Consider the following 55,793-nt stretch of genomic DNA (forward strand, 5'->3'; position numbering starts at 1 on the left):
GCCAGGACAAGCGCTTCCTACCGGGAGTCCCGCTGCTTCACGTTCACCGACACACCGCTTGACACCAAACCGTACCCACTAACTAAGCGGCATTGGGGTTGCCCCCTCGAATTTTCAGTGGGCAACCCTCCAACTCAGTGGGCAACCCTCTATCTCAGTGGGCAACCCTCTATCTCACGGGGCAACGCTCCATCTCAGGGGGAACCCTCCAGATGAGCGGATATCCGGTTCTTGTGATCGATCCGTGGGTGGGTCCGGGCCGGGTGATCGAGCCTGCGCGCGGGCTGGACGGCCGCGCGCGTTCCCGCGCGGTGGGTTCACCCATCGTGTTGTGGGTTCCTGACCGGTCTGAAGGGTGCGGAACCCACAACACCGTGGGTGAACCCACCGCACGGCGGAAACCCAAAGGACTCCCTTCGACCGCGGCACGGCGTACGAGTGGATAACCCCGCGCGTTGAGGGTTCTTCGCTGGCACACCAGCGAAGAACCCCAACTCATGCGGATATCGGCTCCTACGAGGTTGGCCGCGCCGGTCGTGGTGTCGGTCGTCGCGTCGGTCGTCGCGTCGGTCGTCGTGCCGTGGTGCGGGGCGGCCGGGTGTGGTGGTGGGTTGACCGGCCCGCCGCGGTGGGTTGGTGGGCGTGCGCTTGAAGCGACATGACAGGATCGAGGGCGTACGCCGCTGTAATCCGACTAGGAGTGACCCCCGTGGCCGAAGAGTTGTACGCGACCCTGCAGACGAGCAAGGGCGACGTCGTCATCAGGTTGTTCCCGAACCACGCGCCGAAGACGGTGAGCAACTTCGTCGGCCTGGCCGAGGGCACCAAGGAGTGGACCGACCCGCAGACCGGGGAGCAGGTCACCCGTCCGTTCTACGACGGCCTGGGCTTCCACCGCGTGATCGACGGCTTCATGATCCAGGGCGGCTGCCCGCTCGGGACCGGCACCGGCACCCCCGGGTACCAGTTCGACGACGAGATCCACCCGGAGCTCCAGTTCGACCGTCCGTACCTGCTGGCCATGGCGAACGCCGGGATCCAGTTCGGGCGCGGCACCAACGGTTCGCAGTTCTTCGTGACCGTGGTCCCGACCCCGCACCTGAACCGCAAGCACACGATCTTCGGTGAGGTCGTCGACGACGAGTCGCGCAAGGTCGTGGATTCGATCGCGACCGCGAAGACCGCGCCGGGCGACCGGCCGCTCGAGCCGATCGTCATCAACAAGGTCGTCGTCGAGCGCAAGAACGCCTGAGTTTCCGCGGGGCCGGTTCGCCGCCGGCCCTGCACATCCAGGGGAGGACGCAACCCGCGTGACCGAGACCGTCTGCTACCGGCACCCGGATCGGCCCGCCGGGGTGCGCTGTCAGCGCTGCGACCGGCCGATCTGCCCGGACTGCATGAACAGCGCCGCCGTCGGCTTCCAGTGCCCGAACTGCTTCACCGAGGGCGTCCGGTCGGTGCCGCGCACCCGTACGTCGCTCGGCGGCATCCAGCGCGCCGGCAGCCAGCAGATCGTCACCTACACACTGCTGGCCCTGAACGTCTTGGTGTTCATCCTGGTTCGCGCCGGTAGCCCGCAACTCCTCGGCGACCTGGTGATGGTGCCGGTGCTCGTCGAGTCCGAGCCGTGGCGACTGATTACGTCGGCCTTCACCCACGTGCAGTTCTTCCACATTTTCTCGAACCTGTTCATGCTCTGGCAGCTCGGTCCGCCCCTGGAACAGATGCTCGGCCGGCTCCGGTTCGTCATCCTCTACTGCCTGTCCGCGCTCGGTGGCAGTGTCGCGGTCTGGTTCCTCTCCGCCCCTGGCGGCGCCACCCTCGGCGCGTCCGGCGCGGTCCTCGGCCTGGTCGGCGCCCTGCTGGTGATCAGCCGAGCGCGCGGCCTCGACGTCACCTGGATCCTGGTGTACGTCGCCGTGACCGCATTCCTGTCCTTCGCCATCCCCAACGTGTCGTGGCAGGGCCACCTCGGTGGCTTCGTCGTCGGTGCCGCCATCGGCTGGATCTACGTTCAGATGGCCAAACCCAACCGCCGCAACCGCCAGAACGCCTGACGGCCGCGCGACCTCAGGACGCCTTCGCCTGCTGTTGCTTCTTGGCGGAGATCGGGTTCGTGGTCTGGAGGGCGACGACCGGGCTCGGGTGCTCCGGGGCCGGAGGCCGGGTGGCGTGCTGCTCGTTCCCCGGCCGGGCGCGTTTGTCCACTGCGCGTGGGCTCATGTGGATGTCCTTACCAAGTGTGGTCCCCCGTCGGGACGTCACCTGATTAGACGAGGACCTCGCCCGGGCTGTCATCAGGTTTTACGCAATCGAGCAGAATTTGTGGCCTAGGCCGATTAGTTCGGCTTTGAACAGTCAGCGGTAAACATGCGTTGCTGCCAGGCCGATGCCGGCGATCACACAGGCGGTCGCGGCGCTCAGGACGAGGGGGGTGTACCCGACGGCGGTGGCCAGCGCCGCGGCGGCCAAAGGTGCGGTGGCGCCGGCGATGGTGGTGGGCGTGCCGAGAATGCCCGCGATGGTGGCGTACCCGCGGTCGCCGTACCGGTCCAGCAGGATCGCCGGCTTGGCGATCGACGCGACGCCGAACCCGAGCCCGAACGCGATCAGGCAGGCGGCCGCGCCGGACGTCGATCGCCCGGCGAGCGGCAGGAGACCGAGGGCGGCGCCTTGCGCGGTGACGATGACGGCGGTGGCAGTGGCCATCGGCAACCATCGCCGCAGAACCGTGACAAGGATCCGGCCGGTGACCGACAGCAGGCCGAGCAGTCCGGCCAGAGTGGCGGCGGTGGTGGGTGAATGGCCGAGCTTGGTGAGGTACGTGACCAGGTGGACACCGATGACCGCCAGCGCTCCGGTGTGGAGGACGAAGGCGACAGCGAGCAGCCAGAACCCGAAGTCGCGCAGCACCTCTGCCGGCGAGCCGGCGGCCTGAGACTTGACCACGGCGACGCCCGGCCGGGTACGGCGGAGCGCAAAGGTGTGCAGTGGCACGGTGACCACCGCGATGATCACAGCCAGCACGACAAGACTTCGGCGCCATCCGTAGCTGTGGATGAGCTGCCCGGTGAGCGGGATGAAGATCGAACTCGCGAACCCGGCCACCAGCGTGATGCCGAGCAGCGCACCGGTCCGCCGTCGCGGCGTGGTGACGGCGACGACGACCGCGAACGCCGGCGGGTACAGCACCATCGCCGATGCGATGCCGATGGCAACGAACACGGCGTACAACTGGACGACGTCGTGGACCTGCGACCAGGCCAGTACGGCGATCGCGGCGATGACGGACCCGCCGCTCATTACGCCGTGCCCGCCGCGCGCATCGAGCACTCGGCCGACCGGTATCGCCAGGACCGCGCTGATCAACGACGCGAGCGTGAGCGCTCCGGTCGCCGCCGTCGCAGAGATCCGCAGCTCGAGGCGCATCGGCTCGAGCAACGCGCTGAACGCGTAATAGAGCACGCCGTAGCTGACGGTTGTCGTGACCGCGAGCGCGGCGACGACCTCACGTCGCGAGCCACCACGACCAGTCGGGTCAGATGCGCGACCGGTCGCGGTGGCGGTGGAGGTCATCAGTTGCAGCAGCTCGACTGAGTCGTCGGCTTGTCCTCGATCACAGTCAGCAGTCCACCGCTGATGCCGGTGGCGAGGCCGCGACCGGCCGGTGCTGAGACCGCTTGCGGCGCGGGACCGCAGCAGCCGCCGGCGGTCTCGGACTGCTCGCCGCCGTAGGCGAGGTTGGACGAACAGACACCGGTCTCAGGCAGATCGAGCTGGACGTCACGGGCCGCCTCCCAGTCACCTGCCAGGGCCGCGACCACCGAGCGGGCCTGCTCGTACCCGGTCGCCAGCAGGAAGGTCGGCGCCCTGCCGTAGGACTTCGCGCCGATCGCGTAGTACCCGGGCTCCGGGTGGGTGAGTTCGTCGACGCCGTGCGGCGGAACCGTTCCACACGAGTGCTGGTTCGGGTCGATCAGCGGCGCCAGCGCGCGGGTGGAGCCGAGGATCGGGTCCAGGTCGAGGCGCAGCTCGGACACCATGTCGAGGTCGGGCCGGAACCCGGTCGAGTTGACCACCGTGTCGGCCACCACGCTGCGCTCACCGGACGTGAGCTCGATCCGGCCGTCGTCGGTACGGCTGATCGCCTCGATCCGGAACGAGCTGACCAGCTCGACCCGGCCGGATTGCACCAGCTTCTTCAACCGCGCACCGAGCGCGCCACGCGCCGGCAGTTCGTCGGCCTCGCCACCGCCGTACGTCCGGGCCTGGTCGGTGCCGCGGACCACCCACACGATCTCCGTGCCCGGCACCTGCGCCGCCAACTCGCCGAGGTCGAGCAGGGTCGTCGCCGCGGAGTGGCCGGCGCCGACCACCGCCGTACGGCGTCCCGCGTAACGGTCGCGGTCCGCACCCAGCACGTCGGGCAGTGCGTGCGCGATGTCTGCGGCCACCTCGGTCTCGCCGCGGGCGGGGATGCCCGAGCCGCCGAGGACGTTCGGCCGACGCCAGGTGCCGGCCGCGTCGATCACCGCGGAGCCGAGCAGCTCGGTGCCGTCGGCCAGCCGGATCAGGAACGGCGCGGCCTCGCGGCCGGCGGTGCGGATCCGGTCGAACCCGACCCGGGTGACAGCGACGACCTCGGCGTTGTAGCGGATCCGGTCGTTCAGCTGCGGCGTCTTGGTCAGCGGCTCGAGGTAGTCGTCGATCAGGTCGCCGCCGGTGGGCAGCGTCCCGAGGTCCGGCGCGGTCCAACCCGTCTGTTCGAGCAACCGCCGCGCGGCCGCGTCGATGTCGTAGCGCCACGGGCTGAACAGCTTCACGTGCCGCCATTCCTCGATCGCGGCCGCGACACTGGGACCCGACTCCAGTACGACGAAGTCCAGCGCGCGGTCCCCGAGGTGCGCGGCCGCCGCCAAACCGATCGGGCCCGCGCCGATCACCACTACCGGGGTCCCTGGCCGCACCGCCTGCTCGCTTTCCATCCCAGCTCCCTGTCTAGAAGATCATCGAAACAGCCCCCAGCTTGCCTCGTGATTAGACAGGAGTCAAGATAGATATATGTCGAAGCAGGATCTGGTCCTCACCCCGGTCAACGGCCCCTGCTGCACGCCGATCTCCGCCGCCGCGCTCGACCCGGCCGGCGCGGTCGAGGGTGCCGCCGTGTTCAAGGCGCTGGCCGACCCGATCCGGCTCCGGCTGCTGTCGATCATCACCTCGGCCGGCGACGAGATCTGCGTGTGCGACCTGACGCCGCAGTTCGACGTCAGCGGCCCGACCATCTCGCACCACCTGAAGGTCCTGCGCGAGGCCGGCCTTGTCGATTGCGAGCGCCGCGGGACCTGGGTCTACTACTGGCCGGTGCCGGAGCGGCTGCGCTGGATCACCAGCCTGCTCGCCGTCCCCGAACCCACCCGGACCAACTGACGGCCACGCCTCGTCAACACGCTCAGCGGAGGAGCAGGCAACTGTCGCCGAATTCGTGCCAGAGGTAGTTGTTCGTGACGGCGGCGTCGTACGCGGCCTGCACCTGGCCGGGGCCGGCGACCGATTCCAGCAGCAGGAGATGCGAGGCCTCCGGCGCGTGCCAGCCGGTGATCAAACCGTCCACAACCCGCGGCGGTCGCTCCGGACTCAGCACCAGCTCCGTCCACCCACGCGATGGACTCACCACACCATCACCATCGACGACCGACTCGATCGCGCGGACGGCAGTAGTACCGACAGCGATCACCCGGCCGCCGTTCGCTCGCACCCAGCTCACGAGGCGTGCAGTGTGCGCGGGTACGTCGTACCGCTCGGCCGGCGGCGCCTCGTAGCTCTCCAGCGACGAAACACCGCAGTGCAACAGGATCGGCGCGATCAGTACGCCCCGCGCGGCCAGTTGACTGACCAACTCGAAGCTGAACGGCCGGGCCGCACTCGGCATCTCCGCACTACCGATATCCCGCGCGAACACGGTCTGGTACGTCGCCAGCGGCCACCGCTGACCGACGTAGTTGTAGGTGATCGGCCGCCCGTTCCGCTGCAGATACCCGAGCACGTCGTCCGTCGGCGGCTTGGCGATCCACAGCCGGTTCGACCCACTCTGGTACGGCGCGAGCAACGTCACCGCACCTTCCGGTACGTCGACCCGCTCGCCGACCGAACCGTCGAACATCGGACCACCGTCGCGGCGCAACTCGACCACCCAGGTACCGTCGTCGAGCGCCGCCGAGAAGTGCACTGCGTACTTCGGACCGTCGACGGCCGCAGGCATCGTGCGCGACGTGTTGACCAGCAGGAGATCACCGGCCCGCAGGTGATCGCCGATCCGGTCGAACCTGGTGTGCGTGATGGTCGACCCCTCCGCGACCAGCAACTTCACCTGGTCCCGTGAGACACCACGGGCTTCGGGTGGTTCGCCGGCGTTCAGTGCCTCCGGCAACTCGAATCGCGTGTGCGGATGGACCGTCACGACGTCACCGCCGGCGCGAACTCCGCGGCCCGGTACCTGCCGCTCGGCGGTCGACGGTCCAGCAGGTTCAGGAACGCCGGGACGACCGTCACGGGCTCCGGCCGGTCGGAGATGTCCTCGTCGGGGAACGCGGCCTGATGCATCGCCGTCCGCAGGTCCCCCGGGTCGACCGCGTACACACCGAGCGCCGGATGCTCCGCGCCGAGGATCCGGGTCGCATGGTCGAGCGCGGCCTTCGCGGAGCCGTACCCGCCCCACGTCTCGTACGCCTCGACGGCCGCATCCGAGCTGATGTTGACGACCACTCCGGACGAGGCGGTGAGCGCGGGCAGCAGCGCCTGGGTCAAGGCGATCGGCGCGAGGACGTCGACCTCGTACACGCGGTGCAACTCGTCCAGATCGGTGGTGGCGAACGGTTGTAACGGGCTCTGTCCGAGATAACTCGCGTTGTTGACGAGCAGATCGAGCCGGCCGAGCTCGGTGATCGCGTCGACGAGATCGGCGCGATGATCGGGGTCGGTGACGTCGCCGGCGAGCGGTACGACGTCGGTGTGGACGGCCAGTGCGTCGGCGGCATCCTTCAGCGCCTCGGCACCACGGGCGTCGACGACCAGTGCCCAGCCGCGCTCGGCCAACCCGTGTGCCAGCGCGAGGCCGAGTCCGGCGGAGGCGCCGGTGATCAGAGCTACAGGACGATCGGACGGTTCAGGAGTCATGCAATCCACCGTCGTACCTCAAGTCAACTTTAAGTCAAGCGCACCGGTGGCGGTGTGGCCTCGGCCTCGCACAACCGCCTGAGACCGTGCACGCCCACCTGGGACCTCGCACACCCACCCGGGACCTTGCATACTGAACCGTCCCGGGACCTTGCACAAGCAATAGCCGGCTCACGTGACAGATGTCGGGTGGGCAGGTGTGGCGTGCGGCGATGGCCGCCGTCACTGTTTCGGGTCGGTCGGGTAGCTCCATGCGAGGGGGATGTCCGCGCCTGTTAGGGGATCTCCGCTCGTACACCAGCACAGAACCCCCAACACGAGAGGTTGACCCACCGTGTTGGCCCGCACGAGCGCGCACGACGGCCGGGGTCATCCAGGAGACCCCGAGCGGCACGTGGTCGTCCTCGCCCCGCCCCGAGCTCCCCCCGGCCACGCCAGCCTCCCGACCAACCCCGACCAACCCCGGCCGACCCGGTCGACCCCGGCCGCCGCAGTTCGCCGGGTCCTCACCAACCCTGCACCGCCTGCACTGCTGACCGGCGAAAACTCTCCTAGCTGATTGATGCGCGGCCCGAAGGTGTGCACGCTCGACAGTTAGTGTGGTGCGGGGCGGGTGTGTTCGGTGTCTGGTTCACGCTCAGCTGTGGCCCCTGGCACGGGACACGTCCTGTCGACCTGACACACGCCACCCACGCCACCCACCCGAGCGTCCCCGGCTCCATCACCACGACCACCGAATCCAGACCATGCCGTGCGTCAATCATCTAGGAGAGTTTTCCGCACGACACTGGAGGCTTTTGCCCGCCATACGGGGGAAAACCCTCCATAGATGCGGCTCCACCACCCCCACGCCACCATCACCCCGACGCCACCATCACCCCGACGCCCCGACGCACCATCACCCCACGCCCCGACGCCGCCATCACCCCACGCCCCGATCACCCCGACGCCACCATCACCCACGCCACTATCGCCCGCGCGCTCTCATCGCCCCGGCCATCCCTCACCCCGCCGGCCCACGACCATCTCCCCTCGGGCAGAGGCCAACCCACACACCAGTCAGCGGACCCCAATAACCACTCCACACCCACCACAACCTGTTCAAGCCCCCCGACTTCAGCCCGCACCACGACCGGCGCAGCCAACCACAGCCAACCCATACGAACGGATAACCCCGCCAGTTAGGGGTTCTCTGCTCTCATACCGACGAAGAACCCCCAACACGCGGGGTTATCCGTTGGCGCAGGAGTCACGCGGGACGGCAGGTGATTTCTGTGGAGGGTCAGTCATTGACCGGGGGGAGCAGGATCCCGGGGTTCAGCACGCCCACGGGGTCGAGGGTTTGTTTGACGGCCTGGAGGGCCTCGACGGCGAGTGGGCCGATTTCGGCGACGTAGGCGTCGCGGTGGTCGGTGCCGACGCCGTGGTGATGAGTGATCGTGCCGCCCGCGTCCGCGATCGCCTGGTTGGCCGCGCGTTTCGCCGTACGCCACTGCTCGACCGGGTCGTCGGCCTGAGCGCAGATCACGGTGAAGTACAGCGACGCACCGGTTTCGTACACGTGCGACACATGGCACAGCACCAACGGCGGCGTCGCACTCAGCGCCTCGGTCAGCGCGGACGTGACTGCGCTCTTCAACTCCGGGATGCGCGACCAGAAGGCAGCCGTTTCGAGCGTCTCGACGAGTGCACCCTCGTCGAGCAACGGATCGCGCAGGTACGGCGCCCGGTATCGCCCGAGGCGCCACGTTTCACCGGGCCCTGCACCGAGGTTCTGCCCGCCGGCCTCGGTCAGCAGGGCGGCGGTCGCCTGGTTGTACGGACCGTCGAAGCCGATGATCGCGAGCACGCCACCGGATCCGCCGCCGAGGACGTCCGGGTCGGCGAGATTCACTGCGGTCTCGACCTCGTCCGACAGCCGGAGCACCGTGGGCAGCGGGCCGTCCTGCGCGAGTCGCCGTACGGCGGTCAGCCCGGCGTCGAAGTTCTCGAACTGCCAGCCCTCGAAATGCCGCTCGGTAGGGCGCGGGCGGATCCGGACCACGACCGACGTGATGATCCCGAACGCACCTTCGGAGCCGAGCACAAGCTGCCGCAGATCCGGACCGGCGGCGGACATCGGCGCCCGGCCGAGTTCGAGCGTCCCGCGCGGCGTGGCCAAGGTCAGCCCGACCACCATCTGGTCGAATCGCCCGTACCCGGCGGAGGACTGTCCGCTCGAGCGCGCGGCGGCGTACCCGCCGATCGACGCACCTTCGTAGGACTGGGGAAAATGCCCGAGCGTGTACCCGCGTTTCGCGAGCAGCGCTTCGGCTGCCGGACCACGGACACCGGCCTGCAGCGTGGCCGTCCGGGACACCTCGTCCACCGCAACCAGTTGGTCCAGCCGTCGAAGGTCCACGGTGATGAACCGCCGCGCCGGCGCGAGTCCGCCGACGACAGAGGTGCCGCCGGAGTACGGCACGACGGCGAGGTCATGGTCGGCGCAACCGCTCAGCAGGTCCTGCACTTCGTCATGAGAGGCCGGGAAGACGACCGCGGCCGGCAGGTCTGTGGTGTCGCCGGCCCGGAACCGGAGCAGATCCGTCGTCGAGTACCCACGCGTGTGCGCCCATCGCGTCTCCGCGTCGACGGCGACGTACTCGTCACCGACGACACCGGTCAGGAACGCGAGCTGGCCGGCCGTCAGTTCGACCCGGTCCGCCCCGGCGGGCACTCCGTCCACTCCGTCCGTAGTGGATGCCGACGAGCGACGCCGTACGCCGAGATGCTGGAGCGCATCGATCGCGGCCTGGGGGAGATCGACCGGGTGAGCGGGATCGCCCCAGCGGCCGGGCGTGAGTTGCACCACCGAGAGGTCGGATTCGGTCATCGCTGACTCCCTTTCGGCTGCCGCGCGAGGTAGCGTCCAGGGGAGGTGGAACCCCCTGGCTCCCACCTCCCCTGGACAGTTCCGGGACGCCAAAGTCGCTGATACACTTTGCCGCGTGATGTCTCAGCGTAGCAGCGAATCCGAGCAAGAGGCCAGCAGCCGCCCGACACCCGCCAACGCGATCGGCGAGGAGCGGATCCTGGACGCGGCGTACGAGCTGCTGCTCGCGATCGGGATGCGCCGGATGACGATGGCCGACATCGCCCGGCACGCCGAGGTGTCCCGCGCGACGCTGTACCGGCGCTGGCCGAACGTGCAGGCCGTGGTCGCCGCGCTGATGACCCGCGAGTGGACGATCGCGCTGGTGTCCGCGTTCCAGCCCGACGCCGCGGACGGCCGCTCCCGCCTCGTCGAAGGTGTGGTCGAGGTGGTCGCGAAGACCCGCGTGCACCCGTTGATGCGCAAGATCATCGAACTCGACCCCGAGTTTCTCACGCCGTACCTGCTGGAGCGCCGCGGCAGCAGCACGGTCGCGCATCTCGCGCTGGTCGAGGAAGGGATTCGTCAGGGGCAGGCCGACGGGTCGATCCGGGCCGGCGATCCGGTGTGGCTGGCGCGGCAGATCATCCTGGTCTCGCTGGCATCCGCGGTGACCGGTCCGGTGCTGGCCGAGAAGGACGAGTACCCGAAGCTCGACGATGAGCTGCGGGTGATGCTGACGAGGTATCTCACGCCATGATCCGGGTGGGCGACGCGAGTCTGAACGCGGCGCGGCGGGCGCGGGAGCTAGACACGCTGCGCTCGGTCGACGTGCTCGTCGTCGGTGGTGGGGTGACCGGCGCCGGCGTGGCGCTGGACGCGGCCGCCCGCGGACTGACCGTTGCCCTGGTGGAGAAGCACGACCTGGCGTTCGGCACCAGCCGGTGGAGTTCGAAGCTCGTGCACGGCGGCCTGCGGTATCTCGCGTCCGGCCATGTCGGGATCGCCTACGAGAGCGCCGTCGAGCGCGGCATCCTGATGAAGACCACCGCCCCGCATCTCGTGCACCCGGTGCCGCAGGTTGCGCCGTGGTTGCCACAGGCAAGGTTCGTGCAGGCGGCGCTGCTGCGCTCGGCGTTCCTCGGCGGCGACGTCCTGCGCACGTTCGCGCGAACCAGCGACGACTACCTCCCGCACTCACGCCGGGTCAGCTCCGCCGAGGTGCTGCGGTATGCGCCCACGCTCCGTCCGGACGGCCTGCGCGGCGGCTTCCTGACCTGGGACGGACAGTTGTACGACGACGCGCGCCTGGTCGTCGCGATCGCCCGGACCGCAGCGCAGTACGGCGCCCGCATCCTGACCCGGGTCGCGGCGACGGAGGTGACCGGCCGAGGTGCGGTGCTGGTCGACCAACTGACCGGGGAGCGTCGGTCGGTGGACGCGAAGATCGTCATCAACGCGACCGGCATCTGGGCGGATCAGGTTGCCTCGGGCATCAAACTCCGCCCGAGCCGGGGCACCCATCTGGTGCTGCCGCAGTCGGTGTTCGGCGGACTGTCCGCCGTCCTCACGGTGCCGGTGCCCGGAGAGCTGCGCCGGGTGGTGATGGCGATCCCGGCGCCGGACGACCGGGTGTACGTCGGGCTCACCGACGAGGAGGCGCCGGGTCCGGTGAGCGACGTACCGCAGGCGACCGACACGGAGATCGACTTCCTGCTCGACACGATCAGCGCGGCGGTGCAGCAGCCGGTGACCCGCGCCGACCTGCTCGGGACGTACGCCGGCCTGCGACCGCTGCTCGACACCGGACACTCCAAGGGCGAGGACAAGACCGCGGACATCTCCCGGCGGCACGCGGTCATCACCAGTCCGGACGGCGTCGTGACGATCGTCGGCGGCAAGCTCACGACCTACCGCCGGATGGCGCAGGACGCCCTCGACGCCGCGCTCGCCCAGTCCACGCTCGAGGTGCGGCGGACCTGCCAGACGCACCGGATTCCGCTGGTCGGCGCGGCCGATCGCGTCCACCTGGCCGCGGTGCGCGCGCCGGCGCGGTACGTCCAGCGGTACGGCGTGGAGGCCCCGCAGGTGATCACAGGTCCGCCCGAACTGCAGGATCCGATCGCGCCGGGGTTGCGGACGACGTACGCCGAGGTGCTGTTCGCGGTGCGCCACGAAGGAGCCCTGACCGTCGACGACGTGCTGGACCGACGGACGCGCATCGGGCTGTCGGCGGCGGACCGGGAGCTCGCACTGCCCGCCGTCCGCGAGGCCTTCGCGTCGGTCTGACGCCGATCCGGGGCGTGCTCCGGTCGTGGGGTTAACTTGGCTGCGGGGAGGTAGCAGGTGACGCAGCCGTATCCGGGGCCGTACCAGGCGCCGCAGCAGGGCCCGTACCAAGGGCCGTACCAGGGCCAGTACCAGGCGGGCCCGTACCAGCACGGCTCGTACCAGCCGATGCCGATGGCGGTCGCGCCGCAGTACCGGCCGTTGCGGGCGCTCGGGATCGTCAGCATCGTGCTGATGGGCCTCACCACGCTCGGGTTCGGCATCTAGAACGTGCTGCTCTGGCGGTCGTACGACGAGGTCAAGCGGTTCGTGTACGGGCTGCTCTCCGACGAGGAGATCGAGCGGGGCTTCGCGGCGATCGCCGGCAGTGGGCCGTTCCTCAACCTGATCGGCTACCTGCTGATCGGCACCGCGATCGCGTTCCTGATCTGGCTGTGGCGTGCCCGCGACAACGTCGACGTCCTGTACGCGCCGTTCGCTCCGCAGCCGGGCATGCACCCCGGGCAGCGTCCGCAAGGCGCCCACCGCCGGTCCCCGGGGTGGGTGATCGGTTCGTGGTTCTGCCCGATCGTCCAGTTCTGGTACCCGCTGCAAATCGTCACGGATGTCGCCCGCGCCAGTGAGCCCCCGACCCGCCCCGGCATCGCGCGCTCCGGCGGTGTCCGCGCCCTGCTCGCCACGTGGTGGGTGTCCTGGTGCGGCTTCTGGCTGATCATCGTCGGCGGCGGTACGACGGCGCTGGTCGGCACGATCGTCTGGATCGTCCGGCTGGTGAACCTGGCCGAGGAGTCCGGGGGCACCTCGTCGGTCGACTTCTACGACCTGCAGGACTTCATGGTCCGCCTCGCGCTGGCCTTCGACATCGGGTTCACGGTCGCAACGGTCCTCCTGGTCATCGCGACGATCGCGGTGTCGTTGCTGATCCTTCAAGTCGGGCAATGGCAGCGCGAACGGTTCGAACCGCCGGCGCCGGTGCGTGACGTCGTACCGCCGAATCAGCCGCCGCAGTACGTCCCGCGCTCGCAGCACCGCGGGCCGGGCTTCCCCACCTACGGTCCCTGAAGCAGTACGACGCTCGCGTCGTCGTACCGCTTCCAGTTCGGGGCGGTGTCCGCGGCGTCGTGGTCCCGCACCAGGTCGATCAGCCGTCGCGGGCCGTCGGTGGTGAGTACGTCGAGCAACTCCTCCCACGAGTGCCCGTAGCGTTCGACGAAGCGCGACGCGCCGTCGGAGAGGATCGCCACCGCGTTGACGTCGGCGCGATCCGTGCTGCCGGTGACAGCTTGGTACGCCGCCGCGGGCGCGGTACTCGCCACCCAGAAACCACCCGGCTGGTTGCGCAACCGCCGTACGGCCTCGAGGGTCCGCTCCGGAAGGAGGTCGATCCGGTCGTCGCTGTGGACGGTCACCTTCCCGCCAGGGGAGCGGATGACGATGGGAGAGTCGGCCAGGACCAGGTGCTCCACCCGGTCCGGGCGGAGGCGAACCATCGACACCGTCGAGGAGGGGCTGTCGGGGTTGTCGAGGTCGCAGGTGTCGGTATGGACCCTCCGAACCGTGGCGATCGCCTCGGCCAGCAGATCCGCCAGCGGCGCGGACGACCGGGCCAGCAGCGGAGTCGCGAGCTGCATCGCGAGCTGGGTCACCAGCCAGGCGACGTCGTGCCGGCAGCCGGACTCGACGCCCGGCGGAGCGGTCGCTCCGTCCAGCACCACGGCGAAATCCGGGCCGGTCAGGACCAGGTCCTCATTGCCGGCAGGGGGTCGCCGATCCGGCGCGGCCTCAGTGAGCGATCGGATCTCCACGCGACCAGTCTGGCTCAGCCCAGTTGTCGGCGAGCGACTGGTCGAGGCCGATCTTCGGGGACCAGCCGAGCTCGCCGCCGATCAGCGTGGTGTCGGCCTGCTGCCAGGGCGCGCCGAGCGCGTTCTCCTGGCCGGTGTCGTCGACGATGGTCGCCGGCTGACCGCTGAGCTCGAAGAGCTGCCCCGCGACGTCCCGCGCGAGCGTTGCCCGACCGGTCCCGACGTTCAGCACCGGCGGCAGCCTGCGGTCCGCGAGCGCGACCGCGAGGACCGCCTCGGCGACGTCGCGGACATCGACGAAGTCGCGCCAGACATCGAGCGAGCCGACTTCGATCAACTGTCGTGATCGCAGGTCCCGGATCACCCGGCCGGTCAACGTACTGTGCGGCGCGCCCGGTCCGATTACGTCGAACACCCGGAGGACCACGGCGTCGGCGCCCGCCCGTTGCGCGCGGAGCACGAGCTCGGACCCGGCGAGCTTGGTCAGCCCGTACGGACCAACCGGTCGCGGCGCGGTCTCCTCGGTCAGGCTGGTGCCGTGCGGTCCACCGCCGTACTCCGCGGCGGAGCCGAGCTGGACGAACCGCGCGTGCCCGGCGTGGTCCCGGACCGCGGCGAGCAGCGCCTCGACCGCGATCACGTTCGCGCGGACGAGCTCGGCCGGCGCACCGAACGTGGCACCGACCGCGTTGACGATCACAGTCGGCTTGTACAGCTCGATCTGGGTGTCGAGCGCGTACGGATGCATCGCGGCCAGGTCGCAGCGCCGGTACGGCTCGCTCCGGGTGCGGCTCAACCCGCGGTACTCGATCCCCCGGTCGGCGAGCAGCGCGCAGATCCTGGCGCCGAGGAAACCTCCCGCGCCGAACACCATCACCCGCTCGGTTCCGGTCACCCCTCCATCGTGCGGCCCGTATTTGTCGGTCCGCCTTCCGTTGTCCTGCGTCAGCATCACAACTGTGTCGGTACGGCGTGGCAGTCTGAGTCACTCACCGCACCGAGGAGGGCGTATGGCCGATCGAGCGCAAGGGCGTGCCGCGACGCCGACCGAGTCGACGATCCGGGACTGGGACGACGCGGATCCGTCCGGCGAGACGTACCGACGGGTGCTGTTCGTGGACTCCGACCTGACCGAGGTGGACAACCGCGGCGGGGTGTTCGAAGAGTGCACGTTCCGTGGGGTGCGGTTCAACGCCTCGACCCACACCGACGCCGCGTTCGTGAACTGCACGTTCGTGCGGTGCTCGCTGTTCGACGCGAGCTTCGTGCGGTGCAAGTTCGTCGGCAGCTTCTTCGACGACTGCACATACAGCCTGATGAAGGTGTCCGGCGGCGACTGGTCGTTCACCGGTCTGCCCGGTGCGGATCTCAAAGGTGCCGAGTTCACCGGAGTGCGGTTGCGCGAGGCCGACCTGACCGGCGTCCGTGCGCCGAAAACCGTCCTCCGCGACCTTGATCTGTCCGGCGCGACGCTGCAACGGGCCGACTTCACCGGTGCCGATCTCCGTGGCTCCGACCTGTCGACCCTCGACCCGCTGACCGTCACGCTCCGCGACGCCAGGATCGACGTCACCCAGGCGATGGTCGTCGCCGCCGCCCTGGGCCTTGACGTCCGCCCCTGAGCCTGGCCGGTTGGATATCCCCAAGTAGTCACACGGTCATCCACCGTTCTATCCACAACCTGTGGATAACTATCCGGATAACTGTGTGTTCGTACTGTGATACTGCAGCGATTGGCGCGTGAGGATCTCCCGGCGATGCCGGGCCGGCGGCCGCCGGCCGCCGAGCAGCCCGGCACGCTCCACCGCGTACTCGAGCATCGCCGGAAGTCCTCCGAGTGTCACCAGGCGGAGGCCGACCCTGCGGGTGAGTGACTGAACGCCGACCGCCAGTCCGACCCCGCAGACCGCGCCCACCGAGTTCGCGATCAGGTCGTGCACCTGGCAGGACCGGCCGAGCTGCGGCACCAGTGCCTGGACCGCCTCGACCGCAGCCGACATCCCGACGCCCGCGGCGATCCCGTCTCCAGGACGCGCCCCGGCCAGCGTCACCATGCCCGCGGCCGGGACGAACAGCGCGACGTTGAGCAGCCCCTGGATCGAGGTCAGCCCGCCGGTGGTGGTCAAATGCGTGCCGCACTGCCCGATCTGACCGAGCCGATGCGCCGTCGGACTGAGCGTCGCCGCGATCACCAGCGCCCCCGCGGCCGGCAGGCAGAATGCGGCGAGCCGCGGAACCAGGTCGCCGGGGCGCCGAAACGAGGAGAGCGCGACGGGCAGCGCCATCCCGGTCAGCACGAGCCAGGTGTCCAGCAGATGCGGAATCCCGCGATAAGTCTCGAGCACGTGTCCGGACCCTCCCGTGGTCGACCTGACTCGAACCCTTCGTCGCTGCGTTTCCTGACACGACGATCAACCGGCGCCCGCCGCCGCGGCCAGACCCGTCCGGACATCTGCACGGAGCCGCAAACCGGTCGTGACAGTTTGTGACGATCCGTGCACAAACTGACACGGAAGGAAGGTGCTCCAGGCAACGATCGTGTGTCAGCGCCGGCTGGGTACCGGGAGCTGAACGCCGAACCGAGAGGAGCATCGTGGTCGACTCGCAGCTGCGTGCGATGACCTGGAACATCTGGTGGCGCTTCGGACCGCGCTGGCGAGAACGCCAGCCCGGAATCCTGGCGACGATCGAGCGCTTCGGTCCCGACGTGATCGCGCTGCAGGAGGTGTGGGCCGGCGAAGGGACCACTCAGGCGGACGAGTTCGCGCACGCGCTCGGATTCCATGCGGCGTTCGCGTCACCGTCGTACCCGCGCACCCCTGATCCCGCCTCGGCGCCTGATCACGAAGGCTTCGAGCTCGGCATCGCACTGCTGAGCCGCTGGCCGATCGAGGCGCCGGAGACGATCCCGTTACCCGCGCGGCATCGGTCCTGGGATCCGGTCGCGCTTCGGGCCCGGGTCGCTCATCCTGCCGGTCCGGTTCCCGTTGTCGTCGCCTGCCTCGAACACGCGACGACCTTCAGCGACGACCGGATCGCCCAGGCGGCGCTGCTTGCCGACCTCGGGACGGATCCCGCCGCGGACGGTCCGGCTCCGTCGCTGGTGCTGGGCGATCTGAACGCCGCGGCCGACAGCGCCGTACTGCGTCCGCTGCGTGACGTGATGATCGACGCCTGGACGGCCGGCCACGGTTCGCCCGAGGCAGTGACGCTGCCGTCGTCGCATCCGTCCGCGCCGCTCGAGGCCGGTCCGGAACTGGTCGATCAGCGGATCGACCACATCTTCTACCGGCCGGGGCACGAGGATCAACTGGTCACGATCGAGTCGACGGTCATCGCCGGTGATGCTGTGGACGGCGTCTTTCCGTCCGACCACCGAGCTGTGGTGTGTGACGTCCGATGGCGCAACCGCACCGGCTGACCCCTTCAGACACCGGCCCGGACCGGCGCTTCGACGCAGGAGTCGGTGACGCAGTAGTCGGTGTCGCGGCGGTCGGTGATGAACATGTGTCCCGGCGCGTGCGTGATCGCGTACGGCGGCTTGGACGCCATCAGCGCCGCCTGCACCGTCACCCCGCAGGCCCAGAACACCGGTACGTCGCCGTTGGCCGGCTGCACCGGATCGCCGAAGTCCGGCCAGGCCAGGTCCAGGGTCCCCAACGCCCGTGGATCGCCGATGTGGACCGGTTCGCCGTGCACTGCCGGCATCGCGCGGGTGATCCGGACCGCGTCGTCGACCCGATCCGCCGGGATCTGGCGCATCGACACCACCAGCGGACCGCGCAGCCGACCGGCCGGCACGCACGGACGATCGGTCACGTACATCGCGACGTTCCGCCCCTGCTCGACGTGCCGCAGCGGGATCCCCGCGGCCGCCAGCGCGGACTCGAACGTGAAGCTGCAGCCGAGCGAGAACGTGACCAGATCGTCCCGCCACGCCTCGGTCGAGTCCGCCACCTCGGCCACCAAGCTCGCCGTCCCGCCAGATCCGGTACTGCGGCAGATCGGTCCGCAGGTCGGCGCCGCGAGCGAGTCGCGTCGACGGATCACCCGGATCACTCACGTCGAGGACCGGGCACGCCTGGGCGTTGCGCGTGCAGAAGAGCAGGACGTCGTACGCCCAGTCGGCGGGGACCGCGACCAGATTCGTCTGCGCGTAGCCGTCCGCCCAACCAGTGGTCGGACGGCTGAGGTCGTCCCGGAAGAGCGAACGCGCTTGAGCCGGGGTGAGCGTCGCAGTCGTCATGAGACCCCCTTCGCAGGTGATCTCACGATAGAGATTGTTGAACAATACGACAAGGCGTCAGACGACGAACTCGTGGATCCATTCAGCCGGGGACTGCTGATGCAGGCGCCAGTAGTGGTCGGCGAGCTCGTCCGGATCCCACAGGCTGCCGGGCGCGACGCCGCCGCTGACGGTGACACTCGCGGCATGCACCCCGGCGGCGCCGTACTGCTGATGCAGCAGAGTCACAACTGCGCGGACACCGGCCTTGCCGAGCGAGAGGCTCGCGTAATCCGGCTTCGGCAGCGGCATCCCGCCGGTGATCAGGAACGAGCCGCTGCCGCGCTCGGCCATCGCCGGCGCGAGGTGCGCGGCGGTCGTGATCGCGCCGACCACGTTCACCGCCAGCGCGTCGAGATGCTGCTGCGCGGTCAGGTCGCCGATCCGGTCCGCCTGGAGCCGCGCCGCGTTGTACACCACGACGTCCGGTACGCCGTACGCGTCGACGACCCGATCGAGCGCAGCCCGCAGTGCGCCCTCGTCCGCCACGTCGGCCGTCACCGGCAGGACGTCGGCGCCCTCGAGCTCCGCGGTGGCCGTCTTGACGGTTGCCTCCGAGCGCGCGATCAGTCCGGCGGTCATCCCCTCCTTGACGAAGCGCTTCGCCACCGCCAGCCCGATCCCGGGCCCCACTCCCACCACCACAGCTCCAGCCATGGCGCGGAGCATAAACCTTGACCCTCAGGTCAAGGTCAAATCCGTGGTTTCGACCGCTGACTTTGCGCCGCCATGGCGGCAGCCATGTGGCCCTCGGCGGCGGCGTCGAGCCCCGCGATGACGCCCTCCACATCGGCGGCCGAGCGGTTCTGGCTGAGCTTGAACTTGGCCTCGATCCGCTTGATCGCGATCTCGACACCGACGATCGCCCGCAACTGACCGTTGACGAACGCAGCCGGCGCGTCGTCGACCGACCACGGATGCTCACGACCGGCCTCGTGACGATCGGACAGCCCACGGACGAGTTCCTCGACCCAGGCGGCGTCGTCGTGCACGGTCATCGCGCCGTACACGTGCGCGGTGACGTAGTTCCAGGTCGGTACGACGCGGCCGTGCTCCTGCTTGGAGGCGTACCAGGTCGGGGAGATGTACGCGTCCGGACCGCGCACGATCACCAACGCGTCACCGATCACGGGCAGCCGCCAGTGCTCGTTGTTACGGGCCAGATGGCCGCGCAACACGTTTCGCTCACGGTCGAAGAGGAACGGGAGCATCGTCGCGACCAGCCCGTCGGGTGTCACCGTGACCAGGTCCGCCGCGCCGTGGTTGGCCAGCAACTCCTGGACGGCCTCGTCATCGGCGGCGAAATGCGCAGGGACGTACATGCTGCTCAGTCTCCTTCGCCCTCAGCCGCCGGCGACAGATCCAATGCCGGGTGTCTTGTCCAGCCCAATCGTCACGATAGGCGGAGCTTCGCTGCCTCTTCGTAGTCGCGCTTCCAGTCGCCGGTCGGCGGGAGGATGACGCGTTCGGTACCGGCCGCCTCGTAGGCCGCGAGTTGTCCACGCGGGTCGCCGTCGAGCTGCGGCGCGATCACGGTCGCCCGCAACTGCTTGCCGTTGGCAAGCTCGTTGATCCGCTCCAGGCTGGTTCGCACCTCGGCCGGCGAGGACGCGATCGTCGCCCAGCCGTCGGCGTACGCCGCCGCCCGCCGGAACGCCCTGGTGCCGCTGCCGGCCACGAAGATCGGCGGCACCTGGGCACCGGGGGAGAGCGCGATGTTCTCGGCGGTCGCGGTCTTGCCGGCGATCAGGTCCGGCAAGACGGCGAGGGCTTCGTCGGTGAGTCGTCCGCGGTTGGTGTAATCGACGCCGGCCGCTCGCCACCCGGTGTCGCCGTGTGCCGGGTTGCCGGTACCGATCCCGAGGACGAGCCGGTTGTTCGACACCAACTGCAACGAGCTGATCTGCTTGGCCGCCCACGCGACCGGACGCAGCGCAAGCAGCATCACGTTGTACCCGACGGTGATCCGCTCCGTCACCGCGGCCGCCGTCGCGAGCACGACCGTACTGTCGAGCATCGGCGCACTCGCGATCAGATGGTCGGTGGACCACACCGAGTCCAGCCCGATCTCCTCCGCGTACCGGGCGCTCGCGCGCACATCCCCCAGAATCGGCCGCGCCGGATCCGGCGTCGACGTCGGCAGAATGACCCCGATCTCCACTGTCATACCTTCTGCAAACCTGTGCACGCCGAGCCGCATTCCCGCGTGCGGTGTGCACTCCCGACAGGACGTGTCGGTGGTCGAGGTAGTGCACTCGGCCTCGATCTAGTACATGCGTACGGTGTCTCGGTGGTGCACTACCTAATGAGAGCTGACACGCTGCTGCGCCGTCGGGAGCGGGATCATCAGACATGTCCTGTCGTCAGCGGTGGTCGCCGTCGCCGTGCAGGACGCCGCGGGAGGCCCGGTCGGCGATCTTCGCGATGTTGCGGTCGGCAACATCCTCCAGGCGGATGCCGAGCCGGGTGCACAGCTCGGACAGGTACCAGAGCACGTCACCCAACTCGAGCGTGAGCGCGTCCCGGTCCGCGTCTGTGATCACGCCGTCGCGGTCCCGGAAGATCTTCTTCACTTTGCCGGCGACCTCGCCCGCCTCGTTCACCAGCCCCAAGGTCGGGTACACGATCGGGTGGTCGGTCGAGATCGGCGCGCCGGTGTAGGACGCCGCCTCCTGGTACCGGTCGAAGTCGAACCGCTCCTCGTCACTCACCCGCGTCAGTCTGCCAGGCGTCCTGGTGACCGTTGATGTTGATCAGGTTCCCGTCGGGCGCACGGACGAAGAACCGACGGATTCCCCACGGCTCGGTGGTCAACGGGTACACGATCTCGTACCCGCGCCGCAGCGCCTCGGCGTACGCCTCCTCGATGTCGTCGCCGACAGCAACCGAAACCACCGAATCCTCGGGCGCTGTCGCATCCTGCGTCACGAGTTGCACCGCCGTTCGCCGGTCCGGCGACTCGAACCTGGCTACCCAGTCCAAGCCCGCAAGTCCTTCCTCATGTAACCCGAGATAGTCGGCGTAGAAATCCCGGGCCGCGTCGATGTCCGGCACCGACAGATTCGCCATCACGCGAGTAACCCGCACCAGAACCTCCCTCATCGGTTCCCCAGTCTGACCCGCCGCCGGCCACCCGATCCAGTGCCGGCCACTCCGCCGGCTTCGGTCGGTGTGCGGGTGGGGAATCGCGCCGGCAGGGCAGCGGCGAGGGCGGGCAGGGGCGAGGCAGTTGCTCCGATGCCGAGGGGGCGCTGCGGCAAGTGGCGGAGCGGGGTGTGGTAGCGCTTCCAGATCGGTTGGGTGATTGGAATCGGTGTACCGCTGAGAAGCCTGCTGGGAGCGCTTCCAGGAAGCTAGCGAAGATCGGTGGTGTTGGGAAGAGGGCGACGCGTTGACATCGTCCGCATGGTGCGTCAGCATTCCGGGCAGCGCTGCGGTTCGTGCCGGAGGTCCTTTGCTCAGAGAGGACTGAAGGATGAAGGTCGTGAAACCCCTTGTGGCGGTCCTGGTGACCGCCACGCTCCTGCTGCCGGCCGCTCCCGCCGGCGCGGCCAGCCCGATCGGTTTGACCAGTGGGTTCTACGTGAACCCCGACTCGGCGCCCGCGGTCTGGGCGCGGAACAACTCCGGGGACTCCCGGGCGGCACGGATCCAGAGCTCGATCGGGTCCAAGCCGATCGCTCGCTGGTTCGGCAACGACGCGAACATCGCCACCATCGTGGCGAACTACACCGGCGCCGCGGACGGGCAGGACAAACTGCCGGTCCTGGTCGCCTACAACATCCCCGACCGGGACATCTGCGCCGGTCACTCCGGCGGTGGTGCGGGCAGCGTCGGTGCGTACCGGACCTGGATCGCGAGCTTCGCGGCCGGGATCGGGACCAAACCCGCGGTGGTGATCATCGAGCCGGATGCGTTGAACGGCATGGACTGTATGACGCAGGCACAGAAGGAAGATCGGCTCGGAATGTTGCTCTATGCAACACAGAAGTTCCAGGAGAAGGCGCCGAACACCTACGCCTACCTCGACGCCGGGAACGCCGGCTGGACCAACGCCTCGACAATCGCCTACCGCCTCAACCAGGCCGGGGTCGCGAACATCCGCGGCTTCTCGGTCAACGTGTCGAACTTCTACACAACCAGTGAGTCGATCAGCTACGCGAACTCGGTGAACAGCTACCTCGGAACCACCAAGCCGTTCGTGATCGACACCAGCCGGAACGGAAACGGCCACGGCACCGGCTGGTGCAATCCGGCCGGCCGCAAACTCGGCGTACCGGCCCAAGTCGGCGGCGGCGCCGAGCTCCTGCTGTGGGTGAAAACCCCAGGAGTCTCCGACGGTCCCTGCGGAACCGCCCCCACAACCCCCGCCGGCACCTTCAACCCCGACCTAGCTGTCCGCCTGATCGACGGCTCGTAACCCACCCTCTCCACAACGCGACGTCCGCGCCCCGCCGAGTCGTGACGAATGGCTGTCCACGTCAGCCTTTTCCCACGACTCGGCGACGGCGTCCACGACCATTCGCCACGACTCGGCGCCAATGCCTGGGCTCGGCGGGGCGCGGCGGTGGAACGGGCGCGTCGGTCAGGCGTCGTTCTGGCCCGGTCCGTTGCCCGGGAAGAGGTGAACTTCCTGGGGCCAGTCGAGGCACACGGCCAGGCGGCCGGCCCAATAGCGGGCGGCCTCTTCGTCGGGGACGTCGATCACCGTGAAGCCACCGAGGTGTTCCTTGGTCTCGACGTACGGCCCGTCGCTGAAGATCGGCTCGCCGCCCTTCGCCTCGACGCTGAAGAGAGCGGTCGACGCATCGATGCCGCCGTTCGCGAACACGAAGACGCCCGCCTCCCGCATCTCGTCGAGCACGACCCCCGACGCCACGCTCTTCGCCTGCAACTCCTCCGCCGTGTGCTCCTGCACCCACTCGTCGTTGAATGCGATCAGGTACTCAGCCACAGTCGTCTCCTCTCACTTGGCGCCCCCAACGGCCGCCACACCATCTCCACGAACACGACCACCCGATTCCGACACCCTCCCACCACATTGCCGGATTTCCCACCGAACTGCCCCAGGTCCTGCCCGAGGCCTGGGTACAGCGGGCCACAACCCGGTGGCTTGAACAGGAAGTGGTGCCCGGGGACCTGCTATTTCCTGTTCAGCGCCCCGAATACCCGGTAGCAGCAGGCGGCGACGGTTGGAATACTCGGCGCGCATGGACCAGCTCCCCGTGCAGGACGCCGACGGATCCGCCCTCCTCCGCTTCGAACCCGTCCCCGAACACGAACTGGCCCACCTCGACCCCGCCGTACCACTGACCGCGTCGCTGGTCGTGCTCTGGTACGGCGGCCACTGCCTGATGGTCTTCAACCGCTTCCGCCAAGCGTGGGAACTCCCCGGCGGCATGATCGACCCCGGCGAAACGCCCCGCCAAGCCGCCCTCCGCGAACTCCTGGAGGAAAGCGGCCAACGCCCGGAAACTCTGAACTGCGCCGGCGCCGCCCTCATCCGAGCCGCCCCGGACAACCGCGTCGAGTACCTGGCTATCTACCGCGGCACGATCAGCTCACCCCAACCCTTCACCCCCAACGACGAAATGTCGGACAGCACCTGGTGGACACCAGCCACCCCGCTGCCCGCACTCCTCCCCATCGACGCCGCCCTGGCTCGTCTCTGCCCATCCCCGCAAGAATGACGTGGTAACCCGGCGCAACGTCGTACGAAGTCAAAGCTAGCGAGCTGCCGGCGCCGACTTCCGGGGAACCGTGATTTGTCCACAGGGTTCACCACAGCCGTGGACAACCCAGCCACCGAATTCCCGGTGAAGCCGTCGTGTTCGCCGGCGACGAAGCTCAGTCCGTTGCCCTAGGCATCAACCGTCAGCAGTATGGCATCTCCGGGCCACCCCGGACGCCTTGGGAGATCGGCCGCCGACTCGGCGAAACGCCGTTTTGTCCACAGGGATTCGCACAACCGTGGAGAGCCTTTACTGGGCCTGGGCACCAACCTCGGCCTCGCTCTGTTTCATCGCGCGACGACGTCGGAACTGGTGCCGGATGGTCGAAAGGACCAGACCAGCAGTCCACCATGTGAAGGCGAAAGTCGTCGTGAAGACTTGCCAGAGAAGGTCCGCGACCGGCAGATCCCTGTGCAGGCCGGCAACGATGCTGGCAGACAGCCCACCGACAATCCCGAACCAGACGAGCGGGTCCGTCCACATCGGACGATCGAAGAAGGGCCGTGGGATCACCGGCACAGGATCACATGCTGCGGCGCCTCGGTACAGCGGTCCGATCCCAACCGATGCTGCGTTCAGCGCCAATCTCCCGCTGCTCCTCCATTTCAGGCCGGATGCCCAAGCTTGGGGCGCAAAGAGGGCAGGTAGTGAGCCCGCGTGTCAGGTCTGTCGCTCGGTGAGGCGGGCTCTGAGGGTGTCGGCCTGGGTGGCGCGGAGGCCTCCGTGGAGGAGGTACGGCTCGACCCCACCGTACTTGTCGTCGAGGTGTTCAAGTGCGGCGAGCATCGTTTCGGGCCGGGCGGTGAAGGACTCGGCCAGCTGGTTCCGCTCGGTGGGATCGTCGATGCGCCGCAGTTGCTCGTCGAAGTGGTCGCGCATGCGGTCGTCCAGGGCGGCGTAGTCGGCAGCGACATACTCGGTCGGTACGCCAGCGAGGCTCAAGGCCAATGCGACCACCGTCCCGGAGCGATCTTTATCCGGCATGGCAGTGGACGACGACTGCACCGGTCGGCGCATCCGCGAACGCCCCGACCGCGGATGCGAACAGTTCGGGGTGGAGGTCGAGCATCGCCGCATATTGCTGGTCGATGCTCAGCGCCGGATCGTAGGGGTCGTCGTCGTTGTAGAGCGGGATGTTCCAGTACACAGGCTCGGTCGCGAACGGGGACGGGTCGCCTTTGCACTCCTCGGGCGTGCGCACGTCGATGATCCGGCTCACGTCAGCCCGCCGTACTGCTCGTACGCCGGCCTCCGTCAATCGTGAAAGGTTGTCGGAACGGATCAACGCGCCGGCACCGATCTGGCCACCGTCAGTGGTAGGTAGACCACCGAGGTCGCGCACGTTGAGGCAGTTCGGCCACGTCAGCCGCACAGGGTCACCTCGGTGTCCCAGTACGGGGGTAGGTCGGCTGGTTGCCAGGCCGGATCCGGGCGGAACTCCGTGTACCGGCCGTCGAAGGGGAAGCGGGCAGCTTCGATGTCGCCAGTGATGCGTTCGGCGGCGGCGCGAATGCGGTCTGCTTCGGCTGCCGTCCAGTACGCCGGATGATCGATGCGCTCGTCCAACTCGTCCTCGTCCTTCAGCGACCAGCTGCGATCAGGCGTGACCAGAATGTCGAGCGCGTGATCGAGGATGTCGGTGCCGGCCGACCAGCGACGTACCGGAGACTCGAGGTTCACGTACCAGCCTTCGAACCGCAGCTCCAGGTCGAAGAACCACCAGACCGAATGGTCGGCGTCGGGTTCGGTGCGGATCAGTACGTGCCGGCCTTCCCAGGGTCGCGGCCACAGCATGGACGGCGTCCGGTCTCGCTCCGCCAGCGACATCTTCCGGACCAACGCACCGTCCCGAGTACCGCGGAGCATGCAGTCCGATCCGGCCGCGGTCCAGGTGAGCAGCCCTTCGGCGTCGTCGCGCACGACCCGCGTGGTCTGTACGGCGGCAATCATCCCGTTGCGGTGAACGTCACGACGCGCGATCGAGCGACCAGGAGCGAAGGGCATCGGACCATGCTACGGCCGACGCTGGGCAACGCCGCGCGCCGAGCGCGTCAAATCAGGCTCCGGCGCGCAGAGAGATTGTGGTGGAGACGAGGGGACTTGAACCCCTAACCCCTGCCTTGCAAAGGCAGTGCTCTGCCAGTTGAGCTACGCCCCCGAGTTTGGGGTGGTCAGTGGCCCGGGGTGACCGGGTCGGCTACTTCGGCCCAGAGGTCCTGGTCGGCGCGGGCCTGCTGAGTCTTCTTGTAGACGAAGTATCCGCCGACGCCGGCCAGCAGCACCAGCATGATCTTTCGCAGCACTGGAGCCTCCTCGGGGTCGGACTTCGAACAAAAGTGGGCCTAACTGGACTTGAACCAGTGACCTCTGCCTTATCAGGGCAGCGCTCTAACCGTCTGAGCTATAGGCCCGCGTACTGCGGTGTCGAACCCGGGAGAGATTACCGCACCAAGTGCCCTACTCCCAAACCGGATTCGGCCGGGCCCGCGGCGGCCCCGGCCGGACCAGGAATTAGCAGCTCAGTCCTCCGACGCCAGCGTGACTTCGAGGCCGCCGAGCAGCGTGGCGGCGATGTTGTAGAGGAAGGATCCGAGGGTGGCGAGTGCCGTGATGATCAGCACGTCCGCGCAGGCCAGCAGCGTGGTGAAGCCCATCACCTTGCCGGTGTTGATGTAGTTCTCGACGCGGAACGGCTCACCGGCCGGCGTTCCGAGAACTTCCTGCACGGTCGAGTTGATGTTGTCGAACACACCGGCCGCACCGATCGCGGACCAGACGATGAAGACCGCGACCCAGACGACGATCCCGAACGCGATCGCGAGCAGGAACGACGTCTTCATCACCGACCACGGGTCGATCCGGGCCATCCGCAGTCGCGCCTTCCGCGTCTGCGGCCGCTTGGACGGCTTGGGCTCCTTCTCCACAAGCCGCTCCTGCTTCGCCTCGGAGCGTTCGGCCTTGGCTTCCTTGACCGCGGCGGCCTTCTCCCGCACCGCCTGACGCGCCGCGCTCATCCGGTCACCGAACGACTCGGTCTTCGCCTCGCTGCCGTACGCCGCAGCGCCGCTGACAGCAGCACCCGCACCAGCTCCGGGCGCCGACCACGGCTCCGGCCGGCCCGGCGTGCTCGGACTCTGCTGCGGACGAACCGGCGGACGGTACTCCGGCGGCCGCTGACCGTTCGCACCAGGAGCACCGTTCGATCCGGCAGCACCAGGACCACCGGGACCACCTGGCGCAGCGGCCCCGCCGGGCGCACCCGGCGTACCAGGCCTCGGTTGGCCGTTGGAACGACCGTTGGAGGCCGGGTTGGCCTGGGCGGCTGACGGCTTCCCGCCCGGCGCGGTGCGCTGGGTCTTGGAGCTGTCGGCCGCACCTTCAGGCCATGTCGGCCTCGCGCGGTTGGTCATCAGTCACCCTCCTGGCCGGCATCGTCGCTTTCGACGGTAGCCGCGCCGTCGACGTCCGTCGAACGCTGGTCATCATTCTGGACGCTCTCAGAGGTGGATTCGGTTGTCGTTCCGTCCACATTCTGGGCACCTTCGGTGACGGTACCCTCCTCGGCCGTTTCCGACTCCTCCGATTCCTCCAGGGCGACGGTCAGGTCGGTGTTCCGGGCGATCGCGACCACCGCGTCGGACTCGCCGACGCCGGCGAACCGGACCCCCATCGTGTCGCGGCCCTTGACCGGGACGCTGTCCACCCGGCTGCGGACGACCTGGCCGCTCGCCTTGATCGCGAGCACCTGGTCGGACTCGACGACGATGATCGCGCCGACCAGCGAGCCACGCTCGTCGTTCAGCTTGACCGCCTTGATGCCGAGGCCGCCGCGGCCCTGCTGGCGGTACTCCGAGACGCGTGAGCGCTTGGCGTACCCGGCGTCGGTGACCGTGAAGACGAACTGCGAGTCCTCGTCGGCACCCGCGCGGATCACCGACATCGACAGCAGCTCGTCGCCGGCGCGGAACTTCATGCCCGTGACGCCGGAGGTCGCGCGGCCCATCGGCCGCAGCTGCTCATCACTCGCGGTGAAGCGGATCGACTGCCCCTTGCGGGACACCAGCAGCAGGTCGTCCTCCGCGGACGCCAGGTCGGCGCCGATCAGCTCGTCGTCCTCCTCGCGGAAGTTGACCGCGATGATGCCGCTCTGCCGCGCCGAGTCGTAGTCGCGCAGGGCGGTCTTCTTGACCAGGCCCTTCTTGGTCGCGAGCACCAGGTAGTCGGCCTGGTCGTAGTCACGCAGCGTCAGCACCTGCGCGATCTCCTCGTCCGGCTGGAACGAGAGCAGGCCGGCGACGTGCGAGCCCTTCGCGTCCCGCGCGGACTCGGGCAGCTGCCACACCTTGGCCCGGTACACCCGGCCCTTGGTGGTGAAGAACAGCATCCAGTGATGGTTCGTGGTGGCGAAGAAGTGGCTGATCTCGTCCTCGGCCCGCAGTTGCGCGCCGCGAACACCCTTACCGCCGCGGTTCTGCGTGCGGTACAGGTCGGTCTTGGTGCGCTTCGCGTACCCGCCGCGGGTGATCGTGACGACCACGTCCTCGTCCGGGACCAGGTCCTGCACGGACAGGTCGCCGTCGGCCGCGATGATCTCGGTCCGCCGCTCGTCGCCGTACCGCTCGACGATTTCGGCCAGCTCGTCCTTGACGATCGTGCGCTGCCGCTCCGGGCTGGCCAAAATGTCCTCGAGGTCCGCGATGATCGCCTCGAGCTCCTGCAACCGCTCGATGATCTTCTGCCGCTCGAGGGCCGCCAGCCGGCGCAGCTGCATGTCGAGGATGGCCTGCGCCTGGATCTCGTCGATCTCGAGCAGCTCGATCAGTCCGGTGCGCGCCTCGTCCACGTCGGGGCTGCGCCGGATCAGCGCGATCACCTCGTCGAGGGCGTCCAGCGCCTTCACGTACCCGCGGTAGATGTGCGCGTTCTTCTCCGCCTCCCGCAGCCGGAAGCGGGTCCGCCGCTGGATGACCTCGATCTGGTGGTCGATCCAGTGGCTGATGAAGGCGTCCACGCTGAGCGTGCGCGGTACACCGTCCACGAGGGCGAGCATGTTGCACCCGAAGGTGTCCTGCAGCTGCGTGTGCTTGTACAGGTTGTTCAGCACGACGCGCGGCTGGGCGTCCCGCTTCAGCACGATGACGAGCCGCTGACCGGTACGCGACGAGCTGTCGTCGCGGAGCTCGGCGATGCCGTTCACCTTGCCGGTGTTCACCAGCTCGGCGATCTTCTGCGCCAGGTTGTCCGGGTTGACCATGTACGGCAGCTCGGTGACGACCAGGCTGGTCCGGCCCTTGGCGTCCTCCTCGATGTCGACCACCGCGCGCATCGTGACCGAGCCGCGGCCGGTCCGGTACGCGTCGTCGATGCCCTTGTAGCCGACGATCAGTGCGCCGTTCGGGAAGTCCGGGCCCTTGATGTGCTGCAGGCAGGCGTCGAGCAGCTCCTCGCGGGTTGCGTCCGGGTGCTCCAGCGCCCAGTTCACCGCGCCCGCGACCTCGCGCAGGTTGTGCGGCGGGATCTGGGTCGCCATTCCGACCGCGATACCCGACGAGCCGTTGACCAGCAGGTTCGGGAAGCGGGCCGGCAGGATCACCGGCTCCTGCGACTTGCCGTCGTAGTTCGGCCGGAAGTCGACGGTCTCCTGGTCGATGTCGCGGACCATCTCCATCGCCAGCGGCGCCATTCGGCACTCGGTGTACCGCATCGCGGCCGCCGGGTCGTTGCCGGGCGAGCCGAAGTTGCCCTGGCCCTGGATCAGTGGTGCGCGCATCACCCACGGCTGCGCGAGCCGGACCAGGGTGTCGTAGATCGCCGAGTCGCCGTGCGGGTGGTACTGACCCATGACGTCACCGACGACGCGCGAGCACTTGTTGAAACCACGGTCCGGCCGGTAGCCGCCGTCGTACATCGCGTAGAGGATCCGGCGGTGCACCGGCTTCAGGCCGTCACGGACCTCCGGCAGCGCGCGGCCGACGATGACGGCCATCGCGTAGTCGAGGTACGACTGCTGCATCTCGGTCTGCAGGTCGAGCGGCTCGACCCGGTCGTGGCCCGGCGAAGTGGGGGTCTCGGTCATGAATAAGTCCCGTTCAGATCAGTACGTCGGTGTGCGGCGAGGGGGGTCAGATGTCGAGGAAGCGGACGTCCTTGGCGTTGCGCTGGATGAAACTGCGCCGCGCCTCGATGTCGTCGCCCATCAACGTCTGGAACGTCTCGTCGGCCCGGACCGCGTCGTCGAGGGTGATCTGCAGCAGCACCCGGTTGGCCGGGTCCATCGTGGTCTCCCACAGCTCGTTCGCGTTCATCTCGCCCAGACCCTTGTACCGCTGGATCGGGTTCTCCTTGGGCAGCTTCTTGCCCGCCTCGGCGCCGGCCTCGAGCAGCCCGTCGCGCTCGCGGTCGGTGTAGGCCAGCTCGTGCGGGTGGTTGCTCCAGCGGATCTTGTACAGCGGCGGCTGCGCGGCGTAGACGTGCCCGCGCTCGATCAGCGGCCGCATGAACCGGAACAGCAGCGTCAGCAGCAGGGTCCGGATGTGCTGGCCGTCGACGTCGGCGTCGGCCATGATCACGATCTTGTGGTACCGGAGCTTGTCCTCGTCGAAGTCCTCGTGGATGCCGGTGCCGAGCGCCGAGATGATCGCCTGGACCTCGTTGTTCTGCAGGACCTTGTCGATCCGGGCCTTCTCGACGTTCAGGATCTTGCCGCGGATCGGCAGGATGGCCTGGAACTTCGGGTCCCGGCCGCCCTTCGCGGAGCCGCCCGCCGAGTCACCCTCGACGATGTAGACCTCGCACTCCTCCGGGTTCGTCGACTGGCAGTCGGCGAGCTTGCCGGGCAGACCGCCGCCGCCGAGCAGACCCTTGCGGTTGCGGGCCAGGTCGCGTGCCTTGCGGGCCGCAATCCGGGCGCTTGCCGCGGCGCTCGCCTTCCGGACGATCTCGCGGCCCTCGGCCGGGTTCTGCTCGAACCAGGCGCCGAGCTTGTCGTTCACGACCCGCTGGACGAAGCCCTTGACCTCGGTGTTGCCGAGCTTGGTCTTGGTCTGGCCCTCGAACTGCGGCTCGGCGAGCTTGACCGAGATGATCGCGGTCAGGCCCTCCCGGATGTCGTCACCGGTGAGCCGGTCCTCCTTCTTCTTGATCATGCCCTGGTCCTCGCCGAACGAGTTGACCAGTGAGGTCAGCGCGGCCCGGAAGCCTTCCTCGTGCGTACCGCCCTCGTGGGTGTTGATCGCGTTCGCGAAGGTGTGCACCGACTCCTGGAACGAGCCGCTCCACTGCAGCGCGACCTCGAGGCTCATGGTGTCCTCGGCGGTCGCCGCCTCGAACGAGATCACGTCGCGGTGCACGGTCTCGCGGACACCGGTCAGGTACTTCACGTAGTCGACCAGGCCGTCGTCGTACTTGAACGACTGCTCGATCGGCTGACCGTTCTCGTCCAGGTGATCCGGGCGCTCGTCGCGGATGACCAGCTCGAGGCCCTTGTTCAGGAAGGCGTACTCGCGGAAGCGGGTGGCCAGCGTCTCGTACGAGTACGTCGTGGTCTCGAAGACGTCGGGGCTCGCCCAGAAGGTGATCGTGGTGCCGTGCCCCTCGGCCGGGCCGACCTCGAGGAGGTCCTCGTCCGGCACGCCCAGCGTGAAGGACTGCGTGTACGCCTTGCCGTTCTGCTTCACGTCGACGCGGAGCCGACTGGACAGCGCGTTCACCACGGAGACACCGACACCGTGCAGACCGCCGGACACCTTGTAGCCGCCGCCGCCGAACTTGCCGCCGGCGTGCAGGACGGTCAGCACGACTGTGACAGCCGGCTTGCCCTCGGACTCGACGATGCCGACCGGGATGCCGCGGCCGTTGTCCTCGACCCGGACGCCGCCGTCGGCCAGCAGCGTGACGACGATCTTGTCGCAGACGCCGGCCATGGCCTCGTCCACTGCGTTGTCGACGACCTCGGTGACCAGGTGGTGCAGACCGCGCTCACCGGTGGACCCGATGTACATACCCGGGCGCTTGCGGACCGCGTCCAGCCCCTCCAGCACCTGGATCGCACTCGCGTCGTACTCGCGTTCGACGAGTGTGGACGGGATCCGGTCCAGGTCGGGTGCCGGGGTATCACCGGGGCCGATGGGGTCGGCGGACTGGTTGGCGTCGATCTCGATCGGCTCGTCGGTCACCGGTGGTTGTCCTCCTCGGACCCCGCGTTCGCGAGGCATCGCGGCACAGTTGAGCCGCCCTCCACGGTGGTGGCAGAGGCGCGGCTCGCTCTACACCCTCCATCTTACCCGTCGACCGAAGCAGAACCGGCCACCAGCCGCCTGAAACTCGGGTCAGGGCGTCTTTTCTCCCTCATTGCCATGTCCCCTATCGCGGGTGGGGGGCCGAAAAGCGCTCACGGGCACTCAGTGGCCTTCGACCGATTCGCCACTGACGGTTCCGGCGCGCACCGGTCCAGACCGGACAAACCGGGCCGGCAGGGCAGCGGCCTGGCGCGCACCCACCGCCCCTTAGGATCGCAGCCGTGGAAAGTCTCGACGAGGTCATCGATGCGATGATCGCCGACCGGGTGATTCACCGGCACCGGCGGATCTGGCTGCTGCTGATCGCCCTCGTCGTGATCGCGGCGCTCGTGGTGCTGCTGACCGGCGGCTGGAAGAAGAAGGAAGGCCGCCTGGTGCCGACGCTGGACGCCCCGGTGACGGTGACCACCGACCGCTTCGAGTACACCTTCACCAAGGCCGAGATCATCAAGAAGCCGAAGGGCGAGTACTCCGACGCCGAGACCACGCTCAAGGTCTACTTCACCGCGAAGAACGTCGACTCCGAGTCGTACGAGAGCGAGTCGATCTCCGGCCAGCTGCTCCGGTTCGTGCCGGGCAACGGCGCCGACCTGATCAAGTCGAACGGCGGCTCCTGCCGCGGCGACCATCTGAACTGGCCGCTCGTCTACGGACTCCCGCCGGAGGAGTGCAGCACGAAGTTCGACGTCGATCCGGACTTCACCGCCGACGAGGTCGAGATCGGCATCCTGGCCGAGCAGTGGAAGAGCGACAGCGGCACACTCGGCGCGCAGGAGGACCCGTACTGGCAGGACCCGATCGCAAAGGCTGTCGTCCGGCTGAAGCCCACCGTCGTCGTCGACGGGGAGGACAAGTGAAGCTCTACCGCCCCGCGACCATCCTGGTCGGCGTCCTGTTCGTGCTGCTCGGCGGCCTGTTCCGGCTGGCCGATCCCGAGCAGGTCTTCGGCACCGACTCGAACCTGAAGGTTGTCAGCGGCACCGTCGGTCAGCCCTTGGTGTTCGGCGGCACGGAGTCGACGGTGGAGGTGACCCGGGTCGCCTTCGCCCGCACGATCGTCAGCGCGGACGCGTCGAGCGACGACAAGCCGATCGAGTCGAACGGCGTCTTCGTGGCGATCGAGTGGGACACGGTCCGCGGCGTGCAGGATCCCGGTGCGTTCCACGCCACGCTGATCACCGACGGCGACAGCGTCTACACCGAGGTCAGCGATCCGACCGACAGCGGGATGGACTTCCCCGACACCGGCTTCGCCCGCACCGGAGCGATCGTCTTCGAGGTGAATCCCGCCGATCTGAAGGGCCTCACGTTGCGGCTCGAGCCGAGCATGCTGTGGAACGTGTACAACTCCGAGGTGCGCGTCGACCTGGGCGTACCGACCGAGGAGATCGCACAGAAGATGGTGGACGAGGCCGATGATCAGTACGTGATCGACGACCCGGTCACCCGGGTGGCGTCATGAAGGTCGGCGGCCGGCTGAGCCGGCTGGTGGTCCAGATCACGACGACGATCGGTCTGCTCAGTGCGGGTACGGTCACGATGCTGTATCCGTACCTCACCGACGACGAGCGGATCTACAACGAGGGCAAGATCGACGAGGTCGTCACCCAGGGGCCGGCCACGGTCATGGGCATCGAGTGGAAGCTCGACTCGCTGAAGGCCTACACCACGATCCTCAACGAGGACGGCGAGCCGATCGAGCTCGACGCCCCCGCTGGTTCCACGATCGTGGTCGCGGCGCTCACCGTGACGCCCCGCAAGGGCGTGATGATCAAGGACGGCGGCTTCAGTTGCAACGCCGTACTCCGGGACAGCAAGGGCAGTACCTGGAAGGACGTCAGCGCCTACAACTACCCGCTGCCCACCTACTGCAGTGACAGCGACCACGAGTTCGCGCTCGACAAGCCGTCGAAGGTCGCGAAGATCTTCATCGTTCCGAAGAGCACGGTGCCGGACCTGGTCGGACTGACCGTCGAGGACTTCTACATCCACCGCCGGGTGCTGATCACTCCCTGACGCACCGACGTACGGCGGCCTCGGACCGTCGGCGTACCGCTGTCAGCCGGTGCCCCGTCGGCGTACTGCTCAGACGGAGGCAGACACCGGCTGCCGTTGCTCGGCCGCCTTCTCCTGCTCCTTCGCGGCGAGCTCGGTACGCCGCTCGCTGCCGACCGAGATGCACAGGTCGAACGCGGCTGCCAGCAGCGCGATCCGCAGCGGCTCGAACAGCAGGCCCTGGACCAGGTTCGCGATCTCGTGGTTCATCAGGCCCCAGTAGTCCCCGTGGATGCCGATCAGCCGTTGGATGGCGACGAACGTCCAGGCGTTGCCCAGGAACCAGAACGTGTACACCAGACAGACGACACCGAGGAACACCGGCCCGACCCGGACGAGCAGCCGGAACGCGTTGATTGCCGGGTAGAACTTCTCCCGGAAGCCGCCCAGCACCAGGTCCGGCGCCTTGGTGGTGAGGCCGGCGATGCGGCCGCGCGGCGTCTGCTGCTCGGCCTGCGCGCCCAGCCGCTGCTCCAGCCGGGTGCCGCGGAAGACGCTGCCGCCGGACAGCACCCGGTGGCCGAAGACGACCGTGGTGATCGCCAGCCAGGTCAGCGGCTCGGCGACCCCGAGCTTGAACAGCGGCCAGAGCGTCTCCCAGGTGAAGCCCCACAGGAACTCGATACCGGCCGGGACCGGGATGTTGATCTTGTCGAAGAAGTCCTGGAAGCCGCCCCACCAGTTCAGCGACCAGTACCAGAACTCGCGGTCCTTGAACCACTCCTTGCCCTCGAGGATCGCGAACTCCGTGATCACGACCGTGAGCAGCACGAAGAACGCCTCGGCCCAGACCTGGGTCAGTTTGACCGGGCGGCTCGGCCACCGGTCGTCAACCGCCTGCAGCAGCCGGCGCAGCACCAGCAGGATGACAAGCGCCGGCAGGTAGTTGTGCCAGCTGTGGATCCCGATCTTGAAGAAGCCGGAGTCCTGCAGGCCCGTCTGCACGAGGTACGTCGCGCTCAGCTGGCCGACCTGTTCGTCGAAGAAACCCCACGCCGACCAGACCGCGACCAGCGGCAGCAGCGTGACGGCCAGCAGCTCGAGCAGGCCGCGCTGGGTCGGGTCGGACGTCTCGTCGGCGTCGTTGTTCGCGGCGTCCCGCCAGCGGTACAGCGACATCGCGCAGGTCCGGATCATGCAGACCGTGGCGATGATCTGCAGCAGCACACCGACCGCGAACAGACCGGTTCCGAGGCTGGAGTGCCGATGCTGGGCCAGCCAGATCGCACCCTGCGAGCACGCCGTGAAGCCGACGAACCCGGCCACGAACCAGGCGGTCATGGGCAGCAGGTTCTTCCACCAGAGCCGGAACGTATCCCCGATCAGGTGGAACATCTCGCGAAATCCGTCGACGAGCGCACGCATCGCGCCTGATCCTAGGGGAGGGGCGGGTCGGTCGAGGAATCCGGTCCGTCAGCCGTACGTGTCGCGGGGGCCGCGGCCGCCGCGGATGGTGCGGGGGCCCTTCCGCCAGGTGTAGGTGTTGGGGCCGAGGACCTTGACCTGGGTGACGGTGCCTTCGCCGAGCTCGGCGTTCAGGCGGAACAGTAGTTGCGGCACGAGCAGGTCGAGTTGGACCTTCCACGCCGTCGACGACGTACGGACGGTCAGCACGGTGTCGTCGTACGACTCCGGCTTGCAGTGCTCGGCCATCTCCGGTCCGACGATGGCCGGCCACCGGGCCATCACGCCGTGGACGGCGACGTCGACCTCCCAGCCCTGGTCGCGCATCAGCCGGCCGAGGGTGTTGGTCAGCCGCTGCGGGTCGCGGTCGTCGGGGCGGGCGCTGCTGATCTGGGCACCGATCCGCGGCCGGCGGCGGCGTTTGACCGGCTTGATGCCGCCCTTGGCCGCCTGCTGCTTCAGTCGCGCCGCGAGCGACTTGGCCAGCTCAAGCCCCCGTGGGTTGTGCTCTGCTGTCTCGTTCGTGTCGCCCGTCTCGTGCTGGGCGGCGTCCTGCGGGAGTTCTTCGGGGATGTCCGAGGGGTCAGGCACGCTGCACGACCCCCTCACCCACCTCGAAGCGAGCGCCGCTCAGCTCGTCAGGAACGTCCGCGCCGACCGCCGCGGTCACCAGCACTTGCTCGGCCGGCGCCACCAGCTCGGCCAGCCGGTCCCGGCGCTGTGAGTCGAGCTCAGCGAACACATCGTCGAGGATCAGCACCGGTTCACCCCCGTCCGCGCGCAGCAGGTCATACGACGCCAGTCGCAACGCGAGTGCGAAGGACCAGGACTCACCGTGACTCGCGTACCCCTTCGCAGGCAAGTCCCCGAGCCCGAGCAGGACGTCGTCGCGGTGCGGACCGACCAGCGACACCCCGCGATCGAGCTCGTCCTGCCGCTTGTCCCGCACCGCCGCGAGCAGCACCTCCTCGAGCTGCTCCCGCGACGCGATCCCCGGCTCGAGCAGCACCGACGACTTGTACTCCAGCCGGGCATCACCCTTGCCCCGGGCAACAGCGTCGTACGCCGTCGACACCAGCGGCCGGAGCGCCTCGAGCAGTTCCAGCCGGGTCGCGAGCAGTTCGGCGCCGGACCGGGCCAGGTGCGAGTCCCAGACCTCGAGTGTCCGGAGCTGTCCCTCGGCCGCGCTCGTCCGGTTCTGCCGACGCGCCTGCGAGGCACTCCGCAGCAGCGAGTTCCGTTGCTTGAGCACCCGGTCGTAGTCCTGCCGTACGCCGGCCATCCGCGGCGAGCGCAGCGTCAGCAGTTCGTCCAGGAACCGCCGCCGCTCGGACGGATCGCCCTTCACCAGCGCGAGATCCTCCGGCGCGAACAGCACCGTCCGGAGCAGCCCCAGGACTTCCCGGGCGCGGGGCACCGGCGAGCGGTTGATCCGCGCACGGTTCGCCTTCCCGGGGTTGATCTCCAGCTCGACCACGACGTCCCGGTCGTACTGGCTGCGGATCTCGGTCCGCACGATCGCCCGAGCGGCGCTGGCCCGCACCAGCGGTGCGTCGTTGGCCACCCGGTGCGATCCGAGGGTCGCGGTGTAGTGGATCGCCTCGACCAGATTGGTCTTGCCGTGGCCGTTCGGTCCGACGAAGGCCGTCACGCCGGGACCGAGCTGGACCTCCGCCTGCGGGTACGAGCGGAAGTCGACCAGACCCAGGGCGGTGACGTACACCTCAGTTCTTGGGCGGGGTCGCGTACGAGGGGTCCGCGGCCTCGGCGTCCTTCACCGCGTGCCCGCCGAACTGGTTGCGCATGGCAGCGATCGCCTTCATCGCCGGCGAGTCCTCCTGCCGGGACGCGAACCGGGCGAACAGCGCGGCCGAGATGGCCGGCATCGGCACCGCGTGGTCGATCGCGGCCTCGACGGTCCACCGGCCTTCACCGGAGTCGTCGGCGTACCCGCGGATCTTCGCCAGGTGGTTGTCGTCCTTCAGTGACGCGACCAGCAGGTCGAGCAGCCAGGACCGGATCACGGTGCCCTCGCGCCAGGACTCGAACGCCTCCGGCACGTTCTCCACGACGTCCGCGGCCTCGAGCAGCTCGTAGCCCTCGGCGTAGGCCTGCATGATGCCGTACTCGATGCCGTTGTGGACCATCTTCGAGAAGTGGCCGGCGCCGACCTTGCCGGCGTGCACGAAACCGAACTCGCCCTCGGGCTTCAGCGCCTCGAAGATCGGCATCACGACGTCGACGGTTTCCTTGTCACCGCCGCACATCAGCGCGTAACCGTTCTCCAGGCCCCAGACACCGCCGGAGACACCACAGTCGACGAACCGGATGTCCTTCTCGGCGAGCTGGGCGGCGCGGCGGGTGTCGTCGGTCCAGCGGCTGTTGCCGCCGTCGATCACGATGTCGCCGGGGGAGAGCAGGTCGGCCAGCTCGGTGACGACCGGGTCGATGGCCTGCACCGGAACCATGATCCAGACGACTCGCGGCTGCCCGTCGGCGGTGAGCTTACCGACCATGTCGGCCAGGTCCTTGGCGTCGGAGATGTCCTGGTTGTGATCGAATCCGACCACCGTGTGACCGGCGTTCCGGATCCGCTGGCGCATGTTGCCGCCCATCTTGCCGAGACCGACAAGGCCGAGCTCCATCGTGAATCCCCTTGTTCTGTTGGTGTTCAGCTGTTCAGACGGACCGGCATCAGCACGTAGCGGAACTCGCTGATCGGATCACCGTCGAAGTCCCTCACACCGGTCAGTTCGGCCGGCTTCGTCGCCTGGGTGAAGGCCAGGTGCGCGACCGGCGTGCCGATCGCGCCGAGACCGTCGAGCAGGTACGTCGGATTGAAGCCTACGGTCACCGGCTCACCGATCACCCGGGCCTCGAGCGACTCCGATGCCTGCGCCTCGTCGCCGCTGCCCGCGTCCAGCGTCACGCTGTCCTCGTCGAAGGTCAGCCGCACCGGGGCGTTGCGCTCCGCGACCAGGGCGACACGCTTGACCGCCTCGACCAGCGTCGCGGTGTCGATCCGTACCCGGGTCGCGATCGCCGCGTCGGTCGGGATGATGCCGCGCACCTTCGGGAACTCGCCGTCCAGCAGCCGGGTGGTGGCGCGCCGGTTGCCTCCGGACACCTCACCCTCGAAACCGACGATGCCGTCACCGGTACCCGGCGCGGCCAGCGACACGATCACGTCGGAGCCAGTCATCGCCTTCGCGGTTTCGGACAGTACGCGGGCCGGCACCAACGCGGCTGCCGACGCGTCGGGGGACTGCGGGTTCCACTCCAGCTCGCGGATCGCCAGCCGGTACCGGTCGGTGGCCAGCAGGGAGATCGTGGAGCCCTCGATCTCGACCCGGACGCCGGTCAGCACCGGCAGCGTGTCCTCGCGGCCGGCCGCGGTGACCACCTGGGAGACCGCCTGCGCGAAGACGTCGGACTTGACCGTACCGCTCGCGGCCGGAAGCTCCGGCAGCGCCGGGTACTCCTCGGTGGGCAGCGTCTGCAAGGTGAACCGCGAGCTGCCACACGTGACCTGTGCCTTCGCGCCGTCCACGGCGACGTCCACAGGCTGGTTCGGAAGACTCTTGGAGATGTCGGCGACGAGCCGGCCGGAGATCAGGCACTTGCCGGAGTCGGCCACCTGCGCGGGCACGGTGACCCGGACAGAGGTCTCGTAGTCGAAGCCGGACAGGGTGATCTGCCCGTCCTCGGCCTCGACCAGAAGGCCGGCAAGGATCGGAACACTGGGACGACTGGGCAAACTGCGCGCGGCCCAGGCCACCGACTCGGCCAGTACGTCGCGCTCGACGCGAAACTTCACCGCTGGGTGCCTCCTGATTCGGCTGTGTGCCAGGCAGATCCTGCCACGGACAAGTGTGCTCTACGCCCATCGGGCCTGACGTGGCGCTTCGGGCGGGTCGCGTCGGCGTCGTTCCGGTCCGCCCGCGCGCCGTTGCGTGCGGTGGTCCGAGACCAGCCTGACAGGTCCCGCCGGAAGGCGCGAGATCGGGGTTTTCCCCAGATCGGGCCGCACGATCGATTTGTGGCCTTCGAGATCTCTATAGATTCCATAGTGTTCTTCGCACCGGTGGATACTGTGGAAAAGCGGCGAGTTCGCAGGTCAGACCCCGAATCGGCCTGGGGACGCCGTGTGGACGACGCTCGCTTCGGTTGAGGACGACGGTGGACGGCGAAATCTGTCCCCACAGCCAATCCACACCATCGACGGGGCTTTCCCACAGTTTTCCACAGCTGTGTCCCCAGCCTGTGTGATGCGAAGAGCCGGTCTCTCACTGCTGCTTTGCTTGGTGTTTGATCCGGTTCGTGAGCTCGGTGACCTGGTTGAAAACGCTGCGCCGCTCCGACATCAGTTGCCGGATCTTCCGTTCGGCGTGCATCACCGTCGTGTGGTCGCGGCCGCCGAACTGCTGACCGATCTTCGGCAGCGACAGGTCGGTCAGCTCCCGGCACAGATACATGGCGATCTGCCGCGCGGTCACCAGCACCCGGCTGCGGCTCGAACCGCACAGGTCGTCGATGGACAGACCGAAGTACGACGCGGTCTGGCCCATGATCATGCTCGCGGTCACCTCGGGCTTGCTGCCCTCGGGGATCAGGTCCTTCAGCACGATCTCGGCCAGGCTGAGGTCGACCGGCTGCCGGTTCAGGCTGGCGAACGCGGTGACGCGGATCAGCGCGCCCTCGAGCTCGCGGATGTTCGTCTGCACCTTCGACGCGATGAACTCCAGCACCTCCGGCGGCGCCGTCAGCCGCTCGGTCGCGGCCTTCTTCCGCAGGATCGCGATCCGGGTCTCCAGGTCGGGCGGCTGGATGTCGGTGATCAGACCCCACTCGAACCGGTTCCGCAGCCGGTCCTCCAAGGCCTCCAGGCGCTTCGGCGCACGGTCAGAGCTGATCACGATCTGCTTGTTCGCGTTGTGCAGCGTGTTGAACGTGTGGAAGAACTCTTCCTGCGTCTGGATCTTGCCCTCGAGGAACTGGATGTCGTCGATCAGCAGAACGTCGACATCGCGGTACCGGCGCTGGAACTGGGACGCCTTGTCGTCGCGGATCGCGTTGATGAAGTCGTTGGTGAACTCTTCGCTGGAGACGTACCGCACGCGGGCCCCGGTGTAGAGACTGCGCACGTAGTGACCGATCGCGTGCAGCAGGTGTGTCTTGCCCAGACCGGAGTCGCCGTAGATCAGCTGCGGGTTGTACGCCTTGCCCGGCGCCTCGGCCACCGCCACGGCGGCCGCGTGGGCAAACCGGTTCGAGCTGCCGATGACGAACGTCTCGAACGTGTACTTCGGGTTCAGCCGGGCCTCGCCCTGCGCCTCCGTGGCCGGCTGCGACTGGCCGTTCGGCGACGCACCAATGGGTGAAGCACCCTGCGGCGCGGGCTGGCCGAATTGTTGCTGCTGCTGTTGTTGCTGTTGCGGTGCCTGCTGCTGGTCGTAGTGCTGCTGGGGCGCGCTGAACTGGTTGTCCGGGTCCGTCAGGGCCGACTGGATCGTCGGCTGGAACGCACCGTCGGTCCGCAGCGGCTCCCGGATCGCCGGCGGCTGCAGATGCTGCTGCGGTTGTGCCGGCTGTGGTGCTTGCCGCGGCGTCTGCTGTTGGTGGGCTTGTGGCTGCGGAGCTTGGTGCTGCTGGGGGGCCTGCTGCTGGCTGTACTGCGGTTGCTGAGCGGCTTGCTGTGCCTGCTGACCTTGCTGGGCAGCTTGTTGAGCAGCGTTCTGCTCGCGGAGCTCCGGGTCGAGGGACGGGTCGACGGTGACGGCGATCCGGATGTCGCGGCCGAACGTCTCGGTGAGAATCCGCTCGAGGTCCGGACGCAGCCGGGTCTCCAGCTGACCGCGGGTGAAATCGTCGGGAACGGCAACGATCGCGGTGCTTTCGTGCAGCGTGACCGGACGCGAGTTGGCCAACCAGGCACGCTGGTTCGGCGGCAGGCCGGAGAGCACACGCGCCCAAGCCTCACCGAGATCCGTCAGCACCGGCGCCGCCTGTTGCACCTGGACGTGTTGCTGCGGCTGAACAACCGGCTGGCTCGGCTGCTGCAACTGCTGGGTGGGCTGCTGCGTCTGGTGCTGCGTCTGGTGCTGTGCCTGATGCTGCATTGGCTGCGTGGGCGGCATGGACTGCTGGGTCGGTTGCTGGTTGTGCGGTTGTTGCTGCTGCGAGTACTGCGGCTGCGGTACCTGCTGCTGGGGAGCCTGGTGGGGCGACAGCTGATGAGCTACCTGCTGCTGAGGCGAGTGCTGTTGCGGCGCGAATTGCTGCGGAGGTTGCTGGCTGTACTGCGGCTGTGCCTGCGCCTGTTGCGGCTGTTGCGACTGCTGCGACTGCTGAGCGGCCTGGTCCTGGTGGAGAGCCTGGTCCTGCTGTGCGGTCTGGGCGTGTTGCACCGCGTCGTCGTGCTGCCCCTGGTTCTGCGGCGACTGCTGCTGTTCTACGGGCTGCCGTTCTGTGGGCTGTTGGTACGCCGACTGCTCCTGCGCCGGGTACTGGGACAGATGCGGCTGTTCCGTCGGCTGCTGCTGCACGACAGGCTGCTGCTCGGACGCCTCTTGCTGCGTGGGCTGCTGCGTGGGCTGTTGCGTGGGCTGCTGGAGGTGCTGCTCCGCTGTCTCTCCGTCGTGCGCCGCCCGCTCCGCGTGCTGCTGTTCGCGCTGCTCGTGCTCGTTGGGCTGCTGATCCTGCGCTGCTTGCTGCCCGGAGAACATCTGCTCAGGGAGTTGCTCCCCCTGGGACTCGGACAGTTCGACCGGCGGCTGCTCGGTGGATGCCTGATCCAGTGCCTGAGCCGCGGGTTGATCCAGTGCCTGAGCCGCGGGTTGATCCAGTGCCTGAGCTGATGGTTCCGCCGCTGCTTGGGCCGGTGATTGCGCCGGTGCCTGTTCGGGGGACTGTTCGGGGGACTGTTCGGGGGACTGGGCCGGTGGGTGGGCGGGTGCGCTGTCGGGTGACCATTGGTTGGTGGCTCTGTCGTCCACACGTGCCTCCCCGTCGATCGGGACCGCGCCTGCTGCGTTGCCGCCGCCAGTACCCCAATCCGCCGTAGCCCAGGCGTTACCCGCTCCGGGGTACTGATTCACGGCCGGTGCCGCACCGAAGTACGACGTACCGGCCGCGGACTGGGGTGGGCCGGCCGGAAGATCGGTGGCCGCGCGCTCAAGTTCGGAGCGGTAGTACGGAGCCGGCGGCGCCGGGCGATAGCCGGCCGTCGGCGGCTCGGGCATCGGAATGGGGAGCGACGGGCTCAGGTAATCACCCGGATCCAACCGCGGCATCGGCTGCTCAGCCACCCCCGACTGCCCCGAATCGGCCTCTGGCGCTGGCCGGAGGCCGGCGCCGGGCTCCGGCTGCAGACCGGGCTCGGGAGGGAGGTCGGGCTCGGGGCGCACCTCGGGTTCAGGACGGAGGTCCTGCGGGCCGTCGGCGAGACGATCCGTTCGGTACTCGGCCGGGCTTGATTCCACCGGTGTGAATTCCGCACTGGCGGAATGGTCCTCGACCACGCGTTGCTCCCCGAATCCATCGCTGCGGTGGCCGGCGCGTCCGGACTGATCCGGGTGCGCGACCGTTCGACCCGACCACCGTGCGGTCACTGTCCACACGGTTGTCCACAGTTGTGAACGACCGCCGGAACAAGTTGGTTACCGATCGCGGGGTGTGGGACCTCTGGTGTGAGGAAGTGACGCTAACAAGTCCGCCCACACGGCATCAACCCGTCATCCACAGGCTATGAACAGCAAATTGGGGGCAACTTGCGGCGTGTCGGGTAGACGCCGGAGCGTAGCCGTGGTGCGAAGTCGCTCTCTGTTGCGGTTCGGGCCGGACAGTGACGGACACTTGGCCGACCAGTTAACCACGATCCTGTCCACAGGGCTGTGGAAAACCTTGGGGATACCTGGTTTGACCTGTCCACAACGAGCCACGTACCGTGGGTCAGTCGGTGTTGAGCCGGCCGTTTCGTGCTGCGCTCCCTGCGGGACCACCCTCTGGTTCTCCGACGGTGTGCAGGATGCACCAACGGGCAGGTCCGGTCAGTGGGTCTGCCGGCCAATTTTGTGTTTCTCGAGTAACCGGAGTCATTCCAGTGAGCAAGCGGACGTTCCAGCCGAACAACCGTCGTCGGCACAAGAAGCACGGCTTCCGTCTTCGGATGCGCACCCGCGCGGGTCGCGCGATCATCGCTGCCCGTCGTGGCAAGGGTCGTCAGCGCCTCGCGGCCTGAGCGACTCGGTAGACGGTGACCACCTCGTGTTGCCCGCGTCGCACCGGTTACGCCGGTCCGACGACTTCCGTCGCGCCGTCCGGTCCGGTCGGCGCGCGGCGCGACGCGCGGTGGTCCTGCATGTGCTGGTGCAGACCGGCCAGGACGGCGCGGCCGAACCGGCACGCGTCGGGTTCGTTGTGAACAAGGCGGTGGGCAATGCGGTTCTGCGGAACCGGGTCCACCGCCGTCTGCGTGCAGTGATGGCGTCCCGGCTCCCCGAGCTTCCGCCCGGTAGCCTGACCGTGGTCCGCGCGCTCCCGTCGTCCGCCACGGCGTCGTACGACGAGCTCGCGGCCGATGTCGACAGCGCCCTGAGCCGGGTGCTGCGACCATGATGCGGTTCAATCCGGTGCGGAGCGGGATCATCGGTTTCCTGAAGTTGTACCGGCTGCTGATCAGTCCGATGTACGGACAGGTCTGCAGGTTCTACCCCAGTTGTTCGGCGTATGCCTTGGAGGCGGTCGAGCGCCACGGTGCGGTGCGCGGTAGCTGGTTGGCGATGAGAAGACTCGTTCGCTGCCACCCGTGGAACCCCGGAGGCTACGACCCCGTTCCACCCAGAGATGTCGACCAGCGCGGAGAGTCTCTCTCCGCCAACCAGCCCGGATCGTCCGCCGATGCCGGGCCTGTGCAGCGAGGTGTGTGAGTGACTCTTCTGGCCATCCCCGGACTCGCGGTGTGGGACGGGATCGTAGATCTGTTCAACACGGTGATGACACCGCTGTACTGGGCTGTCTCCGCACTGCTGGTGGGGTGGCACTGGCTGCTCGGTCTGGTGCTGGATCCGAACGGCGGCTGGGCCTGGGCGCTCTCGATCGCCGGCCTGACCATCGTCATCCGGACTCTGCTGATCCCGCTGTTCGTCCGGCAGATCCGCTCCAGCCGGAACATGCAGCTGCTGCAGCCCAAGATGAAGGAGCTGCAGAAGAAGTACGGCCACGACCGGGAGAAGCTCGGTCAGGAAATGATGAAGCTGTACAAGGAGACCGGGACCAACCCGTTCTCCTCGTGCCTTCCGCTGCTGCTGCAGTCGCCGGTCTTCCTCGCTCTGTTCCGCGTGCTCGACGGCGCCTCGAAGGGTGAGGCGCACAGCAGCATCATCGAGCCGCACGTGGAGTCGCTGCGACACGCCACGATCTTCGGCGCCGAGATCTCGCAGACCTTCCTGAAGGCCAGCGGCCCGGGCGCGAACAACGTCAAGATCGTCGCGATCGTCCTGATCATCCTGATGACCACGACGATGTTCATCACGCAGCTGCAGCTGATGCGGAAGAACATGCCGAAGGAGGCCCTCACCGGCCAGGCCGCGCAGATGCAGAAGATCATGCTGTACGTCTTCCCGATCTTCTTCCTCATCGGTGGCTTCAACTTCCCGATCGGTGTGCTGATCTACTGGTTCGTCTCGAACGTGTGGACGATGGGCCAGCAGTTCTACGTGATCCGTCGCAACCCCGCTCCGGGTACGCCGGCGTACGACGCCATGCAGGCACGCAAGCGCGAGCACAACCTGCGTCACGGCCGGGCCGCCGACGAGGGCGTGCCAGGCACCGACGGCGCCGCGACCGCTACCGAGACCACGGACCGCCGGCCCGCGCAGCGGCAGCAGCCGAAGCGGCAATCGCGCAGTAACCGGAAGTCCGGCGGCGCGGGTGGTGCTGCGGGCGGCGCGGCGACCGCAGCCAGCAACGGCCAGACGTCCGCGCCCGCCGAGGACGCTTCCGTTCAGGACGCGCCGCAGCAGGAGGCGCCGAAGAAGGCTCAGGCCGGTGCTGCCAAGAAGCAGCCGGCCGGCAAGAAGGGCTCGGGTGCGAAGCGCCAGCCCGCAGCGAAGTCGGCCGCGCAGCGCAAGGCCGCGCAGAAGCGCTCCGGCGGCTCGCGCTGATCCTGCGCACGCCCTTGTGCTCGGCCTGCCGAGCTCGTGATCGACGGGAGTCCCGGTGAGGCGGATCCCGACACTGTGAAGACATTCGAAGGAGTGGCCGTGACCGACGGCATGCAGAACACCGACTCGGCGGGACAGTCCGCCGGTACCAAGTCCGCGGCGGACCGGCTGAAGGCTCTCGAGGCCGAGAGCGACATCGCCGCGGACTACCTGGAGGAGTTGCTCGACATCGCCGATCTGGACGGCGACATCGACATGGACATCGACGGGGACCGCGCCGCGGTCTCGATCGTCGGTGCCGAACTGAACAACCTGGTCGGTGAGAACGGGAAGGTCCTGGAGGCGCTGCAGGAGCTGACTCGGCTGGCCGTCTACCGGGAGACGGGTGAGCGCTCGCGGTTGATGCTCGACGTCTCGAACTACCGGGCGAACCGGAAGGCCGAGCTCGAAGAGGTCGGCCGGAAGGCGGTGGAGGAGGCGAAGGCCACCGGTGCTCCGGTTCGGCTCGACCCGATGACGCCGTTCGAGCGCAAGGTCGTGCACGACGTGGTGGCTGCCGCCGGCCTGACGTCGGAGTCCGAGGGCGAGGAGCCCCGCCGGCGCGTGGTGGTCCAACCGTGACCGCGCGCCGATGACCGACCCGTCTGTTTCACGTGAAACGCCGCCGCTCGTGGAGAAGCTGTTTCCACGGGCGGCGGTCCGGCTTTCGGCGTACGCCGAGTTGCTCGCAACCGAAGGCACTCTCCGCGGGCTGATCGGTCCACGCGAGGTCCCGCGACTCTGGGATAGGCACCTGCTGAACTGTGCCGTGGTCGAGCGCATCATCCCCGAGTCGGCCTCTGTCGCGGACATCGGCACCGGCGCTGGGTTGCCGGGCATCGTGCTCGCGATCGTGCGCCCGGATCTCCAGGTCGACCTCGTCGAGCCGTTGCTGCGCCGGACCACGTTCCTTCAGGAAGCTGTCGACTCGTTGGAGCTGCACAACGCGACAGTTGTCCGCGCACGAGCCGAGAATCTCCCGCCGGCGTCGTACGACGTCGTCACGTCTCGAGCTGTCGCTCCACTGGCGAAACTCGCTCGGTGGTGTCTGCCGCTCTGTATCGAAGGCGGTCTGATGCTGGCGATGAAAGGGGCGTCCGCGGAGGAGGAACTGGACGCCTCAGAACGCGAGTTGATGAAGCTCGGTGCAGAGGTTTGTCATATTCAGCAACTCGGCGGCGATGAACTCGCCAACCCCACGACTGTGGTGAGTATTGTGGCGGGACGTGCTGCAGGGGGATCCCGGCACGGTAGACACGGGAGGTGAGCGGGTTGGTGAGTCGTGCCCTCGGATGGCCTGAGAAGAGCAACGGTGAACCGAGGTCGTCACAGGGCATTGGCTGGCCCGCCGCACCGGACACTGCTGTACGAGTGGTGACCCCGGAACCCGCACCGTCCGCAGTACCCGCCCCCGCGCCCCCGGTACGGACCTCACCGACGCCGGCACGTTCGTCGACACCGACGCCTTCTACCCCGGCCGCGCCCTCGACGTCGGCCGGGCCTTCTTCTCTGGCCGGGCCCTCGACATCGACAGGACCTTCGGCACCGGCACAGGCCCCGACGTCGACCGGGCCCTCGGCACCGGCACAGGCCCCGACGTCGACCGGGCCCTCGGCACCGGCACGGGCCTCGACAGGGGTGGAGCGGTCGGAGCCGAGCGACCATTCGGCAGCGGAGACCGCGGAGTTGGGCGACGCCGAGCCCTCGCCGGCCAGCGGTGTCACGGTTCCAACGATCGACACGTCGGGGCTTCAGGCCGCTGCCGCGGCCGGGCTCGACGACTCACTGACGAACGGCCACGTGCCTGTTTCACGTGAAACGCCTGACATGCGGGATGATGGGTCCGGGTCCGATTCGGCGTCACTGGTGGACGTCGAGCCGGACCTCTCGGAGTCTCCACGGCCTGTGGATGACGACCGGAGGAAACCGCCCCCGCACACGGGAATTCGTCCACAGCAGCCTGTGGACGGAGCTGGGGGCAGACCCGCCCCGACCCCTACAGACATCCTCTTCGGGCCAAGTCCCGCACCTCTTGGAATGGGCGCTATGACTGCCGCACAGATCGCCGCGCGGGCCACGTCGGACGAGCTTCAGCGACGACTTCTCGAGACTCCGATCGCTGCCGCCACCGAACGGACGCTGCTGGTGAATGAAGGACGCACGATGGGCCGTGAGTTCCCGTTGCCTGACAAGACCCGGGTCTTCGTCGTCGCCAACCAGAAGGGTGGCGTCGGCAAGACCACGACAACGGTGAACGTCGCGGCCGGCCTCGCGCTGTACGGCGCGAAGATTCTCGTCATCGACCTCGACCCGCAGGGCAACGCCTCGACGGCGCTCGGTATCGAGCACGCCGAAGGCACCCCGGGCGTGTATGAGGCGGTCATCGAGGGACAGCCGCTCAGCAAGCTGATCCAGCCGTGCGCCGAGCACCCCGGAATCCACGTGGTCCCCGCGACCATCGACCTGGCCGGTGCCGAGATCGAGCTCGTCAGCCTGGTCGCGCGCGAGAGCCGGCTGAAGAGTGTCCTCGAGGCGTACCTGGCCGAGACCGAGGCCGCAGGGGAGCGCTACGACTACGTCTTCATCGACTGCCCGCCGTCGCTCGGCCTGCTGACGGTGAACGCGCTGACGGCCGCGCGCGAGGTGCTCGTCCCCATCCAGAGCGAGTACTACGCGCTAGAGGGCCTGTCCCAACTCCTGCGCCACATCGACATGGTGAAGTCGCATCTGAACCCGGCGCTGGACGTCTCGACGATTCTCCTGACGATGTACGACGCTCGCACGAAACTGGCCGGGGAGGTCGCGGCCGAGGTTCGCGGCCACTTCAAGGACGCCGTACTGCGGACTGCCGTACCGCGTTCGGTGCGTATCTCGGAGGCGCCGAGCCACGGGCAGACCGTGCTCGCGTACGACCCCGCGTCAGCCGGCGCGCTGTCGTACCTCGAGGCTTCGCGCGAGATCGCGATGCGGAACAACGCCTGACCATCTGGATCGGTGTGGCACCGTTTCACGTGGAACGGCGCCGGTCGTGCAGGCGGACCATGCGCGTTTCACGTGGAACGTACGCTGTGGCGCGACGGTGAGCCCGGCGTTTCACGTGAAACTGTGTGCGCGGCCTGTGGATGCGGCTGCGTGTCGTGGTCAGGAATGTGATTAGGTCAGCAGTAGCTCAGCAGGCAGTCGAACTCCAGGGAGCGCGATGAACACCCGACTCGGACGCGGACTTGGTGCGCTGATTCCCAGCTCGCCGACGGCTGGTACTACCACCCTCGGCAGCAAGTCGAACTCGATCCCGGGTGCACCCCCGGTCGCAGCGCCCACGCAGCCTGAGCCCGCGAAGCCGGAACTGGCCGCGGTACCCGGCGCCACGTTCGCGGAGATCGAAGTCGACAAGATCACGCCGAACCCGAAGCAGCCGCGGACGGTCTTCGACGAAGAGGCGATGGAGGAGCTCGTCCACTCGGTGAAGGAGATCGGCCTTCTGCAGCCGATCGTCGTTCGCCGACTCGACGCCGACTCGTACGAGCTGGTCATGGGCGAGCGGCGGTGGCGGGCCACCCAGACCGCCGGGCTGAAGACCATCCCGGCGATCGTCCGGGACACGTCCGACGACGAGATGCTCCGTGACGCCTTGCTCGAGAACCTCCACCGCAGTCAGCTGAACCCGCTCGAGGAGGCGGCTGCGTACCAGCAGATGCTGGACGACTTCGGCTGCACGCAGGAGGTCCTCGCGACGCGCATCGGCCGCAGCCGACCGCAAATCTCCAACACGCTGCGACTGCTGAAGCTGCCGGCGTCCGTGCAACGACGGGTGGCAGCCGGCGTTCTGTCGGCGGGACACGCTCGGGCGTTGCTGGGTCTGCCGAGCGGTGACGCGATCGAGCGGCTCGCACAGCGGATCGTTGCCGAGGGGCTGTCGGTGCGGACGGTCGAGGAGATCGTGGCGCTCGGCGACATGAACTCCGATGACGACCCGGCGCCTCGCCGGCGCAACAAGCCGGTCGCGCCACGGCTGGTCGATCTCGCCGATCGCCTGTCGGATCGTTTCGAGACACGGGTGAAGGTGGACCTCGGCAAGAACAAGGGCAAGATCACCGTCGAGTTCGCGACTCTGGACGATCTCGAGCGGATCGTCTCGCTGATGGATCCGAACACTTCCCGCGGATCCTGACCGCGCTGCTGTTTGTTCATCGCGTTGTTCATCGCGTTGTTCATCGCGCTGCTCTCGGTCGCGCTGCCTCTTGGTACTGGTCTCAACCGCACTGGTTCTGACAACGCCCGCCGAATTGTCGGCGGGCGTTGGTATGTCTATGACTTTCCTGTGCGGCGACGGTGAGGAGACCTCTGATGCAGGATCGGCCGCGGGTAGTGGTCAGCGTGGAAGCAAGCGCGGACGGCAAGGTCGCACTCGCTCGGAACGCACTGCTGATGCATGAGCCGAACACCGGTCTTTGGCAGACGATGCGGCCCGGCGTGCCTGACTCGGTTGGGCTTGACTCGACTGGGCTTGACTCGGTTGGGCTTGACTCGACTGGGCCTGACTCGACTGGGCCTGACTCGGTTGGGGTCGACGTGCTGGAGCTCGTAGAGCGGGAGCACGGCTGCAACGCCGTGCTGGAAGGCAGTGGAAGCCTCGTGGCAGAGGATCTCGAGGTTGCTGAACTTCCGCCCTTCGAGGGTGATGTCGCTGGGCTCTACGAGCACTTCCTGCCCGCGGACATCGTGGGGCAGCCGTCGCCACCGCACAGGTGGTTCACCGTCGTCGACAGCCGCGGGCGGGTGCGATGGACGGAGAAGCATCCGGAATGGGATGCCCTGGTGCTGGTCGCGCGGCGGACACCCGCCCGGTATCTGGCGTACCTGCGGCGGGAGCGCATCTGCTATCTCGTAGTCGGTGAGGAGCGGGTCGATCTGCCGCGGGCGATGGCGGCAATGCGCACCGAGCTCGGAATCACCTGCGTGCTGTCGACCGCCGGCGGTGGTCTGAACGGCGCACTGCTCCGAGCCGACCTGATCGACGAACTGCACCTCACGGTGCTGCCAGGTCTCGTTGGGGGACTCGGGACCCCTTCAGTCATGGACGGCCGACCGCTCGAGGTCGGCGTACCTCCGACGCGTCTACAGTTGCTCTCCGTCCACCAGGACGGCGGCGGAACGGTCCGCCTCCACTACGCCGTGATCAGAGCCTGAGAGCTTGAATCCGCCCTTCCGAGGGCTCCGATGAGGCGTTTCACCGCCGAAAATGACACCGACGTAAGTTGCTGAAGGTCGCTGAGAATCGCGCTCACAGAGCTAGTTAATGCCACGAACGACCGGGATTCATACCCCAATCGATTTGTCGACAAATCTCCAACGAGACATCTCCCAATGTTTCACATGAAACATTGGTCCGAGCGCCCACTGACGCGAATGTTGCTGGAGGCATCAGGCGGCGGCGCCGGACTTGGCGGCGCCGGACTTGGCGGGGGACCTCTCGAGTATGTCGGTAGTGCACGGCCTGAGACCGAGTTCGATCCGGTCGACGCCGGCTTCGGGCAGGCGCCGCGCCGGGCTGCCGATCGTGCTGGAGCGGTACACCGGGAACTTGCTGGTCCAGCAGCGCCAGGAGGTGCTCGGCGACGTCACGCTCGACTACACCGAGGCGCAGATCGCCTGTGGCTGGGCGAACTGCTGGACGAGATGCTTGACCCGCTGCTGGACTCGGTGCGCCAGATTCTGCCGCGGTGACGGGTGTCGGCCTGGGGACGGCGTCGCGCGTGGGTCACGGCGCGGAGCGTGGGTCACGGCGTCGAGCGGCTCGGCTGCGGCGCTTCGGACACAATGCGCGTAGGGCAACGCGCGCGATCGATGTGGTGCTCGCTTCAAATGGCCGGAGCAGTCGTGCAGGTGATGGCAGCCACGTCGTAGGCCGAGGTCCGAGGAGCGGACCTCGGGTGCGGACCTGTGATTCCCGTCAAGTCGTGGCGAATGGTCGTCACCACAAACGTCGAGTCGTGGACATTGGCTGAGATAAGTCGCCGTTCTTCACGACTCGACGGTGACGCGAGGGCCAGCGCCAGCGGGCGGAACGAGGCACCTCAGCGAGGCACCTCAGCGAGGCATGTGTCGTGTCATCGAGTCGTGAGTGCGATGCGCAGCGCCGATCACCACGAATCGGTGGCTCCTCGGCGCGGTGGGGTCTGCCCAGGTGCACCGCCGGGTAGGCGGGAGTTGGGCCCGGCTCACCCGGGCGGGTATCGACTGAGAAAGGGCGTCGGGGGCCGGGGGCGAGCGGGCGCCGGGGCGAGCGAGGGCGAGTGCACCAGGCCGACAGGACCCGGCAGGTCTATCGGGGACGGGCCTACCGGGGACGGGCCTACGGGAGACGGGCTTACCGGCCGAGGAGGTCGTGGGTGGTTTTGCGTTCGGCGTAGAAGGAGAGGAAGGGGATGGTGCCGGCCAGGGCGGTGAGGACCAGGCGGGGGAAGGACCAGCGGACCCGGCGGAACAGGTCGAAGGTGCCGAGGAGGTACACGACGTAGAGGAAGCCGTGCATCGGGCCGATCACGTTCATGGCGCTGGGGTTGTCGGCGAAGTACTTGAGCGGCATCGCGACGAACAGCAGCAGGAGCAGCATGACGCCGACGATGTACGCGATCACGCGGTAGCGGGTCAGCGCACCGCGGACGGCAGGGCTGACGGGGCCGGTGGCGGACGTGGCGGGATCGGCAGAGGAAGTCACGCTGAAACGGTACCGCTTGGCTCCACAGGCTCACCGACCTGGTCGCCACCCGCACCACCCGCACCACCACCCGCGCCACCACCCGCGCCGACTGCTCCGTCCGCCACGTCGTCCGGGTCTTCGGGGTCTTCGGGAGAGTGATGGGCGTCGCGGACCATGCGGGTCCACATCCAGAGGGTGAAGGCGGCGAAGATCCACCACTGGAAGGCGTAGGCGACGTTTCGCCAGCCGGCGTGGTCGGTGGGCGGCGGTGGTGGTTCGACAGCCGCGGGTGCAGGCGAGGGTACGGCGCCGGAGTCGACGGTGGACTGTACGACGAACGCGTCGTACACCCGGTACGGCACGAGGTCGACGATTGTCGGGATCCGCAGCGACGAGAGCACGCGGCCGTTGGCGGCGTCGCCGGACGAATCCTCGGCCTCGGACGCGATCACGGTGCCGGTCAGCCGTACCGGACCCGACGGTGCCGCAGCGGACGGATCGGAGACCGATGGCACCCAGCCACGCACGACCATCACCGCGTCGGTCGACGACAACTTGACCGGAGACACGACCCAGTAGCCGTTCTTGCCGTCGTGTTCGCGGTCAGCGATGAAGAGCTGGTCGGCGGCCGGCCCCCAGGTGCCGTCGACCGTCACGCGACGCCCGACAGCCTTCGCCGGCAGCCCTTCGTCGATCGAGAACAGCGACCGCAGACCCACCGGCGCAGCGGCGGCACGTTGCGCAGTGGCGTCGGCCGTTTTGGAGCGATACACCCCGAGCTGCCATACGCCGAAAACCGTCATCACCGACGCGAGGACAAGCGCGAGGGCGAGCAGGCCTAGCCACTGCGGCTTCACCACCGTGCGCCACAGCGGCCGATCCGGCTCGCGCAACTCAGCCATCGGACAGTCAGCGCGCGGCGGCCGCAGCCAGCAGATCGCGGCAGAGTACGCCGAGTTCGATCCCGGCCGCTTCCGCAGCCAGCGGAACGAGCGATGTCTCGGTCATCCCCGGCGCCACGTTCACCTCGAGGAACCACGGCACCCCGGCCGAGTCCACGACGAGATCGGTCCGGGACAGGTCCCGCAGACCAAGCGCCTGATGCGCCTCGACCGCGGCCGCGGCACACGCCTCGGCGGCCTCCGTGGCCAGTCGAGCAGGTACGACGAACTGTGTCGCGCCGGCGGTGTACCGGGCCTCGTAGTCGTAGAACCCCGAATCCGGACGGATCTCCACCGCCGGCAGCGCCCGCGGACCGTCGCCGGTGTCGACCACCGTGACGGCCACCTCGGTGCCGTCGATGTACTGCTCGATCAGCGCGACCGGGCCGTACGCGTAGCAGTTCACCATCGCCGACGGCAGCTCCTCGGCCGACCGTACGATCGACGCGCCAAGTGCGGATCCGCCGCGGGCCGGCTTCACGACCAGTGGAAGCCCGACCTGCTGGACCACGGCCTCCATCAACGCCGCGGCGCCGAGCTCGCGGAACGTGTCGTGCCCGAGGACGACCGACGCCGGGGTGTGCAGTCCCGCACCGCCGACAACCGTCGCGGCGACCGGCTTGTCGAACGCCGTACGGCACGCGGCCGCGTCGGCGCCGACGTACGGGACGCGGTACAGGTCGAGGACCTGGCGGAGAGCGCCGTCCTCACCGGTGACACCGTGCAGCACCGGGAACACCGCGTCCGGGGGATCGTTCCGCAGCCGATCGACCAGGGAGGCGTCGACGTCACGCTGCTCGACCTCGACACCGACACTGCGCAGGGCATCCGCCACTCGGCGGCCGGACCGCAACGAGACGTCGCGTTCGTGCGACAGCCCGCCTGCCAGTACCAGCACTCGACCCAGATCACTCATCACAAATATCCCGATCACTCGTGGGCGACTCCGGCACCCTCGCCGGTCCCGAGGCCCACTCGAACGGTACCTCTACCGCGTCGGAGACCTCCGGCCGCCCGCAGGTCCCTTGCGCAACCTTTGCGAACTCGACGTCAGGACAGCTCCGGCCCCGGAGCGTCGTACTCGCGGCCGGCGCCGGGCGGCAGCGGGCCGAAGGTCTCCCGGAGCTCGAGCTCCTCATGGATCACCGCGGCGAGCCGGCCGACCCCTTCGGTGATCCGCTCCGGTGTCGGATGACAGTACGACAGCCGCATGCACTGGGACCCGAAACCGTCCGCGAAGAACGCCGTCCCGGGCACGTACGCGACCCGCGCGGTCACCGCCCGCGGCAGCATCGCCTTGGCATCAAGGCCTTCCGGCAACGTCAGCCACACGTAGAACCCACCCCGCGGCCGCGTCCAGGTGGTTGCCGCTGGCATCTTTTCGGTCAACGCCGCGAGCATCGCGTCGCGGCGCTCGCGGTACATCTCACGGAACTGCTTCACCTGCCCCTTCCAGTCGTGCCGCACCAGGTACGACGAAATGGCCAGTTGACTGAACGTCGGGGGACACAGCGTCGCGGACTCCTGCGCCAGCACGAGCTTCTCGCGGACGGCGTGCGGCGCGACCGCCCACCCGACCCGGAACCCGGGCGCGAACGTCTTCGAGAACGAGCCGAGGTAAATGACGCCTTCGCGATCCGCCGCGCGCAGCGCCCGCTGCGGCTCACCCTCGAACCCGAGCAGACCGTACGGGTTGTCCTCCAGCACCAGCAGTTGGGAGCGCTGGCAGATCTCCAGCACCCGGGCGCGCCGCTCGTCGGACAGTGAAACCCCGGCGGGGTTGTGGAAGTTCGGGATCGTGTAGAAGAACTTGATCCGCTTTCCGGCCGCGCGAACCGAGGCGATCGCCTGCTCCAGCGCCTCCGGCACAACACCGTCGTTGTCCATCGCGACGTGAACGACCTCACACTGGTACGCCCGGAACACGCCGAGCGCACCGACGTACGACGGCGCCTCGCAGATCACCACGTCGCCCGGGTCGCAGAACACCCGCGTCACCAGGTCGACGGCCTGCTGGCTGCCGACCGTGACCACGACGTCATCCGGATGGGCTTCG

At 68.3% G+C, this 55,793-nt stretch carries 58 protein-coding genes, 2 tRNA genes and 1 pseudogene (1 of these 61 running past the window's edge); 24 read left to right on the forward strand and 37 right to left on the reverse strand.

The features are described from left to right. Positions 1 to 721 precede the first annotated feature (721 nt). Positions 722 to 1,252 (forward strand): peptidylprolyl isomerase, encoded by a 531-nt coding sequence (locus tag AB0B82_RS11825; RefSeq protein WP_360165763.1) that lies wholly within the window; start codon positions 722 to 724, stop codon positions 1,250 to 1,252. 58 nt (positions 1,253 to 1,310) lie between these two features. Then, complete coding sequence (locus AB0B82_RS11830; RefSeq protein WP_360165500.1) at positions 1,311 to 2,057, forward strand: rhomboid family intramembrane serine protease; 747 nt, start codon at positions 1,311 to 1,313, stop codon at positions 2,055 to 2,057. 13 nt (positions 2,058 to 2,070) lie between these two features. Here AB0B82_RS11830 and AB0B82_RS11835 read toward each other — a convergent pair whose 3' ends face one another. The 3 genes from AB0B82_RS11835 to AB0B82_RS11845 all read right to left on the reverse strand — a co-directional run bounded on the left by AB0B82_RS11835 (position 2,071) and on the right by AB0B82_RS11845 (position 4,985). Then, positions 2,071 to 2,223 (reverse strand): hypothetical protein, encoded by a 153-nt coding sequence (locus AB0B82_RS11835; RefSeq protein WP_360165503.1) that lies wholly within the window; start codon positions 2,221 to 2,223, stop codon positions 2,071 to 2,073. A gap of 135 nt (positions 2,224 to 2,358) precedes the next feature. Continuing rightward, positions 2,359 to 3,576, reverse strand: a complete 1,218-nt coding sequence (locus tag AB0B82_RS11840) for an MFS transporter (protein ID WP_360165506.1) — start codon at positions 3,574 to 3,576, stop codon at positions 2,359 to 2,361. Further along, a complete protein-coding gene (locus AB0B82_RS11845) occupies positions 3,576 to 4,985 on the reverse strand; it encodes an NAD(P)-binding domain-containing protein (RefSeq protein WP_360165509.1) in 1,410 nt (469 codons plus the stop codon). The genes AB0B82_RS11840 and AB0B82_RS11845 overlap by 1 nt, the downstream gene beginning before the upstream one ends. Positions 4,986 to 5,061: 76 nt before the next feature. Here AB0B82_RS11845 and AB0B82_RS11850 point away from each other — a divergent pair, with 76 nt between their 5' ends. Beyond that, positions 5,062 to 5,427, forward strand: coding sequence for a metalloregulator ArsR/SmtB family transcription factor (locus tag AB0B82_RS11850; protein WP_360165512.1), 366 nt, complete (start codon positions 5,062 to 5,064; stop codon positions 5,425 to 5,427). Positions 5,428 to 5,449: 22 nt separating this feature from the next. Here AB0B82_RS11850 and AB0B82_RS11855 read toward each other — a convergent pair whose 3' ends face one another. The 3 genes from AB0B82_RS11855 to AB0B82_RS11865 form a co-directional block, all read right to left on the reverse strand. Further along, positions 5,450 to 6,457, reverse strand: a complete 1,008-nt coding sequence (locus AB0B82_RS11855; protein WP_360165515.1) for an S-adenosylmethionine:tRNA ribosyltransferase-isomerase — start codon at positions 6,455 to 6,457, stop codon at positions 5,450 to 5,452. Next, entirely contained in the window at positions 6,454 to 7,173 is a 720-nt protein-coding gene (locus AB0B82_RS11860; RefSeq protein ID WP_360165518.1) for an SDR family oxidoreductase, read from the reverse strand. The genes AB0B82_RS11855 and AB0B82_RS11860 overlap by 4 nt, the downstream gene beginning before the upstream one ends. Before the next feature lie 1,282 nt (positions 7,174 to 8,455). Next, on the reverse strand, positions 8,456 to 10,045 hold the full coding sequence (locus AB0B82_RS11865; protein WP_360165521.1) for an FAD-binding oxidoreductase: 1,590 nt from the start codon (positions 10,043 to 10,045) through the stop codon (positions 8,456 to 8,458). 118 nt (positions 10,046 to 10,163) lie between these two features. Here AB0B82_RS11865 and AB0B82_RS11870 point away from each other — a divergent pair, with 118 nt between their 5' ends. The 4 genes from AB0B82_RS11870 to AB0B82_RS11885 are packed head-to-tail and all read left to right on the forward strand — an operon-like array spanning position 10,164 to position 13,375. Further along, on the forward strand, positions 10,164 to 10,784 hold the full coding sequence (locus AB0B82_RS11870; RefSeq protein ID WP_360165524.1) for a helix-turn-helix domain-containing protein: 621 nt from the start codon (positions 10,164 to 10,166) through the stop codon (positions 10,782 to 10,784). After that, positions 10,781 to 12,313 (forward strand): glycerol-3-phosphate dehydrogenase/oxidase, encoded by a 1,533-nt coding sequence (locus AB0B82_RS11875; RefSeq protein WP_360165527.1) that lies wholly within the window; start codon positions 10,781 to 10,783, stop codon positions 12,311 to 12,313. The genes AB0B82_RS11870 and AB0B82_RS11875 overlap by 4 nt, the downstream gene beginning before the upstream one ends. 57 nt (positions 12,314 to 12,370) lie before the next feature. Continuing rightward, positions 12,371 to 12,580 (forward strand): hypothetical protein, encoded by a 210-nt coding sequence (locus AB0B82_RS11880; RefSeq protein ID WP_360165530.1) that lies wholly within the window; start codon positions 12,371 to 12,373, stop codon positions 12,578 to 12,580. Positions 12,581 to 12,583: 3 nt separating this feature from the next. Next, entirely contained in the window at positions 12,584 to 13,375 is a 792-nt protein-coding gene (locus tag AB0B82_RS11885; RefSeq protein WP_360165533.1) for a DUF4328 domain-containing protein, read from the forward strand. Here AB0B82_RS11885 and AB0B82_RS11890 read toward each other — a convergent pair. Both AB0B82_RS11890 and AB0B82_RS11895 read right to left on the reverse strand, forming a co-directional pair. Then, positions 13,363 to 14,118 carry a protein phosphatase 2C domain-containing protein gene (locus AB0B82_RS11890; protein WP_360165536.1) on the reverse strand — a complete coding sequence of 252 codons (756 nt, stop codon included), beginning with the start codon at positions 14,116 to 14,118 and terminating at the stop codon, positions 13,363 to 13,365. The two genes, AB0B82_RS11885 and AB0B82_RS11890, sit on opposite strands and share 13 nt — an antisense overlap. After that, entirely contained in the window at positions 14,096 to 15,013 is a 918-nt protein-coding gene (locus tag AB0B82_RS11895; protein ID WP_360165539.1) for an NAD-dependent epimerase/dehydratase family protein, read from the reverse strand. Before AB0B82_RS11895 ends, AB0B82_RS11890 begins: the two co-directional genes overlap by 23 nt. A gap of 115 nt (positions 15,014 to 15,128) precedes the next feature. On the opposite strand from AB0B82_RS11895, the gene AB0B82_RS11900 reads away from it, so the two are divergent. Next, positions 15,129 to 15,740 (forward strand): pentapeptide repeat-containing protein, encoded by a 612-nt coding sequence (locus tag AB0B82_RS11900; RefSeq protein ID WP_360165542.1) that lies wholly within the window; start codon positions 15,129 to 15,131, stop codon positions 15,738 to 15,740. 69 nt (positions 15,741 to 15,809) lie between these two features. Here the strand turns inward: AB0B82_RS11900 and AB0B82_RS11905 are convergent, their stop codons facing one another. Further along, complete coding sequence (locus tag AB0B82_RS11905; protein ID WP_360165544.1) at positions 15,810 to 16,463, reverse strand: VanZ family protein; 654 nt, start codon at positions 16,461 to 16,463, stop codon at positions 15,810 to 15,812. Between the two features lie 248 nt (positions 16,464 to 16,711). Here AB0B82_RS11905 and AB0B82_RS11910 point away from each other — a divergent pair, with 248 nt between their 5' ends. Next, complete coding sequence (locus AB0B82_RS11910; RefSeq protein WP_360165547.1) at positions 16,712 to 17,539, forward strand: endonuclease/exonuclease/phosphatase family protein; 828 nt, start codon at positions 16,712 to 16,714, stop codon at positions 17,537 to 17,539. 5 nt (positions 17,540 to 17,544) lie between these two features. Here the strand turns inward: AB0B82_RS11910 and AB0B82_RS11915 are convergent, their stop codons facing one another. The 6 genes from AB0B82_RS11915 to AB0B82_RS11940 form a co-directional block, all read right to left on the reverse strand. After that, positions 17,545 to 18,075, reverse strand: a complete 531-nt coding sequence (locus tag AB0B82_RS11915; RefSeq protein WP_360165550.1) for a DUF1445 domain-containing protein — start codon at positions 18,073 to 18,075, stop codon at positions 17,545 to 17,547. Positions 18,076 to 18,421: 346 nt separating this feature from the next. Next, positions 18,422 to 19,060, reverse strand: a complete 639-nt coding sequence (locus AB0B82_RS11920; protein ID WP_360165553.1) for an SDR family NAD(P)-dependent oxidoreductase — start codon at positions 19,058 to 19,060, stop codon at positions 18,422 to 18,424. A 35-nt stretch (positions 19,061 to 19,095) separates the two neighbouring features. Then, positions 19,096 to 19,725, reverse strand: a complete 630-nt coding sequence (locus AB0B82_RS11925; RefSeq protein WP_360165556.1) for an FMN-binding negative transcriptional regulator — start codon at positions 19,723 to 19,725, stop codon at positions 19,096 to 19,098. A 71-nt stretch (positions 19,726 to 19,796) separates the two neighbouring features. Further along, positions 19,797 to 20,570, reverse strand: coding sequence for an LLM class flavin-dependent oxidoreductase (locus tag AB0B82_RS11930; RefSeq protein ID WP_360165558.1), 774 nt, complete (start codon positions 20,568 to 20,570; stop codon positions 19,797 to 19,799). A gap of 196 nt (positions 20,571 to 20,766) precedes the next feature. Beyond that, positions 20,767 to 21,114, reverse strand: coding sequence for a nucleoside triphosphate pyrophosphohydrolase family protein (locus tag AB0B82_RS11935; RefSeq protein WP_360165561.1), 348 nt, complete (start codon positions 21,112 to 21,114; stop codon positions 20,767 to 20,769). Beyond that, positions 21,107 to 21,505, reverse strand: a complete 399-nt coding sequence (locus AB0B82_RS11940) for a VOC family protein (protein WP_360165564.1) — start codon at positions 21,503 to 21,505, stop codon at positions 21,107 to 21,109. The genes AB0B82_RS11935 and AB0B82_RS11940 overlap by 8 nt, the downstream gene beginning before the upstream one ends. Before the next feature lie 382 nt (positions 21,506 to 21,887). Between AB0B82_RS11940 and AB0B82_RS11945 the strand changes: the two genes are divergently transcribed. Beyond that, entirely contained in the window at positions 21,888 to 22,823 is a 936-nt protein-coding gene (locus AB0B82_RS11945; protein WP_360165567.1) for a glycoside hydrolase family 6 protein, read from the forward strand. Between the two features lie 165 nt (positions 22,824 to 22,988). Here the strand turns inward: AB0B82_RS11945 and AB0B82_RS11950 are convergent, their stop codons facing one another. Beyond that, positions 22,989 to 23,357, reverse strand: coding sequence for a YciI family protein (locus AB0B82_RS11950; RefSeq protein WP_360165570.1), 369 nt, complete (start codon positions 23,355 to 23,357; stop codon positions 22,989 to 22,991). Between the two features lie 256 nt (positions 23,358 to 23,613). Between AB0B82_RS11950 and AB0B82_RS11955 the strand changes: the two genes are divergently transcribed. Beyond that, the gene (locus AB0B82_RS11955) at positions 23,614 to 24,093 is read left to right on the forward strand and encodes an NUDIX hydrolase (RefSeq protein ID WP_360165573.1); all 480 of its coding nucleotides are present in this window, start codon (positions 23,614 to 23,616) and stop codon (positions 24,091 to 24,093) included. Positions 24,094 to 24,384: 291 nt separating this feature from the next. On the opposite strand, the gene AB0B82_RS11960 is transcribed toward AB0B82_RS11955, so the two are convergent. From AB0B82_RS11960 to gyrB, 10 genes are all read right to left on the reverse strand, one after another. Next, positions 24,385 to 24,654 carry a hypothetical protein gene (locus tag AB0B82_RS11960; protein ID WP_360165576.1) on the reverse strand — a complete coding sequence of 90 codons (270 nt, stop codon included), beginning with the start codon at positions 24,652 to 24,654 and terminating at the stop codon, positions 24,385 to 24,387. Positions 24,655 to 24,795: 141 nt separating this feature from the next. Then, positions 24,796 to 25,083, reverse strand: coding sequence for a tyrosine-protein phosphatase (locus tag AB0B82_RS11965; RefSeq protein ID WP_360165578.1), 288 nt, complete (start codon positions 25,081 to 25,083; stop codon positions 24,796 to 24,798). A gap of 25 nt (positions 25,084 to 25,108) precedes the next feature. Further along, the gene (locus tag AB0B82_RS11970) at positions 25,109 to 25,507 is read right to left on the reverse strand and encodes a tyrosine-protein phosphatase (protein ID WP_360165581.1); all 399 of its coding nucleotides are present in this window, start codon (positions 25,505 to 25,507) and stop codon (positions 25,109 to 25,111) included. Then, the gene (locus AB0B82_RS11975; protein ID WP_360165584.1) at positions 25,498 to 26,139 is read right to left on the reverse strand and encodes a DUF402 domain-containing protein; all 642 of its coding nucleotides are present in this window, start codon (positions 26,137 to 26,139) and stop codon (positions 25,498 to 25,500) included. Before AB0B82_RS11975 ends, AB0B82_RS11970 begins: the two co-directional genes overlap by 10 nt. Before the next feature lie 78 nt (positions 26,140 to 26,217). After that, a tRNA-Ala gene (locus tag AB0B82_RS11980) sits at positions 26,218 to 26,293 on the reverse strand. Positions 26,294 to 26,306: 13 nt separating this feature from the next. Next, on the reverse strand, positions 26,307 to 26,435 hold the full coding sequence (locus tag AB0B82_RS11985) for a DLW-39 family protein (protein WP_360165766.1): 129 nt from the start codon (positions 26,433 to 26,435) through the stop codon (positions 26,307 to 26,309). 37 nt (positions 26,436 to 26,472) lie between these two features. Next, positions 26,473 to 26,546, reverse strand: a tRNA-Ile gene (locus tag AB0B82_RS11990). Positions 26,547 to 26,654: 108 nt separating this feature from the next. Next, the gene (locus AB0B82_RS11995) at positions 26,655 to 27,545 is read right to left on the reverse strand and encodes a DUF3566 domain-containing protein (RefSeq protein ID WP_360165586.1); all 891 of its coding nucleotides are present in this window, start codon (positions 27,543 to 27,545) and stop codon (positions 26,655 to 26,657) included. Continuing rightward, entirely contained in the window at positions 27,545 to 30,211 is a 2,667-nt protein-coding gene (gene gyrA / locus AB0B82_RS12000; RefSeq protein WP_360165589.1) for a DNA gyrase subunit A, read from the reverse strand. Before gyrA ends, AB0B82_RS11995 begins: the two co-directional genes overlap by 1 nt. Before the next feature lie 46 nt (positions 30,212 to 30,257). After that, positions 30,258 to 32,288 carry a DNA topoisomerase (ATP-hydrolyzing) subunit B gene (gene gyrB / locus AB0B82_RS12005; RefSeq protein ID WP_360165769.1) on the reverse strand — a complete coding sequence of 677 codons (2,031 nt, stop codon included), beginning with the start codon at positions 32,286 to 32,288 and terminating at the stop codon, positions 30,258 to 30,260. Between the two features lie 365 nt (positions 32,289 to 32,653). Between gyrB and AB0B82_RS12010 the strand changes: the two genes are divergently transcribed. The 3 genes from AB0B82_RS12010 to AB0B82_RS12020 are packed head-to-tail and all read left to right on the forward strand — an operon-like array spanning position 32,654 to position 34,448. Then, on the forward strand, positions 32,654 to 33,289 hold the full coding sequence (locus AB0B82_RS12010) for a hypothetical protein (protein WP_360165591.1): 636 nt from the start codon (positions 32,654 to 32,656) through the stop codon (positions 33,287 to 33,289). After that, a complete protein-coding gene (locus tag AB0B82_RS12015; protein ID WP_360165594.1) occupies positions 33,286 to 33,894 on the forward strand; it encodes a hypothetical protein in 609 nt (202 codons plus the stop codon). The genes AB0B82_RS12010 and AB0B82_RS12015 overlap by 4 nt, the downstream gene beginning before the upstream one ends. Continuing rightward, on the forward strand, positions 33,891 to 34,448 hold the full coding sequence (locus AB0B82_RS12020; RefSeq protein WP_360165596.1) for a hypothetical protein: 558 nt from the start codon (positions 33,891 to 33,893) through the stop codon (positions 34,446 to 34,448). The genes AB0B82_RS12015 and AB0B82_RS12020 overlap by 4 nt, the downstream gene beginning before the upstream one ends. 69 nt (positions 34,449 to 34,517) lie before the next feature. Here AB0B82_RS12020 and AB0B82_RS12025 read toward each other — a convergent pair whose 3' ends face one another. The 6 genes from AB0B82_RS12025 to dnaA form a co-directional block, all read right to left on the reverse strand. Further along, positions 34,518 to 35,852 carry a hypothetical protein gene (locus AB0B82_RS12025; protein WP_360165599.1) on the reverse strand — a complete coding sequence of 445 codons (1,335 nt, stop codon included), beginning with the start codon at positions 35,850 to 35,852 and terminating at the stop codon, positions 34,518 to 34,520. 48 nt (positions 35,853 to 35,900) lie between these two features. Beyond that, on the reverse strand, positions 35,901 to 36,482 hold the full coding sequence (locus AB0B82_RS12030; protein WP_360165602.1) for a DciA family protein: 582 nt from the start codon (positions 36,480 to 36,482) through the stop codon (positions 35,901 to 35,903). Next, the gene (gene recF / locus AB0B82_RS12035) at positions 36,475 to 37,614 is read right to left on the reverse strand and encodes a DNA replication/repair protein RecF (RefSeq protein WP_360165605.1); all 1,140 of its coding nucleotides are present in this window, start codon (positions 37,612 to 37,614) and stop codon (positions 36,475 to 36,477) included. Before recF ends, AB0B82_RS12030 begins: the two co-directional genes overlap by 8 nt. Before the next feature lies 1 nt (position 37,615). Beyond that, complete coding sequence (gnd, locus tag AB0B82_RS12040) at positions 37,616 to 38,536, reverse strand: phosphogluconate dehydrogenase (NAD(+)-dependent, decarboxylating) (RefSeq protein WP_360165608.1); 921 nt, start codon at positions 38,534 to 38,536, stop codon at positions 37,616 to 37,618. Positions 38,537 to 38,562: 26 nt separating this feature from the next. Further along, complete coding sequence (dnaN, locus tag AB0B82_RS12045; RefSeq protein WP_360165611.1) at positions 38,563 to 39,708, reverse strand: DNA polymerase III subunit beta; 1,146 nt, start codon at positions 39,706 to 39,708, stop codon at positions 38,563 to 38,565. 469 nt (positions 39,709 to 40,177) lie between these two features. After that, positions 40,178 to 41,905 (reverse strand): chromosomal replication initiator protein DnaA, encoded by a 1,728-nt coding sequence (gene dnaA / locus AB0B82_RS12050; protein WP_360165613.1) that lies wholly within the window; start codon positions 41,903 to 41,905, stop codon positions 40,178 to 40,180. Positions 41,906 to 41,911: 6 nt separating this feature from the next. On the opposite strand from dnaA, the gene AB0B82_RS12055 reads away from it, so the two are divergent. From AB0B82_RS12055 to AB0B82_RS12100, 10 genes and pseudogenes are all read left to right on the forward strand, one after another. Beyond that, complete coding sequence (locus AB0B82_RS12055; protein WP_360165616.1) at positions 41,912 to 42,748, forward strand: hypothetical protein; 837 nt, start codon at positions 41,912 to 41,914, stop codon at positions 42,746 to 42,748. Positions 42,749 to 43,992: 1,244 nt separating this feature from the next. After that, entirely contained in the window at positions 43,993 to 44,130 is a 138-nt protein-coding gene (gene rpmH / locus AB0B82_RS12060; protein WP_130386492.1) for a 50S ribosomal protein L34, read from the forward strand. 26 nt (positions 44,131 to 44,156) lie between these two features. Continuing rightward, on the forward strand, positions 44,157 to 44,507 hold the full coding sequence (gene rnpA / locus AB0B82_RS12065) for a ribonuclease P protein component (RefSeq protein WP_360165619.1): 351 nt from the start codon (positions 44,157 to 44,159) through the stop codon (positions 44,505 to 44,507). Beyond that, the gene (gene yidD, locus AB0B82_RS12070) at positions 44,507 to 44,818 is read left to right on the forward strand and encodes a membrane protein insertion efficiency factor YidD (RefSeq protein ID WP_360165621.1); all 312 of its coding nucleotides are present in this window, start codon (positions 44,507 to 44,509) and stop codon (positions 44,816 to 44,818) included. Before rnpA ends, yidD begins: the two co-directional genes overlap by 1 nt. A 9-nt stretch (positions 44,819 to 44,827) precedes the next feature. Further along, positions 44,828 to 45,808 (forward strand): annotated as a pseudogene (yidC, locus tag AB0B82_RS12075) (membrane protein insertase YidC); the annotation flags it as partial. Between the two features lie 357 nt (positions 45,809 to 46,165). After that, the gene (locus tag AB0B82_RS12080; RefSeq protein ID WP_360165772.1) at positions 46,166 to 46,675 is read left to right on the forward strand and encodes a R3H domain-containing nucleic acid-binding protein; all 510 of its coding nucleotides are present in this window, start codon (positions 46,166 to 46,168) and stop codon (positions 46,673 to 46,675) included. A 10-nt stretch (positions 46,676 to 46,685) separates the two neighbouring features. Further along, positions 46,686 to 47,360 carry a 16S rRNA (guanine(527)-N(7))-methyltransferase RsmG gene (gene rsmG / locus AB0B82_RS12085; RefSeq protein ID WP_360165624.1) on the forward strand — a complete coding sequence of 225 codons (675 nt, stop codon included), beginning with the start codon at positions 46,686 to 46,688 and terminating at the stop codon, positions 47,358 to 47,360. Positions 47,361 to 48,139: 779 nt separating this feature from the next. After that, positions 48,140 to 49,075 carry an AAA family ATPase gene (locus AB0B82_RS12090; RefSeq protein WP_360165627.1) on the forward strand — a complete coding sequence of 312 codons (936 nt, stop codon included), beginning with the start codon at positions 48,140 to 48,142 and terminating at the stop codon, positions 49,073 to 49,075. Positions 49,076 to 49,292: 217 nt separating this feature from the next. Next, positions 49,293 to 50,264, forward strand: coding sequence for a ParB/RepB/Spo0J family partition protein (locus AB0B82_RS12095; RefSeq protein ID WP_360165630.1), 972 nt, complete (start codon positions 49,293 to 49,295; stop codon positions 50,262 to 50,264). A gap of 401 nt (positions 50,265 to 50,665) precedes the next feature. Further along, entirely contained in the window at positions 50,666 to 51,283 is a 618-nt protein-coding gene (locus AB0B82_RS12100) for a dihydrofolate reductase family protein (RefSeq protein ID WP_360165633.1), read from the forward strand. A gap of 234 nt (positions 51,284 to 51,517) precedes the next feature. Here AB0B82_RS12100 and AB0B82_RS12105 read toward each other — a convergent pair whose 3' ends face one another. The 5 genes from AB0B82_RS12105 to AB0B82_RS12125 all read right to left on the reverse strand — a co-directional run. Further along, positions 51,518 to 51,718: a hypothetical protein gene (locus AB0B82_RS12105; RefSeq protein ID WP_360165636.1), complete on the reverse strand. Its 201-nt coding sequence runs from the start codon at positions 51,716 to 51,718 to the stop codon at positions 51,518 to 51,520. A 745-nt stretch (positions 51,719 to 52,463) separates the two neighbouring features. Further along, a complete protein-coding gene (locus tag AB0B82_RS12110) occupies positions 52,464 to 52,814 on the reverse strand; it encodes a DUF3817 domain-containing protein (protein WP_360165639.1) in 351 nt (116 codons plus the stop codon). Beyond that, positions 52,811 to 53,698, reverse strand: a complete 888-nt coding sequence (locus AB0B82_RS12115) for an SURF1 family protein (RefSeq protein WP_360165642.1) — start codon at positions 53,696 to 53,698, stop codon at positions 52,811 to 52,813. The genes AB0B82_RS12110 and AB0B82_RS12115 overlap by 4 nt, the downstream gene beginning before the upstream one ends. A 7-nt stretch (positions 53,699 to 53,705) precedes the next feature. Then, a complete protein-coding gene (locus AB0B82_RS12120) occupies positions 53,706 to 54,653 on the reverse strand; it encodes a D-alanine--D-alanine ligase (RefSeq protein ID WP_360165645.1) in 948 nt (315 codons plus the stop codon). A gap of 134 nt (positions 54,654 to 54,787) precedes the next feature. After that, positions 54,788 to 55,793, reverse strand: the 3' portion of a protein-coding gene (locus tag AB0B82_RS12125) for a PLP-dependent aminotransferase family protein (protein ID WP_360165647.1). 305 nt of this gene lie beyond the right edge of the window; only the last 1,006 of its 1,311 coding nucleotides appear in the window; its start codon lies off the right edge, out of view — the gene reads right to left on this strand; its stop codon occupies positions 54,788 to 54,790.

The organism is Kribbella sp. NPDC048915 (assembly GCF_040649595.1).
Classification (GTDB): domain Bacteria; phylum Actinomycetota; class Actinomycetes; order Propionibacteriales; family Kribbellaceae; genus Kribbella.

What these genes read in the sequence shown, in the direction of transcription:
- AB0B82_RS11920 (WP_360165553.1), bottom strand. Translation starts at nt 19,060, where the DNA reads ATGGCTGGAGCTGTGGTGGTGGGAGTGGGGCCCGGGATCGGGCTGGCG.
- AB0B82_RS12090 (WP_360165627.1), top strand. Translation starts at nt 48,140, where the DNA reads ATGACTGCCGCACAGATCGCCGCGCGGGCCACGTCGGACGAGCTTCAG.
- AB0B82_RS11900 (WP_360165542.1), top strand. Translation starts at nt 15,129, where the DNA reads ATGGCCGATCGAGCGCAAGGGCGTGCCGCGACGCCGACCGAGTCGACG.
- AB0B82_RS11930 (WP_360165558.1), bottom strand. Translation starts at nt 20,570, where the DNA reads ATGACAGTGGAGATCGGGGTCATTCTGCCGACGTCGACGCCGGATCCG.
- AB0B82_RS11845 (WP_360165509.1), bottom strand. Translation starts at nt 4,985, where the DNA reads ATGGAAAGCGAGCAGGCGGTGCGGCCAGGGACCCCGGTAGTGGTGATC.
- AB0B82_RS12020 (WP_360165596.1), top strand. Translation starts at nt 33,891, where the DNA reads ATGAAGGTCGGCGGCCGGCTGAGCCGGCTGGTGGTCCAGATCACGACG.
- yidD (WP_360165621.1), top strand. Translation starts at nt 44,507, where the DNA reads ATGCGGTTCAATCCGGTGCGGAGCGGGATCATCGGTTTCCTGAAGTTG.
- AB0B82_RS12120 (WP_360165645.1), bottom strand. Translation starts at nt 54,653, where the DNA reads ATGAGTGATCTGGGTCGAGTGCTGGTACTGGCAGGCGGGCTGTCGCAC.
- AB0B82_RS11940 (WP_360165564.1), bottom strand. Translation starts at nt 21,505, where the DNA reads ATGAGGGAGGTTCTGGTGCGGGTTACTCGCGTGATGGCGAATCTGTCG.
- AB0B82_RS11955 (WP_360165573.1), top strand. Translation starts at nt 23,614, where the DNA reads ATGGACCAGCTCCCCGTGCAGGACGCCGACGGATCCGCCCTCCTCCGC.
- AB0B82_RS11835 (WP_360165503.1), bottom strand. Translation starts at nt 2,223, where the DNA reads ATGAGCCCACGCGCAGTGGACAAACGCGCCCGGCCGGGGAACGAGCAG.
- gnd (WP_360165608.1), bottom strand. Translation starts at nt 38,536, where the DNA reads ATGGAGCTCGGCCTTGTCGGTCTCGGCAAGATGGGCGGCAACATGCGC.
- AB0B82_RS12080 (WP_360165772.1), top strand. Translation starts at nt 46,166, where the DNA reads ATGCAGAACACCGACTCGGCGGGACAGTCCGCCGGTACCAAGTCCGCG.
- AB0B82_RS11875 (WP_360165527.1), top strand. Translation starts at nt 10,781, where the DNA reads ATGATCCGGGTGGGCGACGCGAGTCTGAACGCGGCGCGGCGGGCGCGG.
- AB0B82_RS11925 (WP_360165556.1), bottom strand. Translation starts at nt 19,725, where the DNA reads ATGTACGTCCCTGCGCATTTCGCCGCCGATGACGAGGCCGTCCAGGAG.
- AB0B82_RS11995 (WP_360165586.1), bottom strand. Translation starts at nt 27,545, where the DNA reads ATGACCAACCGCGCGAGGCCGACATGGCCTGAAGGTGCGGCCGACAGC.
- rsmG (WP_360165624.1), top strand. Translation starts at nt 46,686, where the DNA reads ATGACCGACCCGTCTGTTTCACGTGAAACGCCGCCGCTCGTGGAGAAG.
- AB0B82_RS11850 (WP_360165512.1), top strand. Translation starts at nt 5,062, where the DNA reads ATGTCGAAGCAGGATCTGGTCCTCACCCCGGTCAACGGCCCCTGCTGC.
- gyrA (WP_360165589.1), bottom strand. Translation starts at nt 30,211, where the DNA reads ATGACCGAGACCCCCACTTCGCCGGGCCACGACCGGGTCGAGCCGCTC.
- AB0B82_RS11860 (WP_360165518.1), bottom strand. Translation starts at nt 7,173, where the DNA reads ATGACTCCTGAACCGTCCGATCGTCCTGTAGCTCTGATCACCGGCGCC.
- AB0B82_RS11865 (WP_360165521.1), bottom strand. Translation starts at nt 10,045, where the DNA reads ATGACCGAATCCGACCTCTCGGTGGTGCAACTCACGCCCGGCCGCTGG.
- AB0B82_RS11840 (WP_360165506.1), bottom strand. Translation starts at nt 3,576, where the DNA reads ATGACCTCCACCGCCACCGCGACCGGTCGCGCATCTGACCCGACTGGT.
- AB0B82_RS12095 (WP_360165630.1), top strand. Translation starts at nt 49,293, where the DNA reads ATGAACACCCGACTCGGACGCGGACTTGGTGCGCTGATTCCCAGCTCG.
- AB0B82_RS11870 (WP_360165524.1), top strand. Translation starts at nt 10,164, where the DNA reads ATGTCTCAGCGTAGCAGCGAATCCGAGCAAGAGGCCAGCAGCCGCCCG.
- AB0B82_RS12115 (WP_360165642.1), bottom strand. Translation starts at nt 53,698, where the DNA reads ATGGCTGAGTTGCGCGAGCCGGATCGGCCGCTGTGGCGCACGGTGGTG.
- AB0B82_RS12025 (WP_360165599.1), bottom strand. Translation starts at nt 35,852, where the DNA reads ATGCGTGCGCTCGTCGACGGATTTCGCGAGATGTTCCACCTGATCGGG.
- AB0B82_RS11975 (WP_360165584.1), bottom strand. Translation starts at nt 26,139, where the DNA reads ATGCCCTTCGCTCCTGGTCGCTCGATCGCGCGTCGTGACGTTCACCGC.